At 61.4% G+C, this 56410-nt stretch carries 50 protein-coding genes and 2 pseudogenes (1 of these 52 only partly in view); 24 read left to right on the top strand and 28 right to left on the bottom strand.

Annotation, left to right across the window (positions count from 1 at the left end; translation table 11 throughout):
* Positions 1-258: 258 nt before the first annotated feature.
* The 6 genes and pseudogenes from chrA to AC3IP0_RS16860 form a co-directional block, all read right to left on the bottom strand.
* A complete protein-coding gene (gene chrA, locus AC3IP0_RS16885; protein WP_489316243.1) occupies positions 259-1617 on the bottom strand; it encodes a chromate efflux transporter in 1359 nt (452 codons plus the stop codon).
* Positions 1618-1660: 43 nt separating this feature from the next.
* Entirely contained in the window at positions 1661-2149 is a 489-nt protein-coding gene (moaE, locus tag AC3IP0_RS16880) for a molybdopterin synthase catalytic subunit MoaE (RefSeq protein ID WP_489316242.1), read from the bottom strand.
* Between the two features lie 3 nt (positions 2150-2152).
* Positions 2153-2404: a molybdopterin converting factor subunit 1 gene (gene moaD, locus AC3IP0_RS16875; RefSeq protein ID WP_489316241.1), complete on the bottom strand. Its 252-nt coding sequence runs from the start codon at positions 2402-2404 to the stop codon at positions 2153-2155.
* Positions 2401-2907, bottom strand: a complete 507-nt coding sequence (moaC, locus tag AC3IP0_RS16870; RefSeq protein ID WP_489325401.1) for a cyclic pyranopterin monophosphate synthase MoaC — start codon at positions 2905-2907, stop codon at positions 2401-2403. Before moaC ends, moaD begins: the two co-directional genes overlap by 4 nt.
* 43 nt (positions 2908-2950) lie before the next feature.
* Positions 2951-3061: pseudogene (locus AC3IP0_RS16865) on the bottom strand (formate dehydrogenase accessory sulfurtransferase FdhD); the annotation flags it as partial.
* Between the two features lie 248 nt (positions 3062-3309).
* Complete coding sequence (locus tag AC3IP0_RS16860) at positions 3310-4200, bottom strand: LysR family transcriptional regulator (RefSeq protein WP_223446489.1); 891 nt, start codon at positions 4198-4200, stop codon at positions 3310-3312.
* A 286-nt stretch (positions 4201-4486) separates the two neighbouring features.
* On the opposite strand from AC3IP0_RS16860, the gene moaB reads away from it, so the two are divergent.
* Entirely contained in the window at positions 4487-5026 is a 540-nt protein-coding gene (gene moaB, locus AC3IP0_RS16855) for a molybdenum cofactor biosynthesis protein B (RefSeq protein ID WP_007976036.1), read from the top strand.
* A complete protein-coding gene (locus tag AC3IP0_RS16850) occupies positions 5023-6228 on the top strand; it encodes a molybdopterin molybdotransferase MoeA (RefSeq protein ID WP_489325400.1) in 1206 nt (401 codons plus the stop codon). Before moaB ends, AC3IP0_RS16850 begins: the two co-directional genes overlap by 4 nt.
* 392 nt (positions 6229-6620) lie before the next feature.
* Here AC3IP0_RS16850 and AC3IP0_RS16845 read toward each other — a convergent pair whose 3' ends face one another.
* Together AC3IP0_RS16845 and moaA are read right to left on the bottom strand one after the other, a co-directional pair.
* Positions 6621-7520 (bottom strand): bestrophin family protein, encoded by a 900-nt coding sequence (locus AC3IP0_RS16845; RefSeq protein ID WP_489316237.1) that lies wholly within the window; start codon positions 7518-7520, stop codon positions 6621-6623.
* A gap of 5 nt (positions 7521-7525) precedes the next feature.
* Complete coding sequence (moaA, locus tag AC3IP0_RS16840) at positions 7526-8524, bottom strand: GTP 3',8-cyclase MoaA (RefSeq protein ID WP_489316236.1); 999 nt, start codon at positions 8522-8524, stop codon at positions 7526-7528.
* A gap of 333 nt (positions 8525-8857) precedes the next feature.
* Between moaA and AC3IP0_RS16835 the strand changes: the two genes are divergently transcribed.
* The 4 genes from AC3IP0_RS16835 (at position 8858) to AC3IP0_RS16820 (ending at position 13901) form a co-directional block, all read left to right on the top strand.
* Entirely contained in the window at positions 8858-11182 is a 2325-nt protein-coding gene (locus AC3IP0_RS16835) for an FdhF/YdeP family oxidoreductase (protein ID WP_489316235.1), read from the top strand.
* 121 nt (positions 11183-11303) lie between these two features.
* The gene (locus AC3IP0_RS16830) at positions 11304-12725 is read left to right on the top strand and encodes a cytochrome ubiquinol oxidase subunit I (RefSeq protein WP_489325398.1); all 1422 of its coding nucleotides are present in this window, start codon (positions 11304-11306) and stop codon (positions 12723-12725) included.
* A 17-nt stretch (positions 12726-12742) separates the two neighbouring features.
* Positions 12743-13759 carry a cytochrome d ubiquinol oxidase subunit II gene (gene cydB, locus AC3IP0_RS16825; RefSeq protein WP_489325396.1) on the top strand — a complete coding sequence of 339 codons (1017 nt, stop codon included), beginning with the start codon at positions 12743-12745 and terminating at the stop codon, positions 13757-13759.
* Positions 13746-13901, top strand: coding sequence for a DUF2474 domain-containing protein (locus tag AC3IP0_RS16820; RefSeq protein WP_082563029.1), 156 nt, complete (start codon positions 13746-13748; stop codon positions 13899-13901). The genes cydB and AC3IP0_RS16820 overlap by 14 nt, the downstream gene beginning before the upstream one ends.
* Positions 13902-14775: 874 nt before the next feature.
* Here the strand turns inward: AC3IP0_RS16820 and AC3IP0_RS16815 are convergent.
* On the bottom strand, positions 14776-15627 hold the full coding sequence (locus AC3IP0_RS16815; protein ID WP_489325394.1) for a CAP domain-containing protein: 852 nt from the start codon (positions 15625-15627) through the stop codon (positions 14776-14778).
* A 142-nt stretch (positions 15628-15769) separates the two neighbouring features.
* Between AC3IP0_RS16815 and AC3IP0_RS16810 the strand changes: the two genes are divergently transcribed.
* From AC3IP0_RS16810 to AC3IP0_RS16790, 5 genes are all read left to right on the top strand, one after another.
* Positions 15770-16390, top strand: coding sequence for a cell wall hydrolase (locus AC3IP0_RS16810; RefSeq protein WP_489325392.1), 621 nt, complete (start codon positions 15770-15772; stop codon positions 16388-16390).
* 198 nt (positions 16391-16588) lie between these two features.
* A complete protein-coding gene (locus AC3IP0_RS16805) occupies positions 16589-17566 on the top strand; it encodes an NAD-dependent epimerase (protein WP_489325390.1) in 978 nt (325 codons plus the stop codon).
* 48 nt (positions 17567-17614) lie between these two features.
* Positions 17615-18355 (top strand): glycosyltransferase family 2 protein, encoded by a 741-nt coding sequence (locus AC3IP0_RS16800; RefSeq protein ID WP_489325388.1) that lies wholly within the window; start codon positions 17615-17617, stop codon positions 18353-18355.
* Positions 18352-18630: a lipid-A-disaccharide synthase N-terminal domain-containing protein gene (locus tag AC3IP0_RS16795; protein WP_489325387.1), complete on the top strand. Its 279-nt coding sequence runs from the start codon at positions 18352-18354 to the stop codon at positions 18628-18630. Before AC3IP0_RS16800 ends, AC3IP0_RS16795 begins: the two co-directional genes overlap by 4 nt.
* Positions 18631-18632: 2 nt before the next feature.
* Entirely contained in the window at positions 18633-20183 is a 1551-nt protein-coding gene (locus tag AC3IP0_RS16790; RefSeq protein ID WP_489325385.1) for an ArnT family glycosyltransferase, read from the top strand.
* 54 nt (positions 20184-20237) lie between these two features.
* Here the strand turns inward: AC3IP0_RS16790 and ahr are convergent, their stop codons facing one another.
* The 7 genes from ahr to AC3IP0_RS16755 form a co-directional block, all read right to left on the bottom strand.
* Positions 20238-21269: an NADPH-dependent aldehyde reductase Ahr gene (gene ahr, locus AC3IP0_RS16785; RefSeq protein WP_489325384.1), complete on the bottom strand. Its 1032-nt coding sequence runs from the start codon at positions 21267-21269 to the stop codon at positions 20238-20240.
* A 133-nt stretch (positions 21270-21402) separates the two neighbouring features.
* Entirely contained in the window at positions 21403-22164 is a 762-nt protein-coding gene (locus AC3IP0_RS16780) for a metallophosphoesterase (protein ID WP_489325382.1), read from the bottom strand.
* A gap of 673 nt (positions 22165-22837) precedes the next feature.
* The gene (locus tag AC3IP0_RS16775) at positions 22838-24310 is read right to left on the bottom strand and encodes an aldehyde dehydrogenase family protein (protein WP_489325381.1); all 1473 of its coding nucleotides are present in this window, start codon (positions 24308-24310) and stop codon (positions 22838-22840) included.
* On the bottom strand, positions 24303-25130 hold the full coding sequence (locus tag AC3IP0_RS16770; RefSeq protein ID WP_489316224.1) for an ABC transporter permease: 828 nt from the start codon (positions 25128-25130) through the stop codon (positions 24303-24305). Before AC3IP0_RS16770 ends, AC3IP0_RS16775 begins: the two co-directional genes overlap by 8 nt.
* Before the next feature lies 1 nt (position 25131).
* On the bottom strand, positions 25132-26049 hold the full coding sequence (locus AC3IP0_RS16765; protein WP_489316223.1) for an ABC transporter permease: 918 nt from the start codon (positions 26047-26049) through the stop codon (positions 25132-25134).
* A 31-nt stretch (positions 26050-26080) separates the two neighbouring features.
* On the bottom strand, positions 26081-27223 hold the full coding sequence (locus tag AC3IP0_RS16760; RefSeq protein WP_489325379.1) for an ABC transporter substrate-binding protein: 1143 nt from the start codon (positions 27221-27223) through the stop codon (positions 26081-26083).
* A gap of 39 nt (positions 27224-27262) precedes the next feature.
* Positions 27263-28378, bottom strand: coding sequence for an ABC transporter ATP-binding protein (locus AC3IP0_RS16755; RefSeq protein ID WP_489325378.1), 1116 nt, complete (start codon positions 28376-28378; stop codon positions 27263-27265).
* Between the two features lie 519 nt (positions 28379-28897).
* On the opposite strand from AC3IP0_RS16755, the gene AC3IP0_RS16750 reads away from it, so the two are divergent.
* A complete protein-coding gene (locus tag AC3IP0_RS16750) occupies positions 28898-29920 on the top strand; it encodes an IS110 family RNA-guided transposase (RefSeq protein WP_489315948.1) in 1023 nt (340 codons plus the stop codon).
* A gap of 286 nt (positions 29921-30206) precedes the next feature.
* Complete coding sequence (locus tag AC3IP0_RS16745) at positions 30207-30503, top strand: DUF6124 family protein (RefSeq protein WP_489316220.1); 297 nt, start codon at positions 30207-30209, stop codon at positions 30501-30503.
* Positions 30504-30772: 269 nt separating this feature from the next.
* Here the strand turns inward: AC3IP0_RS16745 and AC3IP0_RS16740 are convergent, their stop codons facing one another.
* A complete protein-coding gene (locus AC3IP0_RS16740) occupies positions 30773-32095 on the bottom strand; it encodes an alginate export family protein (protein WP_489316219.1) in 1323 nt (440 codons plus the stop codon).
* A 282-nt stretch (positions 32096-32377) separates the two neighbouring features.
* Between AC3IP0_RS16740 and AC3IP0_RS16735 the strand changes: the two genes are divergently transcribed.
* Positions 32378-32767: a c-type cytochrome gene (locus tag AC3IP0_RS16735; RefSeq protein WP_489316218.1), complete on the top strand. Its 390-nt coding sequence runs from the start codon at positions 32378-32380 to the stop codon at positions 32765-32767.
* Positions 32768-32815: 48 nt separating this feature from the next.
* Positions 32816-34306 (top strand): aldehyde dehydrogenase family protein, encoded by a 1491-nt coding sequence (locus tag AC3IP0_RS16730; RefSeq protein WP_489316217.1) that lies wholly within the window; start codon positions 32816-32818, stop codon positions 34304-34306.
* Between the two features lie 105 nt (positions 34307-34411).
* On the opposite strand, the gene AC3IP0_RS16725 is transcribed toward AC3IP0_RS16730, so the two are convergent.
* The 4 genes from AC3IP0_RS16725 to AC3IP0_RS16710 all read right to left on the bottom strand — a co-directional run bounded on the left by AC3IP0_RS16725 (position 34412) and on the right by AC3IP0_RS16710 (position 39378).
* On the bottom strand, positions 34412-36817 hold the full coding sequence (locus AC3IP0_RS16725; RefSeq protein WP_489325376.1) for a DUF3772 domain-containing protein: 2406 nt from the start codon (positions 36815-36817) through the stop codon (positions 34412-34414).
* Positions 36818-36925: 108 nt separating this feature from the next.
* Positions 36926-38356: a heavy metal sensor histidine kinase gene (locus tag AC3IP0_RS16720; protein WP_489325374.1), complete on the bottom strand. Its 1431-nt coding sequence runs from the start codon at positions 38354-38356 to the stop codon at positions 36926-36928.
* Between the two features lie 8 nt (positions 38357-38364).
* Positions 38365-39036 carry a heavy metal response regulator transcription factor gene (locus AC3IP0_RS16715; protein ID WP_223441305.1) on the bottom strand — a complete coding sequence of 224 codons (672 nt, stop codon included), beginning with the start codon at positions 39034-39036 and terminating at the stop codon, positions 38365-38367.
* A gap of 84 nt (positions 39037-39120) precedes the next feature.
* Entirely contained in the window at positions 39121-39378 is a 258-nt protein-coding gene (locus tag AC3IP0_RS16710; protein WP_489316214.1) for a DUF2790 domain-containing protein, read from the bottom strand.
* A 393-nt stretch (positions 39379-39771) separates the two neighbouring features.
* On the opposite strand from AC3IP0_RS16710, the gene AC3IP0_RS16705 reads away from it, so the two are divergent.
* The 3 genes from AC3IP0_RS16705 to AC3IP0_RS16695 are packed head-to-tail and all read left to right on the top strand — an operon-like array spanning position 39772 to position 42745.
* On the top strand, positions 39772-40737 hold the full coding sequence (locus AC3IP0_RS16705; RefSeq protein WP_489316213.1) for a tripartite tricarboxylate transporter substrate binding protein: 966 nt from the start codon (positions 39772-39774) through the stop codon (positions 40735-40737).
* Between the two features lies 1 nt (position 40738).
* Positions 40739-41221, top strand: a complete 483-nt coding sequence (locus tag AC3IP0_RS16700; protein WP_489316212.1) for a tripartite tricarboxylate transporter TctB family protein — start codon at positions 40739-40741, stop codon at positions 41219-41221.
* Positions 41222-41236: 15 nt separating this feature from the next.
* Positions 41237-42745 carry a tripartite tricarboxylate transporter permease gene (locus tag AC3IP0_RS16695; protein WP_223442175.1) on the top strand — a complete coding sequence of 503 codons (1509 nt, stop codon included), beginning with the start codon at positions 41237-41239 and terminating at the stop codon, positions 42743-42745.
* A gap of 14 nt (positions 42746-42759) precedes the next feature.
* On the opposite strand, the gene AC3IP0_RS16690 is transcribed toward AC3IP0_RS16695, so the two are convergent.
* Positions 42760-43647, bottom strand: a complete 888-nt coding sequence (locus AC3IP0_RS16690) for a LysR substrate-binding domain-containing protein (protein WP_489325373.1) — start codon at positions 43645-43647, stop codon at positions 42760-42762.
* A 163-nt stretch (positions 43648-43810) separates the two neighbouring features.
* Between AC3IP0_RS16690 and AC3IP0_RS16685 the strand changes: the two genes are divergently transcribed.
* Together AC3IP0_RS16685 and AC3IP0_RS16680 are read left to right on the top strand one after the other, a co-directional pair.
* Entirely contained in the window at positions 43811-45112 is a 1302-nt protein-coding gene (locus AC3IP0_RS16685; RefSeq protein ID WP_489316210.1) for an NAD(P)/FAD-dependent oxidoreductase, read from the top strand.
* A gap of 54 nt (positions 45113-45166) precedes the next feature.
* Positions 45167-46255 (top strand): polyamine ABC transporter substrate-binding protein, encoded by a 1089-nt coding sequence (locus AC3IP0_RS16680; RefSeq protein ID WP_489325371.1) that lies wholly within the window; start codon positions 45167-45169, stop codon positions 46253-46255.
* A 157-nt stretch (positions 46256-46412) separates the two neighbouring features.
* Here the strand turns inward: AC3IP0_RS16680 and AC3IP0_RS16675 are convergent, their stop codons facing one another.
* Complete coding sequence (locus AC3IP0_RS16675) at positions 46413-46844, bottom strand: nuclear transport factor 2 family protein (RefSeq protein ID WP_489316208.1); 432 nt, start codon at positions 46842-46844, stop codon at positions 46413-46415.
* A 206-nt stretch (positions 46845-47050) separates the two neighbouring features.
* On the opposite strand from AC3IP0_RS16675, the gene AC3IP0_RS16670 reads away from it, so the two are divergent.
* From AC3IP0_RS16670 to AC3IP0_RS16660, 3 genes and pseudogenes are all read left to right on the top strand, one after another.
* Positions 47051-47512 (top strand): DUF2238 domain-containing protein, encoded by a 462-nt coding sequence (locus AC3IP0_RS16670; RefSeq protein ID WP_489316207.1) that lies wholly within the window; start codon positions 47051-47053, stop codon positions 47510-47512.
* Between the two features lie 11 nt (positions 47513-47523).
* Positions 47524-48258: pseudogene (locus AC3IP0_RS16665) on the top strand (HAMP domain-containing protein); the annotation flags it as partial.
* Positions 48253-49116, top strand: a complete 864-nt coding sequence (locus AC3IP0_RS16660; protein ID WP_489319795.1) for a methyl-accepting chemotaxis protein — start codon at positions 48253-48255, stop codon at positions 49114-49116. The pseudogene AC3IP0_RS16665 and the gene AC3IP0_RS16660, both read left to right, overlap by 6 nt.
* Before the next feature lie 77 nt (positions 49117-49193).
* Here the strand turns inward: AC3IP0_RS16660 and ilvD are convergent, their stop codons facing one another.
* Positions 49194-50876, bottom strand: a complete 1683-nt coding sequence (gene ilvD, locus AC3IP0_RS16655) for a dihydroxy-acid dehydratase (protein WP_489325370.1) — start codon at positions 50874-50876, stop codon at positions 49194-49196.
* Between the two features lie 391 nt (positions 50877-51267).
* On the opposite strand from ilvD, the gene mqo reads away from it, so the two are divergent.
* Positions 51268-52911, top strand: coding sequence for a malate dehydrogenase (quinone) (gene mqo, locus AC3IP0_RS16650; RefSeq protein WP_489325368.1), 1644 nt, complete (start codon positions 51268-51270; stop codon positions 52909-52911).
* A 73-nt stretch (positions 52912-52984) separates the two neighbouring features.
* On the opposite strand, the gene AC3IP0_RS16645 is transcribed toward mqo, so the two are convergent.
* The 4 genes from AC3IP0_RS16645 to AC3IP0_RS16630 form a co-directional block, all read right to left on the bottom strand.
* Positions 52985-53791 (bottom strand): glycosyltransferase family 2 protein, encoded by an 807-nt coding sequence (locus AC3IP0_RS16645; protein ID WP_489325366.1) that lies wholly within the window; start codon positions 53789-53791, stop codon positions 52985-52987.
* A gap of 120 nt (positions 53792-53911) precedes the next feature.
* Positions 53912-55492 carry an arylsulfatase gene (locus AC3IP0_RS16640; RefSeq protein ID WP_489316203.1) on the bottom strand — a complete coding sequence of 527 codons (1581 nt, stop codon included), beginning with the start codon at positions 55490-55492 and terminating at the stop codon, positions 53912-53914.
* An 84-nt stretch (positions 55493-55576) separates the two neighbouring features.
* Complete coding sequence (locus AC3IP0_RS16635; protein ID WP_489316202.1) at positions 55577-56209, bottom strand: SDR family NAD(P)-dependent oxidoreductase; 633 nt, start codon at positions 56207-56209, stop codon at positions 55577-55579.
* Positions 56206-56410, bottom strand: the final stretch of a protein-coding gene (locus tag AC3IP0_RS16630; RefSeq protein WP_489316201.1) for a TetR/AcrR family transcriptional regulator. Its footprint extends 440 nt past the window's final position; 205 of the gene's 645 nt are visible here — the last part of the coding sequence; the start codon falls outside the window, past its right edge; the stop codon is at positions 56206-56208. The genes AC3IP0_RS16635 and AC3IP0_RS16630 overlap by 4 nt, the downstream gene beginning before the upstream one ends.

Genomic DNA, 56410 nt, shown 5'->3' with positions numbered 1-56410 from the left:
CGCTATCCGGCGGACGTGCGGAGTGACGCAATTTGGAGCGGCGCAGGGCCATGGGCAGGTTGACGATGCGCTTCATGCAATGCCGTCCGCGGCCAGCAGCGAGGTGGCCTGGATCGAAATGTTCAGCAGGTGCTGTTCTGACGGCAAGGTACGCATGGCGCAGGTTTCCGGCGGCGGAAATCGTCGGTGGCGAGTGGAACAAGCCATCCGGGGATGGCTGGATACTAGGGAGGATTGGGCCGCGTGTAAATGTTTGATTCAGAACATCAGGTGCACGACAAGGCCGATCAACCCGCAGCCGATCAAAACCTCGATCACTCCGCGCTTGAAACGAAGCAATGCAACGCCCGCCACCATCGCGATCAGCAGCGAAGGCCAGTCCAGTGCTCCTTCGAAGCCTTTGGGCCAAAGTACGTGGTAGCCAAAGAAACACGCCAGATTGAGAATCACGCCCACCACGGCGGCCGTAATGGCCGTCAGCGGCGCGGTGAACTTCAGTTCATTGTGCGTCGATTCCACCAGCGGCCCGCCGGCGAGGATGAACAGGAACGAAGGCAGGAAGGTGAACCAGGTCACCAGCGTGGCGGCCAGGGCACCGGCGACAAACGCTTGATCCGGCCCGAAGACTTGAAGCACGTAGGCGCCGATGAACCCGACGAAGGCGACGACCATGATCAACGGACCTGGCGTGGTTTCACCGAGCCCCAGGCCGTCGATCATCTGCGTCGGCGTCAGCCATCCGTAGTGACCGACCGCGCCCTGGTAGACATACGGCAGCACCGCGTAGGCACCGCCGAATGTCAGCAGCGCGGCCTTGGTGAAGAACCAGGCCATCTGGGTCAGCGTGCCTTCCCAGCCGAACAGTGCGGTGAGCATGGCCATGGGCAACGTCCACAAGATCGCACCGATAATGGCCAGGCGCGCCAGTTTCCAGCCACTGAAGCGGGCGTGTCCGGGGGTTGGGGTGTCGTCGTCGATCACGGCCGGGCCGAAGGACTTTTTCGCCGCGCTGTGGCCACCGGTCCTGAATTTTTCCGGTGCCAGGCGTCCGCCGAAAAAGCCGATGACCGCCGCGCCGAGCACGATCAGCGGAAACGGCACGTTGAGCACGAAGATGGCCACGAAGGACGCGGCGGCAATACCCCATAACCAGCCGTTCTTCAGCGCCCGCGAGCCGATCCGGTGAGCCGCCTGCACCACGATTGCCGTGACCGCGGGCTTGATCCCGTAGAACAGTCCGGCGACCACGGGCACTTCGCCAAAGGCGATGTACACCCAGGACAGCGCAATCAGGATGAACAACGACGGCAGCACAAACAGCACGCCCGCGATCACACCGCCCCAGGTCCGGTGCATCAGCCAGCCGATGTAGGTCGCCAACTGCTGAGCCTCAGGCCCGGGCAGCAACATGCAGTAGTTGAGGGCATGCAGAAAACGCCGCTCGGAAATCCAGCGCCGGCGCTCGACCAGCTCCTGATGCATGATCGAAATCTGTCCGGCCGGCCCACCGAAACTGATGAAGCCGAGCTTGAGCCAGAACAGGAAGGCTTCGCGCAGGCTGATGGACCGGGGCTGCGGCACATCCTGTTGGGTGATCGGGGAGGGCGTGGGGCTCAAGCGGAAATTCCTTGTGCAGAAAGCGTTGAGCCAGTGACTGTAGCTACGCCGGAGCGCGTTGCATAGCCGCCTGATTCTGCGTATTTGCCCAGCGCTCGACGGCCGAGCGGTCGCTGTCACGGGCATCGACCCAGCGTGCGCCGCACGCCACGTCTTCGCGTTTCCAGAGCGGCGCGTCGGTTTTCAGGTAGTCCATGATGAACGCACAGGCTTCGAAAGCGGCTTGACGATGGGGGCTGCTGACGCCGACAAACACGATCGGCTCGCTGATCGACAACGGTCCGATCCGGTGCACGATTTCCACGGACCTCAGTGGCCATCGGGCCCTGGCGTTGTCGATGATGTTCTGCAGCGAGCGTTCGGTCATGCCCGGGTAGTGCTCCAGAAACATCCCGGCGACCGCCTCACCCTGATTGATGTCGCGCACGTAGCCGACGAAATTGACCACGGCACCCACCCCCGGATCGTTCGCCTGCAGGCTATCGATCAGCCGGCCGACGTCGAACACTTCACGCTGGACCCGAACCGTCATGCCTCACCCTCCGGTGACCGGTGGAAAAAAGGCGATCTCGTCATAGTCCTCGATCACCCGGTCCGGATGGCACAGCTCCTGGTTCAGCGCACACATCAGGTTGTTTTCACCGAGCACAGTGCCCCACAGCTCACCGCGAGCCATCAGCAGTCGGCGCACGTCCTCGATGGTCTTGAGGTTGTCGGTCAGGGGCAGTTTTTCGCCGCCCAGGTTGAGCTGCTCGCGGTAACGGGCGAAGTAGTTGATCAGGATCATTGCGCGTCCTCGAACTTGAAATGACCGGAGCGGCCACCTTGTTTACTCAGCAGGCGGATGTCGTCGATGACCATGCCGCGGTCCACCGCCTTGCACATGTCGTAGAGGGTCAACGCCGCCACGCTGACGGCGGTGAGGGCTTCGAGCTCGACCCCGGTCTGGCCCTCGACGCGGCAGGTGCCGAGGATTTTCACGCTGTCCGGTGTGCAGGCCTTGAGTTCGACGTGGATCGAACTGAGCAGCAGGGTGTGGCACAGCGGGATCAGCTCATGGGTTTTCTTTGCCGCCATGATTCCGGCGATTCGCGCCACGGCAAATACATCGCCTTTGGGGTGGCCGTCGCTTTGAATCAGCTTCAGGGTTTCCGGGCGCATGCGCACCCAGGCCTGGGCCTGGGCTTCACGCTGCGTCGGGGCTTTCTCGCTGACATCGACCATGTTGGCGCGACCCTGGCTGTCGAGGTGGGTCAGGCCATCGGGCGATGCATCTGCAATGTTTGTCATGGGAGGTTCCTGCGCTTGCCAGCGCGGTGATCAGGTGAAGGCATCATGCCGGGCTGTAAATGCGTGGTGCGTTGCGGTGGGGGACGTGAATCAGGTTGAGGCGATGTTTGATTGCCCATTGCACGGTCAGGGCGGTGGGCGTCGCCTGACAAACTGACGCGGCATTGTCGTACGAGCGAAAGTTCACACTCAGCGGTTTTGGCGCAGGGGCGTTAGTGTCTCTTCGAACATTGGCTTGTTCAACTTGGCACAACATGAAAAGAACCTCGAAGCGCTGAATTAAGTTCAGGCTACGGGTAACTTTTCAGAGCGTCCAATCGCTTGTTCCGATGTGCCGATTGGTGATGTCTATCAAGCCGGGCAAACATGTTCGGTTCAGGTTTATATAAAACCGAAACTTGATCAGTGGGTCCGGCTGAATAACGTTCGTGCTTCGGCGAAACACTTCTCGGCAATCGCCGAGCGCGGTTCGGTCTTGCGCATCACCAGGCCCAGGGGCGCGAGCACGCTGGCATCCGGCAATTCGATGAACGACAGGTGTTCGATGGGCTCTTCCAGGCCACTGTCCAGCGGCATGATCGCGCAGCAGAAACCTTCGTGAATCGCCTGCAGCAACTGGTAGGTCGAATCGCTTTCGAGGATCGGCTGCGGGTCCAGCCCGCGGCTGCGAAAGCTCAGGTCGATGGATTTGCGGTAGTGCATGCCGTTGCTGAGCATCCCCAGCGGCAGTTCGGCGGCGTCCTCCCAGCTCATCTGCGTGCCGTCGAAATGGAAGTGGCGGTTGTCGTACAGCAGGCCGACGCGGGTCTCGCCGATCTCGAAAAACTCGAAATAGCTCGGGTTGACGTGATCGAGGTAGCACACGCCCAGGTCCAGCTGATTGTTGCCAAGGCCCTCGATGATCTGGTCGGAACTCAAGGACGACAGGCTGTACTTGAGCTCGGGAAAGCTGCGGGACAGGCCCTGGATGTAGGTGACCGGGTTGAAGCTGCTGAGGGGCACCAGCCCCAGGCGCAGGTTGCCGACGAGTTGACCCCGGCACGCGGCGGCCTCGGCGAAGAGCCCGTCGTGGGCGGCCAGCAGGGTCCTGGCCCACGCCAGTACGCGTTCGCCGGCCTCGGTAAAACCCTCGAAGCGCTGGCCCCGGGTGACCAGCACCAGGTCCAGTTCATCCTCCAGGTTGCGCAGGCGCATCGACAGCGTGGGCTGGGTGATGTGGCAGCGCGCGGCCGCCTGGCCGAAGTGGCGGGTCTGCTCCAGGGCGATCAGGAACTTGAGTTGTTTGATGTCCATGACGGCACCTGCTGGCGGGGGATTGAAGGGGTAAGTATTGACTCAGGTGTGCAAGACACAAGGCGAGGCAGAAATCGTGAGGTGCGGACGATCTCATTGTCTTTGGTGTACGTCCAATCACTACTATCTAAGGGGTTATCGACGGGCTCTATCGTTGATGTTGTTTCTGCTCTTTTTATATTGATAGATCGGCTCGATAGTCTGGTTGATTAGAGTGATTAGACACGGCTTGATTTATCGAATTAGTCTCCGGAAGTCATTTAACTTATATCTGCCGGAGAACTCCATGAGCGTCAAACCGGATGCATTGTTTATACCCCTGAATATTGCCGTGCTGACCGTTAGCGATACCCGTGAATATGCCAATGACACCTCCGGCCAATTACTCGTCAGTCGCTTGCTGGAAGCCGGCCACACCCTCAGCGAGCGCAACCTGCTCAAGGACGACCTGTACAAGATCCGCGCGCAGGTGGCGAACTGGATTGCCGACGATGGCATCCAGGTGGTGCTGATCACGGGCGGCACCGGGTTCACCGGTCGCGACAGCACACCCGAGGCTGTGGCCTGCTTGCTGGATAAGCAGATCGATGGCTTCGGTGAGCTGTTCCGGGCGATCTCGATCCTCGACATCGGCACCTCGACGGTGCAGAGCCGGGCACTGGCCGGGCTGGCCAATGGCACGCTGGTCTGCTGCCTGCCGGGCTCAACGGGCGCCTGCCGCACCGCCTGGGAAGGCATCCTCGCCGAGCAACTCGACGCGCGCCACCGGCCGTGCAATTTCGTACCGCACCTCAAGCCAGTGCAAGCCTGCGGGACGCGGGGATGAGTACTTCACCGCTGATGTCGGTGGAGCAAGCCATCGACCGGCTACTGACAATGGCCGAGGCGCAGTGGATTGAAGACAGTGAAGCGGTGTCGCTGAGTGCCGCCAGGCAGCGGGTGCTGGCCAGTGACCTGGTAGCGAGCCTCGATCTGCCGCCGTGGCCGAACAGCGCCATGGACGGCTATGCCTTGAATGTCGACGGTTGGGGCGGGGAACCACTGGCCGTGTCGCAGCAGGTATTTGCCGGTCACGCCCCAGAAGCCCTGGCACCGGGAACCTGCGCGCGTATCTTCACCGGCGCCCCGGTTCCGCCGGGTGCCAACTGCGTGGAGATGCAGGAGAACACCGAGGTACTGGATAACGGACGGATCCGCTTCAAGCAGCCCCTGAGCGCCGGCAGCAACATTCGCCCGCAAGGCCAGGAGAACCGCGCCGGCGATGTGCTGCTGCGCGCCGGCAAGCGCCTCGGCCCGTTCGAACTGGCGGTCGCGGCGGCGCAGGGCTGCACCCATGTGCAGGTCGTGCGGCGACCACGGGTGGCGTTGCTGTCCACCGGCGATGAACTGGTCGAACCGGGCACGCCACTCCAGCCCGGCAGCATCTACAACAGCAATCGCACCTTGTTGAGCCATTGGTTGAATGCGTTGGGTTGCGAGGTCATCGATGCCGGGATTCTCCCCGACGAGCCACACCAGACGCGGCTCAAGCTCGAACAGCTGCAACACACGGCAGACCTGATGCTCAGCACGGGCGGGGTGTCCGCCGGCGAGGCCGACTGCCTCGGCCAGGTACTGCGCGAGTGCGGCAAGCCGTTGCTGTGGAAACTCTCGATCAAACCCGGAAAGCCATTGACCGTGGGCCACTTCGGCCGCGTGCCGGTGATTGGCCTGCCGGGCAATCCGACATCGGCGTTGGTGACTTTCGGCCTGTTGGCCCGGGCTTATCTGTTGCGGATTCAGGGCGTCGAAGACGTCGAGCCCATGAGCTTTCCGGTGAGTGTCGGCTTTGCCTGGCCCAAACCCGGAAGCCGCCGCGAGTACCTGCGGGCGAAACTCGAAGCCGGACGCGCGGTGCTCTATCCGAACCAGAGCTCAGGCGTTTTGTTGGGGGCATCCTGGGCCGATGGGCTGGTGGAAGTGCCGGAAGGCTGCACCCTGGAAGTGGGTGATACGGCGCGGTTCATCCCCTTTAGCGAACTGTTCTGACGCCGCCCCTGTAGGAGCGAGCCTGCTCGCGAAAAGCCGGCACATCCAACACAGATATTGCCTGACCCGCCGATATCGCGAGCAAGCTCGCTCCCACAGTTTTGATCTTCAATGAATGCGAAATCTGCGGCTGGCCACAATCCTTGTGGGAGCGGGCTTGCCCGCGAAGAGGCCGGCACATTCAACAGAGATGTTGGCAGACCCACCGCTATCGCGAGCAAGCTCGCTCCCACAGTTTTGATCTACAGCGAATGCGAATTCTGCGGCTGGCCACAATACCTGTGGGAGCGGGCTTGCCCGCGAAGGGGCCGGCACATCCAATAAAGATGTCGACTGACCTGACGCCTTCGCGAGCAAGCCCGCTCCCACAGGTTTTGTGCGTTTATTGAGTCTCAGTTCAACACAAAATCCACCGGCTCCAGCTGTGGCGGCAACTCCGTCACGCCCAGGGCAGCCAGCACATCGCGCTCGATGTTGCGCACGATGGCGTCGGTGGGCAGGTCGTTTTCGTCGCGGCCGAAGGGGTCTTCCAGCTCATCGGCAATCGCATCCAGGCCGAAAAAGGTGTAGCTGACAATCGCCGTGAAAATCGGTGTCAGCCAGCCCAGGGGTTCGGCCATGGCAAACGGCAGGAGGATGCAGAACAGGTAGATGGTGCGGTGCAGCAGCAGGGTGTAGGGGAAGGGTAGCGGGGTGTTCTTGATCCGTTCACAGACGGCCTGGGCATGGGTCAGGCTGGTCAGATGGTTGGCCATGAGCGTGTAGCGCCAGTCGTTGATCGCCCCGGACTCGTTGAGTGTCGAGCACTGTTGACCGACCTGCATCAGGATCTGCCCGCTGATGTCCGTGGTGTTGCCCTTGGGCATCGGGTGCAGCCAGTCGCCACTGGCGGCCATTTCGTTTTCCTGGCGCAGCCGCGCGTTGAGGGCATGGGCGAAGCCGCAAAGGTTGCTGAGGATCGTGTGTCGTTCAGCCGTGTCCTTGATCACCAGGGTTTCGCGAATCATCGAGCGGATCTCCACGATCACATCGCCCCAGGCCTTGCGCGCTTCATACCAGCGGTCGTAGCAGGCGTTGTTGCGAAAGCTCATGAAGATCGACAGCGACAAACCCAGCAGCGTGAAGGGCGTGGCGCTGACTTTGGAAAAGTAGCTGGGGTGCAAGGTTTCGATGAGCACGATGGCCGAGGCGAGCAGCGTCACCATCAGGCTGCGCCAGGCGATGCGTTTGGCAATCGAACCCTTGAGGGACGTCAGCACGCCGATCAGGTTGGGTTTGGGTCTTACGATCATGGGTTTCAGCCGCCCGTCATGTTCATGAAGCGAACAACCTGAACATCGTCGTTCACTTCGAAGTTGTGTCGATAAGGCTTGAGTTTCATCGCCTCGATAATGGCTTTTTCCAGGCGTTCGGGCTGTCCGGGGTGGCTGCGCAGGACAGCCTTGAGATCCACCGAGTGCTCATTGCCCAGGCACAGCAGCAGACGTCCTTCCACGGTCAGCCGCACCCGATTGCAGGTGCCGCAAAAGTTGTGGCTGTGGGGCGAGATGAACCCCAGGCGAATCTGCGGCGCCTCGGCCAGGCGCCAGTAGCGCGACGGACCCTGGGTCGACTCGGCGGAATCAATCAAAGTGTAGCGTTCGGCGATGCGTTCGCGGACCTGGCTGCTTGCGAAAAACGATTCGGCGCGGCTGTGCTCGTGGATGGTGCCCAGCGGCATTTCCTCGATGAAGGAGATGTCGAGGTTACGGTCGATGGCGAAGCTCACCAGATCATTGATCTCATGGTCGTTGCGGCCTTTCATCACCACGCAATTGAGCTTGGTGTTGCGAAATCCGGCCTGGTTGGCAGCGTCGATGCCCTTGATCACCTGCGCCAGGTCACCGGTGCGGGTCAGTTCGCGAAAACGTTGCGGGTCCAGGCAGTCGAGGCTGATGTTGAGGCGCTTGACCCCGGCTTCGAACAACGGCTCGGCCAGTCTGGCCAGCTGCGAACCGTTGGTGGTCATGCACAGTTCACGCAGGCCGGGCAGGGCCGCGATCTTCTCGCACAACTGCACCACGCCTGGGCGGATCAGCGGCTCGCCCCCGGTCAGGCGGATCTTGCGGGTGCCCAGTGCGACGAAGCTTTGTGCCAGTTGATAGATCTCTTCCAGGGTCAGCACCCGCTGGCGTGGCAGAAACTGCATGTCCTCGGCCATGCAATACACGCAACGGAAATCGCAGCGGTCGGTGACCGACATTCGCAGATAGTCCACGCGCCGGGAGAAGCCATCGATCAAGACTCGTTCTGACATGACACCCTCGCTTGGCGCTTTTTTGTATGAAGTTTCCGTCACTGACGGACTTGTTGAGCGCAGGCTAAGAGCAACTTCAACGGGCGTCCAATCACTATTGATGACCAGGTGATCGAACGGATCTATGATGAGCTTTATTTCGTGGTTTAAAGAGCTTTAATTGATTTCAAGCCATTGAAAATAAAGGATAAAAAGTCATGATAGAGCGTTTCGATAATGTGGTCATAAATAGCGATTAGACAATAATTAAACGCCATTCATATGCTTTCTCCGCAAATCGAACAATGACCTGAATCAGGTCGAAGCCTGTGTGCATTGTCACGGAGAAGTACCATGTCTCAAGTCGACCGATACAAACCCTATAAAGGTGCCGCCGCTGGTTGGGGCGCGCTGATCGCTGTTACCAAAAACTGGCTGGGCAGTGAAAACGCGCTGAAGAACATTCGCGCCATGCTCAAGACCAACCAGAACGGCGGGTTCGATTGCCCCGGTTGCGCCTGGGGCGAGTCGCCGGAAAACGGCATGGTCAAGTTCTGCGAGAACGGCGCCAAGGCGGTTAACTGGGAAGCCACGGGCCGTTTGGTCGACCCGGCCTTCTTCAACAAATACAGCGTCTCGGCGCTGGCCGAGCAGAGCGATTACTGGCTGGAGTATCAGGGCCGCCTGACCCACCCGATGCGTTATGACGCGGCCACCGACCGCTACGTGGAAACCACCTGGGACGAAGCGTTTGCGACGATCGCCCGGCACCTCAATGCGCTGGAATCGCCGGATGAGGCCGAGTTCTACACCTCGGGCCGGGCCAGCAACGAGGCCGCCTTTCTCTATCAGTTGTTCGTCCGGGCCTACGGCACCAACAACTTCCCGGACTGCTCGAACATGTGCCACGAAGCCAGCGCGGTGAGCATGATCGAAAGCCTCGGCGTGGGCAAAGGCACCGTGGTGTTTGACGACCTGGAGCATGCCGACGCGATCTTCGTCATCGGCCAGAACCCCGGCACCAACCACCCGCGGATGCTCGAGCCGTTGCGCGAAGCGGTCAAGCGCGGCGCACAGGTGATCTGCATCAACCCGCTCAAGGAGCGTGGTCTGGAGCGCTTCCAGCATCCACAGCACCCGATCGAAATGCTGCTGAACGGCTCCGAGCCCACCAACACCGCGTACTTCCGCCCGGCACTGGGTGGCGACATGGCGGTCATGCGCGGCATGGTCAAGTTCCTGCTGCAGTGGGAGCGCGAAGCTCAGGTCAGTGGCGGCGAGCCGGTTTTCGACCACGGATTCATCGCCGAACACACCTCGGGAATGGGTGCTTACCTGGGCGAAGTCGACGCCACCCGTTGGGAGCACATCGAGCAGCAGTCGGGCATGACTTTGGCTGACATCGAACTCGCCGCCCGCATGTATGCCCGGTCCAAGCGGGTGATCATGTGCTGGGCGATGGGCCTGACCCAGCACACGCACTCGGTGCCGACGCTGCAGGAAGTCATCAACCTGATGCTGCTGCGCGGCAACGTCGGCCGTCCCGGCGCGGGGCTGTCGCCGGTGCGTGGTCACAGTAACGTGCAGGGCGACCGCACCATGGGCATCAACGAGCTGGCGCCTGCGGATTTGCTCGATGCCCTGGAAAAACGCTTCTCCTTCAAGCCGCCGCGCGAGCATGGTCACAACACCGTGATGGCGATCGGCGCGATGGAGCAGGGGCGTTCGAAAGTGTTTATCGCCCTGGGCGGCAACTTCGCCCAGGCCACCCCCGACACGCCGCGCACCCACGCTGCGTTGCGTAAATGCGACCTCACCGTGCACATCGCCACCAAGCTTAACCGCAGCCATCTGGTCACCGGTCGAGAAGCGCTGATCCTGCCGTGCCTGGGCCGCACCGACATCGACATCCAGGCCGAAGGACCGCAAGGCGTCACCGTGGAAGACACCTTCAGCATGATCCACATCTCCCACGGTCAACTGAAACCGAAGTCGAAACACTTGCGCTCCGAGCCTGCGATCATTGCCGGCATCGCCGCCGCGACCCTGGGCAAGTACCCGATCGACTGGAACTGGGCCATCGGCGACTACGGCCGCATCCGCAACATGATTGCCGACACCATTCCCGGCTTCGAAGATTTCAACCGGCGCTTGCTGCATCCGGGCGGTTTCCATATGCCGAATGATGCGGCCAAGCGCATCTGGAAAACCGCCAGCGGCAAAGCCCAATTCACTCCGAGCGTGTTGCCGGAGCACCTGATCAGCGAGGGCGTGCGCAATCTGGCGGTCAAGCCGCACCTGATTCTGCAGACCATGCGCTCCCACGATCAGTACAACACCACGCTGTATGGCCTGGATGACCGTTATCGCGGGGTGTACGGCATGCGCGACGTGGTGTTCGCCAACGAGCAGGACATTCGCCGGCTGGGTTTCGAACCGGGGCAGAAGGTCGACCTGGTGGCGCTGTGGGACGACGAACGCGAGCGTCGGGTCAGCGGTTTTACCCTGATCGCCTACGACATTCCGGTCGGTCAGGCGGCGGCGTACTACCCCGAGACCAACCCGCTGGTGCCGCTGGAAAGTTACGGTGACCGCACTTTCACCCCGACTTCCAAGTTCATCGCCATCCGGCTGGAGCAGGCGAAGGCCAGCAACCTGATTTCGACTTCCGCCGCCTAGCACCGGGGGCGGCCCGATGCCGCTCACGTAACCCTTTCGACTTGTGTTGGCTGCAGGCCCCCCGGCCTGACGGTGGCCCGGCCGTGTGCCGCCGTTTTTCAGCCGCGATGAGGATATCGACATGTTTAACCTGGAGGCACTGGACCTGGCGCGCATGCAATTCGCGTTCACGGTTTCGTTCCACATCATCTTTCCCGCCATCACCATCGGGCTGGCCAGTTTCCTGGCGGTGCTCGAAGGGCTTTGGCTGAAGACCCACAACGACACCTACCGCGATCTCTACCATTTCTGGTCGAAGATCTTCGCCGTCAACTTCGGCATGGGCGTGGTTTCGGGGCTGGTCATGGCCTACGAGTTCGGCACCAACTGGAGCCGCTTCTCCGATTTCGCCGGCAGCATCACCGGGCCCTTGCTGACCTATGAAGTGCTCACGGCGTTCTTCCTCGAGGCCGGTTTCCTCGGGGTCATGTTGTTCGGCTGGAACCGGGTAGGACGCGGTCTGCACTTCTTCTCGACGGTCATGGTCGCCATCGGCACGCTGATTTCGACCTTCTGGATTCTTGCGTCCAACAGCTGGATGCAAACGCCCCAGGGCTTCGAGATCGTCGACGGTCGAGTGATGCCGCTGGACTGGCTGGCCATCGTGTTCAACCCGTCGTTTCCGTACCGCCTGGCGCACATGGCGATTGCCGCGTTCGTGGCCACGGCGTTCTTTGTCGGCTCGTCGGCGGCGTGGCATCTGCTGCGCGGCAACGACACCAGGCAAGTGCGCAAGATGCTGTCGATGGCGTTGTGGATGGCCTTGATCGTCTGCCCGATCCAGGCCGTGGTCGGTGACGCCCACGGCTTGAACACCCTGGAACATCAGCCGGCGAAGATCGCCGCCATTGAGGGGCACTGGGAAAACAACGGCAGCGAAGCCACGCCGCTGGTGCTGTTCGGCATCCCCGACATGCGGGCCGAGAAAACCAGATATGCCATCGAAATTCCGTACCTGGGCAGCCTGATCCTGACCCACAGCCTCGACAAGCAGATCCCGGCGCTCAAGAGCTTCCCGAAAGAGGACCGGCCCAATGCGACGGTGGTTTTCTGGAGTTTCCGCGTCATGGCCGGGCTCGGCATGTTGATGGTGCTGGCCGGCGTGCTCGGCCTGGCCCTGCGCCGCAGCGGTGCCATCTACCGCAATCGCTGGTTCCTGCGCCTGATGTTGTGGATGGGGCCAAGTGGCCTGATCGCCATGCTGGCCGGGTGGATCACCACCGAAGTCGGGCGCCAGCCGTGGGTGGTGTACGGCCTGCAGCGCACCGCCGATGCCGCGTCGAACCACAGTGTCGCGCAGTTGAGCATCTCGCTGGCGCTGTTCGTGGTGATCTATTTCTCGGTGTTCACGGTGGGCATCGGCTACATGATGAAACTGGTCGGCAAAGGGCCGCAGCCGCATCATGGGCATGCCGTCGACGGGCATTCCGATCAGGTCATCACACCGCGCCGGCCGCTGTCCGCCGACGCTGAAATCCTCGAAACCGACGCCCGCGTCAATTGAAGGAAGGGAGTTGAGTCATGGGTATTCAAGGTATCGATTTATCGCTGATCTGGGGCGTGATCATCGCCTTCGGCGTGATGATGTACGTGATCATGGACGGCTTCGACCTGGGGTTGGGCATACTGTTTCCGCTGATCCCGGATGCGAAGGAACGCGATGTAATGATGAACACCGTGGCACCGGTCTGGGACGGTAACGAGACCTGGCTGGTGCTGGGCGGCGCGGCGCTATATGGCGCGTTCCCGCTGGCCTATTCGGTGATTCTGGAAGCGTTGTACCTACCGCTGATCCTGATGTTGTGTGGGTTGATCTTTCGCGGTGTGGCGTTCGAGTTTCGCTTCAAAGCCAGCCCTGAAAAACGTCACATCTGGGACATGGCGTTCATCGGCGGTTCGCTGCTGGCGACCTTCTCCCAGGGCGTGGTGATCGGTGCCTACATCGCCGGCATCCCGGTGGTCGACCGCCAGTTCGCCGGTGGTCCGCTGGACTGGCTGGCACCGTTTCCGCTGTTCTGCGGAGTCGGTCTGATCGTCGCTTATGCGCTGCTCGGCAGCACCTGGTTGCTGGTCAAGACCGAAGGCATGCTCGAATCGCGGATGCGCCTGTTCACCCGGCCCCTGGCCTGGCTGCTGTTGGCGGTGATCGGCGTGATCTGCGTGTGGACGCCCATCCTGCATCCGGAGATCGCCACACGCTGGTTTGCCCATGCGCACCTGGCGGTGTTCGGTGGCCTGGCGGTGCTGGCCTTGCTGGCGATGTTCGGCTTGCTCAAGACCCTGCGCCAACGCCACACCCATTGGCCGTTCGCCTTCACCCTGATGCTGGTGTTTCTCGGTTACATCGGCCTGGCGTTCAGCATCTGGCCGAACATCGTGCCGCCGTCGATCAGCCTGTGGGCAGCGGCGTCACCACCGACCAGCCAGTTGTTCATCCTGATCGGCGCGCTGTTCATCCTGCCGATCATCCTGATGTACACGGTCTGGAGCTACTACGTGTTCCGCGGCAAAGTGAGGATTGGCGATGGCTACCATTGATACGAATCAAACGGCACCCGCGCGCTGGTACAAGCGCCTGGGATGGCTGGTGGTGATCTGGCTGGGCAGCGTGGTTGCCTTGGGTGTGGTGGCGGGGGCGTTGCGGATGTTGATGCATGCGGCCGGGATGAGTAGCCACTGATGACAAGTCATTAAAGGGTTCCAGTTCACTTTGAGGCGTATGTATGGATTGGATTGGATTGGGTGAATATCCATTCCTGCGGTAACGGCCACTAACGGTTCCGCCCTTACGGCGGGTCACTTGGAAGAGCCCCAAGTAACCAAGGGCTCTTGCCCCTGACGTTCGGTGCCTCGCCAAGGCTCGGCATTCCCTCACTCCGGTCCTGCTCCGTGGGCCCGCCGCCATCGGCCATCCATGGCCGGCGGCGGCTAACCCGGCATCCATGCCGGGTTGCCCACTACGCAGAACCTCCTCTCGGCCTCACGAGGGAGCGTGCACCGCAACAGCAAAAGCGAGGCGGCCTTACAGCCGACCTGATCGCAAATGAACTCGTTTCCCTGTAGGAGCGAAGCTTGCTCGCGATGGACGTCAACGAGAACGCGTGCTGTCTGAATGATCGCGTTGTTCAGACGTTTTTCGCGAGCAAGCATCGCTCCTACAGGTACGAAGTAGCTCTGGCTTTTGATCTTGATCTGCCCCGTCGGAAGGCCGAGCGCAGGTTCTGCGCAGTGGGCAACCCGGCATGGATGCCGGGTTAGCCGCGTACGGCCATGGATGGCCGATCGCGGCGGGCCCACGGAGCAGGACCAGAGCGAGGGTATGCCGAGCCTAGGCGAGGCACCGTACGTCAGGGGCAAAAGCGTTTGGTTACTTTGCGCCGGGCGGCGCTCCGCTTTTCAAAGTGACCCGCTGTAAAAGTGGAACCGTTAGTGGCCGTTACCAAAGAAACGGATATGTACACCATCGGCTGCACAGTCCGCCCACGACACACACTGTGCGCCAAGGACTTCAGTCTCGCCGCAAAAGTTTTCTTAAAGGGCGCAGACTCTTGTCTTTACTGAGCCCCAAACACCGCCGTCCAGTAAATCCCCGCATCGCTCTTCGGATCGGTCGCATACGCCGCGCCCAGTTCGCGGAACTGTGGGTTCATCAGGTTGGCGCAGTGGCCGGGGCTGGTCAGCCAGCCTTCGACCACCTTGCGTACGCTGTCCTGCCCGGCGGCGATGTTTTCGCCGATCTGCTGGAAGTTGTAGCCGGCCAGTTCCGCGCGGTCGCCCGGGGTGCGGCCATCGCGGTCCTTGTGATCGAAGTAGTTGTTGTTGGCCATGGAGCGCGAGTTGCCTTCGGCGGCGCTGGCCAGTGTGGCGTTCCAGGCCAGCGGTGGCGCGGCGGCGAAGGATTGCGCGCCGCACTGACGTGGCCGGGTGCGTGCTGCGTTGAGTTCGGTCAGCAGCTTCTGGCCTTCGGCCTGCGCGTCGCCCAAGCGTGCGCTCAACAGCGGCCGTGCGACCACGATGCGCCATTCACGGTCCTGGCGGCTGACGCCGACATCGACGAATTGCGGGTCGAGGACGATCTGGCAAAAGCTCTCCTGGATCGCTTTCATCGCCGAGGCGGCATCGCGAGGCCCGGACAGGCTGATGGCCTGCACATTTTTCATGGGATAACCGGCAGTGGCCATGGCCTGCTGCAGATTACCGATGCTCGGGGCGGTCAGCACCAGGCGCGGATCGGCCGACAGCGGCGGAAGCTCCGATGAAACCTGGCCGGCGCAGCGCTGCAGTTGGCTGCGGTAGACGTTGATCGATTCGATCAATTGCGCTTCGTCGGCCGCCACGGCGTTGGCGGAGAATACCAGGCCCAGTGACACACCGGCCAAGCGCATTGCGGATGAAATGAAACCCATGAAAATCCCCCTTGAGCAGATTGCGCCCATGATGCGCGAAGTAGGCCCAGCTAAGACAACGGATTTATCCAGAGTGTAGTGGGGTGGGCGAAATCATTTCACTACTAGACTCAATCGAACCACTCACCGAGTGACACCGACCATGCGCCTCGACTGGATCGCCACTTGCCTCGCCCTGACGTTGCTTGCCGGTCCGGTGTCCGCTGCGGATCAAGCGCAAAAACAGCAAGCGGCCGAGAACAAGGCCGAGGTGCTGGAACAGAAAGCCGCTGAGAATAAAAGCCCTGCACCGGCGCCCAAGGCCGAAGCCATTACCCCGTCCGAAGTCCAGGCCGTCGACCCGGCCGGCGCGGCGCCGCTGGACGATGCGATCACCTGCCTGGCCCGGTCCATTTACTGGGAGGCCAAGGGCAATGACACCGCCGACATGGAGGCGGTGGCCAATGTGGTCATGAATCGCCTGGGCCACGAGGGCTTTCCGGACACGGTGTGCAAAGTGGTCAAGCAGGGTTCGGAGACCAAGAGCTGCCAGTTTTCCTGGTGGTGTGACGGCAAATCCGATTCGGTCCAGGAAGAGGTGCCTTACGCGATGGCCAAGGAAATCGCACGCAAGGCCCTGAACAAGGAACTGCCGGATCGCACCCAGGGTGCCCTGTATTTCCATGATCGTACCGTCAAGCCGGATTGGGCCAGGGAATACATCTGGACCGTGGATATCGGCTTGTTCCGGTTTTACAAACCCCATGGTGGATCGGCCAGATAGCCGCGGTGTTTTCGGCCAGATATTTTATTTTTCCTAGGTAGCGCGAGGCGTTATCCAAACTGAAATGTGCCTGTTTTATAAGCTTCATAACGCAACCGTGCGCGAATGACGCCATAAGCAGGGACTACACATGAAGTTGACGAGTGTCCGGTTCAGTAACCTCGCGTCGATCGCAGCGCAGTCGCCGGCGCGTTTCCCATGACCGTCCTGGTCACCGGTGCGGCCGGTTTCATCGGCTTTCATACGGTCCAGCGCTTGTGCCGCGAGGGTCAGGAGGTCGTCGGTATCGACAACCTCAACGACTACTACGATGTGGAACTCAAGCACGCACGCCTCAAGGTGCTGGAGACGCTGCCAGGTTTTCGCTTCCGGAAAATGGACATCGTCGACAAACCGGCCCTGATCAGCCTGTTTCAGGAACACGCCTTTACCGAGGTGGTGCACCTGGCCGCCCAGGCCGGGGTGCGCTACTCGCTGGACAACCCGGATGTCTATGGGCAATCGAACCTGGTGGGTTTCCTCAATGTGCTGGAAGCCTGTCGGCACCATCGCCCCGAGCATCTGATCTACGCCTCGAGCAGCTCGGTGTACGGCGCCAACAGCAAGCTGCCGTTCAGTGTCGAGGACCCTGTCGAACATCCCGTTTCGCTGTACGCCGCCAGCAAGCGCGCCAATGAACTGCTGGCCGAGAGTTATTGCCACCTGTATGACCTGAAAGCCAGTGGCCTGCGCTTCTTTACCGTCTACGGCCCCTGGGGTCGCCCGGACATGGCGCTGTTCAAGTTCACCGACGCCATCCTCAAAGGCCTGCCCATCGACATTTACAACCAGGGGCAGATGTCCCGCGACTTCACCTATGTCGACGACATTGTCGAAGGGATCGCCCGACTGCGCCCAAGGCCTCCGGTGGCGGAAGGCGCTGCCGCCGGGGTCAACCGGCTGTTCAACATCGGTCGCGGCATGCCGGTGGCGTTGCTGGATTTCGTCGAGTGCCTGGAATCAGCCCTGGACCTGCAGGCCCGGCGCAACTATCTGCCGATGCAGGCCGGAGATGTGGTCAAGACCTGGGCCGATGTCTCGGCACTGTCCGAGTGGGTGGGCTTCAGCCCGCAGGTGATGCTGGAAACCGGCGTAAGAGAATTTGTGAAGTGGTATCGGCAGTTCTACCGGATTTGAAGCGTTCGCCTCTGATCTCGAAAAATCCAACAGGGCGAGAGAGACCCCATGAGCCAAGACATTTTTGTATCCGTACTGATTCCCGCCAAGAACGAAGCGAACAACCTCAAGCCATTGCTTGAAGAAATCCGCGTGGCGCTGGCCGATGAGGCTTACGAAATCATCGTGGTCGACGATGGCAGCACCGACGCGACCCTGCATGAACTGCGGCAGATTCGCCAAAGCGGCTTGAACACCTTGCGCATCCTGCATCACGAGCGGTCGCTGGGGCAGAGCACCTCGCTGTACCACGCGGCCCGAGAGGCTCGCGGGCAGTGGCTGGCGACCCTCGATGGCGACGGCCAGAACGACCCGGCGGACATTCCCGGCATGCTCGCGCTGGTGCGCGGCGAACCGGGCAAGGTCGACGTGCAACTGGTGGCCGGGCACCGGGTCAATCGTCGCGACACCGCGAGCAAACGCTACGCCTCGCGGTTCGCCAACAACCTGCGCCGCCGCCTGCTCAAGGACGCCACCCCGGACACCGGTTGCGGCCTGAAGCTGATCGAGCGCGCGGCGTTCCTGCGCCTGCCGTACTTCGACCACATGCATCGCTACATTCCGGCGCTGATCCAGCGCCATAACGGGCGCATGATCGTGCACCCGGTCAACCACCGGCCGCGCACGGCCGGGGTGTCGAAATACGGCAACCTCGACCGCGCACTGGTCGGCATTCTTGACCTGATCGGTGTCTGGTGGCTGATCAAACGCACGCGCCTGAACACCCACGCTCAGGAGCTCGAAGGATGATGCTGACCCGTGAAACCCTGTGGCTGCTGGTGGGCTTTGCCGGGCAGGCTGCTTTTACCGGGCGGTTTGTCTTGCAGTGGTTGTACAGCGAGTACAAGAAACGCAGCGTGATCCCGACCAACTTCTGGTACCTGAGCATCGTCGGCAGCACCTTGTTGCTCGCCTACGCCATTTACCGCCAGGACCCGGTGTTCATCGTCGGGCAGGCGTTTGGCTCCATCGTCTATTTTCGCAACCTGCAATTGATTGCCAAAAGCAGAAGCGCAAAGGAATAGCAATGCGTAGATCGTTGTCGCCCAGGGTCGAATGCCTGGGCCTGATGCTGCTTGCCTTGTTGCTGATCGGCGCGGGACTGGGCCTGCGTCAGGCGCAGAATGTGGATGAGGAGCGTTTCCTCGGTGTCGCACTGGAGATGCTGCAAAACGGCTCGTGGCTGATCCCGCACCGGGCCGCCGAGATTTACGGCGACAAGCCGCCGATTTTCATGTGGACGGTGGCGTTCTTCACCTGGCTGACCGGCAAGCCCAACATCGCCCTTTATATCCCGGGGCTGTTTTCGGCGGTGACGGTCACGGCGATGGTCTATGACCTGGGCCGTCGCCTGTGGACTCAACGTACCGGTCGCAACGCCGCGCTGTTGTACCTGGCGACGTACCAGACCTTCAGCATCCTGCGCACCGGCCAGATCGACAGCTTGCTGATTCTGTTCACCTCCCTGGGCCTGTACGGCCTGGCGAGGCACCTGCTGCTGGGACCTACGTGGCGCTGGTTCTACGCGGGCTGTGCGGCCATGGGCATTGGCGTGATCACCAAAGGCGTGGGTTTCCTGCCGGCGCTGTTGCTGATCCCATACGCCTATGGGGTGCGCAAAGGCTGGCCCGGCGTGGTGGCGATGCCCGGCGAGGCGCGCAAGTGGTTGCTCGGGTTTGCACTGATGCTCGCGGCGATTGCGATCTGGCTGCTGCCCCTGGCCTTGTCCATCATCTTCAATGGCAACGCCGACGAAGTGGCCTATGCGCGGGAGATTCTCCTGCGCCAGACCGCGGGCCGCTATGCCGCCGCGTGGCATCACCGCGAACCGTTCTGGTATTTCTTCACCAAGGTGATTCCGCAGTATTGGCTGCCACTGGTGTTGGTACTGCCATGGCTGATGCCGGCCTGGCGCCGTCAGTTGCAAAAACGCGACGGCCGGGTGTTGGTATTGCTCGGTTGGGTGCTGCTGGTGGTGCTGTTTTTCTGCATCAGCACGGGCAAGCGCAAGTTGTACATCTACCCGGCACTGCCCGGGCTGGTGCTGGTCGGCGCGCCGTTGATCCCTTGGCTGCTCAAGCGCTGGTTCAAACAGCGCCCGCGTTTGCGTCGGGTGTTCCCGGCACTGGTGGCGACCTGGTTCGCGTTGTGGTTCGCCCGTGGTTTCATCGAACCGCTCAAGGACGGCACCAACATCGATCAGGTGCTCATGACCCAGGCTGCGACCATGACCCAGGGCGCCGATCTGGTGCTGGTCAACTGGGAGGAGGGGCACTGGTTGTTCGCCCGGCAGCCGATCGTTCATTTCGGCATGGACAATTCGACCATCGAAAAGGCCGCGCTTTACTTGCGCGAACACCCCAAGGCCTACGCTTTGGTGCCGGATGACGTACTGAGCCAATGCTTCAAACCCGAAGCGGCCCGTGAGCTGGGGGAAAACTCCCGGGCGAACTGGTCGATCGTGGGCGCGGATGCCGACAACGGTAAATGCCTGCCGCAAGAGGCCGGCAAAGCCTATCGGTTCACTTGGAATGACCCGCACATGCCAGCGCCGCCGCTGCAAGTGGCTAATCCCTGAGGGCAAAAAACGGGCCGCTTGAACAAGCGGCCCTTTTTCTTCGCTCATCGCCAGTCACTGACTGGCGTCCAGCACCACGCGGTAGCGCGCCTTGCCACTGCGCAAATGATCGATGGCCTCGTTGATCCGGCTCATGGGAAACATCTCGACCTGCGGCACAATCTGGTGGCGTGCGCAGAACTCCAGCATGGTCGCGGTGTTGGCGGGCGAGCCGACCGGTGAGGCGGACATGGTCTTTTGCTGGGGAATCAACTCGAACACGTGCATGGGTATGGCATCAGGCACGACGCCGACAAAGTGCAGGCGACCCTTGCCGCGCAGGGTGGCGAGCATGGCGCTCCAGTCGAGGTTGGCGTTGGCGGTGACCAGGAGAAAATCCAGGGTGCCGGCAATGGCATTGAGCGCATCGGTATCGGTCGAGGCGACCACCTTGTGCGCGCCCAGGCGCCTGGCTTCATCCTGCTTGCTCAGCGATGAGGTGAACGCAGTGACTTCGCAGCCCCAGGCGTTGAGGAAACGCAGCGCCAGGTGACCGAGACCGCCGATGCCCACCACGCCGACCCGGTCGGTTGGCTTGATGCCGAATTCCACCAGCGGGTTGAACACGGTCGAACCGGCACAGAACAACGGCCCGGCCATCGCCGGATCGAGCCCGACGGGGATCGGCAGGGCCCAGGCCCAGTGCGAACGAATGCGGTCGGCAAAGCCGCCGTTGCTGCCGATGATGGTCGGTTGCACGGTGCGGCACAGGTTATGGGAGCCTTCGATGCACGAGGTGCAATGCATGCAACTGCCCTTGTACCAACCGATGCCCACCTGTTGCCCCATTTCCAGACCTCGAACCTGGTCGCCCAGGCGCACGATACGGCCGACCACCTCGTGGCCGGGAATGAACGGGTAGCGGCTGATGCCCCAATCGTTGTCGATCAGCGACTGGTCGGAGTGGCACACGCCGCAATATTCCACGGCGACTTCCACCTCATCGCTACCCAACGGACCGGGATCGTAGCTGTAGCATTCCAGTGGCGCGCCCGCTGCGGTGGCGGCCCAGCCGGTAAAAGTGGTGAGTTCGCTACTGTCGCTCATGGGATACCTCCAGATCAGAAGTCAGGGGTCTTGGCCGCTTTGGTGCCGCGGCGGAGCGAGGAAAGTGTAGCGGGTTGCCGGCGTTCCATCGGGCGCGAGCCTGGGGACTTTTGATTTCAGCGCGACTTCACATCTACAGATCGATCACGAGCGCCTCATCGAAATCGGGATTTTCATTGATGCCATTTTTGGCATAGCCCCGGGGGTTGCAGACCACGCGGGTGTTACCTACTCGATAGTCAAAGCTGCCATGGGTATGGCCATGCAGCCACAGTGCCGGCTGCCAGTCCTTGATCCGCGCTTCCAGGTCCGAGACAAAGCTTGAGTTGATCGGCGAACCGGCAAAGGTCGGGCTGATGCTCGACTTTGTCGGGGCGAAATGGGAGACCACGACCGTGGGCGTGCTGCTGTCGCGGGTGAAGCAGTCTTCCAGCCAGGCGACTGTCTGCAGAAACACCAGCTGGGAAATGGCCGGTGTGAACAGGTCAGGAAAGTCGGGGGCGATTCTGATGTGGCTGAAGTCACGGATCAGTTGGGTCGCCAGATCGATGCCCAGCGCCCGATCCTCCGGGCTGTCGAGCAAGCGATAGTCAGACCACAGCGTGCAGCCGAGAAAACGCACGCCGTCGTGGACGTACTCCGAGCGTTCCAGAACATGGATCTGCGTGCCTTGCGCCAGGCTGTTGAGTTGCTCGTAGGTGGAGACCAGGTCACTGCCATAGAACTCGTGATTGCCCGCCACGTACAGCAGTGGAACCGGGCAGGCTCTGGCCCACTCGATGGCCTTGGCCGGCCGGGCGATGTCCCCGGCGAGCACGACGATATCGGCCTCCACGGCGGGAAAAGGGATCGCGTTGACGGACAGGTGCATGTCGGACAGCAAGGCGATGCGCATGGATCAACTCCGGCGTGTCTTGAAGGACGGGTCATTCAAGTTACGCGTTGATAACCCGTTGTCACAAGCCTGCTCCCACAGTTTGATCTTCAGTGAACGCCAATCCCACGGCCGACCACAATCCCTGTGGGAGCGGGCTTGCCCGCGAAGAGGTCGGCACATCCAACAGAGATGTCGACTGACCCAGCGCTATCGCGAGCAAGCTCGCTCCCACAATTTTGATCTTCAGTGACCACCAATCCCACGCCAGCCACAACCCCTGTGGGAGCGAGCCTGCTCGCGAAGAGGCCGGCACATCCAACAGAGATATTGCCTGACCCAGCGCTTTCGCGAGCAGGCTCGCTCCCACAATTTTGATCTTCAGTGAACGCCAATCCCGCGGCCAGCCACAATCCCTGTGGGAGCGGGCTTGCCCGCGAAGAGGCCGGCACATCCAACAGAGATGTTGGCTGACCCAGCGCTATCGCGAGCAAGCCCGCTCCCACAATTTTGATCTTCAGTGACCACTAATCCCACGGCTGGCCACAACCCCTGTGGGAGCGAGCCTGCTCGCGAAGAGGCCTGCACACCCAACAGAGATATTGCCTGACCCACCGCTATCGCGAGCAAGCTCGCTCCCACAATTTTGATCTTCAGTGACCACCAATCCCACGGCTGGCCACAGTTGACCTGCTTACTTCAAGTACCACCCCCACGGCTGGTCGCTGACGTACTCGGTTACCTGCTTGACCTCAAGATAATTGTGCAGCCCCCATTGCCCCAGTTCCCGGCCGATTCCGCTGTGTTTCATCCCGCCCCAGGGTGCTTCGACGAAGGTCGGTTGCGAGCAGTTGACCCAGACGATCCCGGCGCGCAGCTGGTTGGCGACCCGGGCGGTGCGTTGCAAGTCGGCGCTCATCACGGCGGCGGCCAGGCCGAAGCGGCTGGCGTTGGCCATTTGCAGCGCTTGCTCTTCGGTCTTGAAACGCTTGATGCACAGCACCGGGCCGAACACTTCTTCGCGCCACAGAATGCTGCTATGCCCCGGTTCGTCGAAGATCGCCGGCTCGATGAAATACCCTTCGGCCAGATGCGCCGGTCGCCGTCCGCCGGTGAGCAAACGGGCGCCGCTGGCCAGGCCCTGGTCGATGAAACCGAGCACCTTGTCATACTGGCCCTGGCTGACCAACGGCCCGAGCAGCACGCCGGGCTGCATGCCGGGGCCGATGCTGATCTTGCGGGTTTCCTCCACCAGGCGTTCGATCAGGCGCGGGGCGATGCTTTCCTGCACCAGCAGGCGTGACGTGGCGCTGCACACCTGGCCCTGGTTCCAGAAAATCCCGAACAGAATCCACTCCACGGCGGCGTCGACATCGGCATCATCGAACACGATAAAGGCCGACTTGCCCCCCAGTTCCAGACTGATGTTCTTGATGTCCCGCGCCGCCGCCGACATGATTTTCGCCCCGGTGGGTACGCTGCCGGTGAAGGCCAGTTTGTCTACCCCCGGATGCTCGGTGAGCGGGCTGCCGGCGTCGGCGCCGAGGCCGGTGACCAGGTTCAACACCCCGGCGGGCAAGCCGATGCGGTCGGCGGCGGCGGCCAGTTCCAGGGCGGTCAGTGGTGTCAGTTCGGACGGTTTCAACACCACGGTGGCCCCGGCAGCCAAGGCTGGCGCGACCTTCCACGCGGCCATCAGCAGCGGGTAGTTCCAGGGGATGATCTGCCCGGCCACGCCAATCGGCTCGTGGCGGATGCGGCAGCGAAAGCGCTCATCCGGCAAGGCCAGCGGTTGGTCCTGTTGCTGATCCAGTTCGCGGGCCAAACCGGCGTAGTAACGAAAGCAACCGATGGCATCACCAATGTCCCACTGCGCTTCGGGCAAGGGCTTGCCGTTGTCGCGCACTTCCAGTTCCGCCAGCGCCTGCTGGCCACTTTCCAGTTCATCGGCCAGCGCCTCCAGCCACTGTGCACGTTCAGCGCCGCTGGTTTGACCCCAGCCATTGTCGAAGGCGCGACGGGCCGCGCGCACGGCATGGTCGACATCCTCTTCAGTGCCTGCCGCGACCCGGTGGAAGACTTGCTCGGTGGCCGGATCGATCACGTCCAGATAGCCGCCCAGGTCCGGACTGACCCATTCGCCGTTGATGTAGAGCTGATCACGCATGGTGCGACTCCTGGACGCCGGTGCGGCGGTTTTGCAGATGGCGGGAAGTGAACAGCAGGGCCAGCGACACACAGATGATCACCGTGGAAATCGCGTTGATCTCCGGTGTCACGCCGCGGCGGATGGAGGAAAAGATGTAGATCGGCAACGTCGTTTCGGAACCGGCGACGAAGAACGCGATGATGAAATCGTCGAAGCTGAAGGTGAACGCCAACAGGAATCCGGCCATGATCGCCGGGCTGATCTGCGGCAAGGTCACCCGCCAGAAGGTGTCCATCGGTGGCGCGTACAGGTCCGCCGAGGCTTCCAGCAAGGCGTTGTCCAGCGAGTCGACGCGGCTGCGCACGATCACCATCACCAGGGCCATGGTGAACAACGAATGCGCGGCGATCACCGTGAAGAACCCCATGTTCAACTTCGGCACCGTCGGCAACCAGCTCGCCAGCAGCGGGTTGATCAGGTCGAACAGGCTGATGAAGGCAATCAGCGTCGAGATGCCGATGACGATGCCCGGCACGATGATCGCGCAGTAGGTCAGGGCATCGAACAGCAGGCGCACCTTGGCGCCGCAGCGCTGCAAGCCGAACACCGCCAGGGTGCCGAACAGCGTGGCAATCACCGCTGAACTGAAGGCGATCAGCGCGCTGTTGCCCAGGGCTTCCATGATGAACGGGTTGCCGAAGGCGGTGCCGAACCATTGCACCGAGCAGCACTGGAAGGCCAGGCCACTGCGCCCGGCGTTGAAGCTGAACAGAACGATCAAGGCAATCGGCGCGTAGAGAAACAGGTACAGCGAGGTCGAATAGCTGCGCAGCCACATGTCACAGGCCTCCGTCGGCAGGGCGGCCGCCGTAGCGCGCCACCAGTTTCAAGTACACGCCGATGATCAGCAGCATCATCGCCACCAGCGTCATGGCCAGCGCACTGCCGAACGGCCAGTTGCGCGATTGCAGGAACAGGTCGACCAGCGCGTTGCCGACAAAGAACACCTTGCCGCCGCCGAGAATGGCCGGGATCAGGAACTCGCCCATCAACAGGATGAACACCAGCATCACTCCGGTGATGATCCCCGGCGCAGACAGCGGCAGGGTGATCCGGCGGAAGCTTTCGAAGGCACTGGCGCCGAGGTCCGCCGAGGCTTCGAGCAGGCGCTTGTCGAGTTTTTCCAGGCTGACGTAGATCGGGAACACCATCAGCGGCAGGTAGCCGTAGACGATGCCGATCAGCACCGCCCACGGCGTGTTGATCAGCCGCACATCCTCAAGCCCCAGGCTGGCCAGCAGCGCCGGAATGCCCTTGCCGCTGAGGATGAAAATCCACGCGTAGGTGCGGATCAGGAAGCTGGTCCAGAACGGCACGATCACCAGGGTCAGCAACAGCGAGCGGTTCCTTGTGACCTTGACCGCGAGGAAGTACGCCAATGGATAAGCCGCCACCAGGCACACCAGGGTGCCCAGCGGCGCGAGCATCAGCGTATTGCTGAACGCCGCGCCGCGAGAACCGAGGTTCAGGTAGTTGGCCAGGGTGAAGCCACCGGCGTAACCGCCCACGGCGCTGCGCTCGCCGAAACTGAAGACCAGGATGATCACCAGCGGCATCAACAACAGCAGCAGGAACCACAGGGTCGAAGGCAAGAGCATCAGCAGGGTGATGCGCCGGCCGATGCTGCGCCGTTGGCGAACCTCGACCGACAGGGCATGGCCCGGCTGCACCGTTTGCGGGTGGGCGGCGGCATTCATGGGTGACTCCTCATTGGCCATGGTCAGGCGATCAGGCGGACTTGAAACGCGCCATCAGCTCGGCGCGGGCCGGGCTGGTCAGCGTCGCGGCGGCACCGAACTCCAGCGGGCTCAGGGCCTCGGCGGCCGGGTACATGATCGGATCGTCGAGCATCGCCACCGGCAGCAGCGCGTCGACACGCTTGTCGCCGCTCGGGTAGCCGTGGCTCAGCACTTCGAGCTTGTTGTGCTGCGGGTCGAGCAGGTAGTTGATGAAGGCGTAGGCGGCGTCCTTGTGCTCCGAGCTTTTGGGAATCGCGAAGAAGTCGCTCCACAGTTCGCCACCTTCCTTGCCCAGTTCGAACTGCATTTGCGCGTTGTCGCGGTGCAGTTGCGAGGCGTCGCCGGTCCACGACATCGCCAGCCAGGCATCGCCGCTGCGCATCGACGGCTGGATGTCGGAGTTGATCGCGAACAGGTGCGGCTTGACCTCGATCAGCAGCTTTTCCGCGTCGGCGAGTTCTTTCGGGTCCAGGGAGTTGAAGCTGTAGCCGAAGCTTTTCAGCGCGTTGCCGATGGCGGTCAACTGGTAGTCGTGAACGATCGTGCGACCACTGGCCGGGCCCTGGGCGGCGGCCCAGAATTCCTTCCAGCTGGTGGGGCCGTTTTTCAGCTTGCCGGTGTCGTAGAGCATGCCGGTGGTGCCCCAGTTCTTCGGCACCGCGTAGACCTTGCCGTCCACTGTGCCCTGGGCCATGAACTTCTGTTGGAACGCCGAGGCATCGAAGTTGGGAATGCGCGACAGGTCCAGCGGCTCGATCAGCCCCAGGCCGACGTAGGTGCTGATGGTGTAGTTGGTCGGCACCAGCACGTCCCAGCCACTGCCGCCGGCCTGCAATTTGGCGAGCATTTCCTCGTTGGAACCGAATACGCTCATCGACACCCGGGCGCCGGTGGTCTTGCCGAAGGCGTCGAGGTTTTCCTGGCTGTGGTAGTTCGGCCAGGTCGCCAGCGACAGGCGATCACCGAGTTTGGTTTGCTCGGCGGCCTCGGCGGTGGAGGTCAGCAGGCCGGGCATGTTGGTGGCGACCACGGCGGCGGCGATCCCCAGGCCCGTGCGGCCAAGGAACTCGCGGCGACTGATCGAGCCGTTCTGCCAGCTGCGCAGGGTTTTTATAAAAGTCTTCTGGTCCATAGCACGCTCCACATCCGGTTGATGAAACGAATCGATGATTTACAACGCCATGGCCAGGCCATTGGCGTGATCCCAGCCGACGCGCACTGGCGCGCCGTGTTCGAATGCATTGGCGCCGTGGTCCTGCTGGCGCGGAACCCGCACGCAGACCACGCCGAAGGCCTGGGTGCGCACGCGGTACTCGGTGGAATTGCCCAGATAGATGCGGTCTTCAACGCAACCCGGCAGCTTCACTTCGCGGGTCATTTCGGCGTTGGCGCTGGCGATGCTGATCAACTCCGGGCGCACGGCGATGCAGCCGGCGGCATTGGCGCTCAGGCCTTTGCCGGTGGGGGTGAGGGGGCTGGTAAGCTCCAGTCCTTGCTCGGTACGCAGCACCACCGAGTTGCCGTTGAGCTGGCGCACGGTGCCGTCGAACAGGTTGGACTCGCCGATAAAGTCAGCCACGTAGCGACTGGCCGGGGCTTCGTAGAGTTGTTCCGGGGTGGCGGTCTGGATGATCGAACCGTTGTGCATCACGCTGATGCTGTCGCTCATCGACAAGGCTTCTTCCTGGTCGTGGGTGACCAGCACGAAAGTGATGCCGACCTCACGCTGCAAACGCAGCAGTTCCGATTGCATCTCCTTGCGCAGCTTGCGGTCCAGCGCGGCCAGCGGCTCGTCGAGCAGCAACACTGTCGGCTTGTTGACCAAGGCGCGGGCGAGGGCGACACGCTGTTGCTGGCCGCCGGACAATTCACTCGGCTTGCGCTGGCCAAAGCCGTTCAGGCGCACCATCTCCAGCGCCTCATCGGCCATGCGCAGTTGCTGTTTTTTGTCCGGGCGCGGCGTGCGATAACGCAGGCCGTAGGCAATGTTCTGCGCCACGGTCAGATGCGGGAACAGCGCGTAATGCTGGAACACCATGTTCACCGGACGCTCGAACGCTGGCACGCCGGCCACGCTTTTGCCAGCCAGACGAACCTCGCCGCTGGTGGGCTGTTCGAAGCCGGCGATCATGCGCAGGGTGGTGGTCTTGCCACAGCCCGAGCCGCCGAGAAAGGAATGAAACGAGCCACGCCGCACCGCGAAATCCAGACCGCTGACGGCCTGCACCTCGCCATAGCGTTTGACCACATTGCAGAATTCGATATCGCTTGGCGGGGTGTTGTTCACGAGGCGGGCTCCCTTGCAGTGATGAATCAGTGCGTCGGGGGCCAAACTAGCAATCGGGGTTTTGCGGTGTATATATCCCTTGGGGGATAGGAGCAGCCTCGAACTTCAGGTTTGTTGTCAGGTGATTAGAAGAGTCACTGTTTAAACGTGCCTGTTTAAGCGATGTAGGCGTTACTTCATGAAAGCTACAACGCCTTGCGTCGTTGCCTACACGTACGCCAGAATCCGCCGGCTTGTGCGCCTTGGGGCTGGGTTTTATCGTTTGCCGGTCGCTGAAAAATAACAGTGATCGGGTTTGGTAGCCCGGCTATGTGAGGTGCAAAGCGTCATCATCTGCAGCGTTTTTCTACTCTGCTTTATGGTGGCCATGCACAGGGCGCTTTCGGGCGCGCCGGTCTCCTTGCATCCCGGTCTACCAACCTGCGTATGGCCACCACCCTAATGAGATGGTCAGCCCAGTACGGGAGCATCGGTAAATCTAAACTTACCGGGGTTCTCACTGACTTGCGGAGACCTCTCATGGACATCTTGGACTTGCTTGGCCTGGATATTGGAAAAAGCACTTTTCATCTCATAGGGCACGACGCCAAAGGCAAGGAAGTACTGCGCAAGAAATTCAATCGCAGCCGCTTGCTTGAGTTTGCCGCAAGGCTGAAGCCCTGCACCATAGCGATGGAGTCTTGTGGCGGTTCACACTGGCTTGCCAGGAAGCTCTTGTCCTTCGGTCATCAAGTGAAATTGATCGCGCCGCAGCATGTAAAACCCTACGTCACCGGCAACAAAAACGACTACATCGACGCTGAGGCAATCTGCGAAGCCGCATCCCGTCCTAAAACACGTTACGTCGCCATCAAAACCGTGGAACAGCAAGTGCTATCGACCCAGCACCGTCTTCGGGAGGCGTTGGTAGGCCATCGGACTCAAACGATAAATCGCATTCACGGGTTCTTGCTTGAGTTCGGGATCGCATTGCCTGCAACAAAAGCGGCTATGAATCAGGTTCACCAAATTCTGGACGACCCGGCCGCAGAGTTACCGCAACAGCTGAAGTCCTTTATTGAACATCTACTGGAAGAGATGAAACGGCTCAACGACGAGATTAAGGCGATTGACCGGAGTATCAAAGAGCAAGTGGACGCTGATGATGCGGGAACACGCCTGATGAGCATCCCCGGCATCGGCCCTATCATCGCTAGCGCGCTGCTGGCCGACGTCGGCGACGCTTCCAATTTTCACTCGTCGCGAGACTTCGCCGCTTCGCTGGGACTGGTGCCGAGGCAGTATTCAACAGGCGACCAAACCGTCCTTTTGAACATCAGCAAGCGCGGTGATAAATACCTTCGAAAGCTTATGATTCAAGGCTCGCGTGCAGTTCTTGTGCACATAGATAAACGTACGGATGCTTTGGGGACTTGGTGCAGAGACCTGCTGATACGAAAGCACCCGAATAAAGTCGCCTGCGCTTTGGCCAATAAATTGGCAAGGATCGTATGGGCTGTTTTAGCTCGCGGAGTCAGCTACAACGCACAACCCATGGCTTGATCGAAATTCCCTACCGGCTTTTGCGACGACAAGATGATGACGATAAACAGCTCAACCCCTGCATGAAAACCTGGTAAACGAGGCAGCTCTCGAAGCTGGCACCCTTTTAAGGACAGGCAGGAGCGACTACTCATCAAGGGCCAGGCGGCAAAACTGCCAACCATGAGCCCGGATACATTAGCGCAAGCATGCTTTACCGCTCATCGCTCGTGGTTGCAGGAGGTGGGCTGACCATACACTCGTTTAGCAGCGACGGAGTGGCTGCATCACAACGGAAAAGAAAGTCATGTCAAAGGTTACCCCTGATCCACCGGACAACGACGCTTGCCCCAACCCGGCCCTGCACATCATGGCCGCCCCGCACAAACCCTCCACACTGTTCACCATCAACCCCGACATCGACACCGAAACCCTGCTGGCCCACGCCTGCGAATCGCTGGCCTCGGCGAACGTCATGGTCAATGACCTGGCGGGTTTCCTGGAAGGCACGCACCGCAACACCCTGCTGGGTATCGCACAAGTGATCATGCTGGGGGAGTTGGCGGTGAATCGGGCTTTGGATCAGGTCGATCGACCCGGCTAGCCACTAGACACTGTGGGAGCGAGCCTGCTCGCGAAGGCGGAGTGTCAGGCAACATTGATGTTGAATGTGCCGGCCTCTTCGCGAGCAAGCCCGCTCCCACAGGGATCTGCGGTGAACACAAGATTTGTGTATGGCAAAAATCCAGTGTGGGAGCGGGCTTGCTCGCGAAGGCGGTGTATCAGGCACTGCAAATCTCAGATACGAAAGCTCCCCACCAACTGATTCAACTTCCACGTGGGCAACGACAACGCCACTGCCCATGGCCGAAATCAGAAACCGGTGGCGAACACCACCTGGGCGTAAACGTTCTTGTCGTTGTTACCCAGTTGGGTACCACCGTCTTCGGCGCTCTTGTCCGGTTGGTAGATGCCCACCAGTGGCATCACGGTCAGGTGGTCGTTGACGTGCCATTCGGCGTACAGGTCGACTTCGTGGCCATCGGTGTTGCCCAGATTGCGGTCGATGGTGTCGAAGTTGAAGTACATCGCGCCGACGGTGAGGTTCTCCAGTGGCGAGACTTTCAGCGTGACGTTCTGGATGCGCGAGTTGCTGTTGAATGGCCCGGCGTAGTTGCCCGCCACTTCACCCTGGAACCAGGTGCCGTAGCCACGGCTGAAACCGTAGAACAGGGTGTCGTAGCCTTCCGAGAAACGGCTGTAGCGGTAGCTGGCGCTAGGCGTCCAGACTGCTTCGGAGAAGGTCCAGCCGGCTTCCAGGTACCAGGCGTCTTCGCTGGAGGTGTTGGGTTTGTCCTGCTTGGCGTATTCACCGGACAGGAACAGGTCTTTCACCCCGGCGTTGCCTGCCGCACGCAGGCTGTAGGTTTTCATGCCGTCGCGTTCGAGCTGGATCGGCGAGGCGTACTGTTCGTCGATGTCGGTGGTCTTGATGTAGGTCAGGCCGACCGTGCCGGCCTCGGCCACGTGCTCCAGGGTGCCGACGTACATTTCGGTCTTGGCCTGGGCGCGGTTGTCGGATTTGAGCCACATCAGGTCGCTGCGCCAGCCTTCCTTGCCGCCCAGACGTAACACGGCGGTTTCGTCGAAGGCCTTGCGGGCCGCCAGGTAGTAGGCGCCACCACGGTTGAATTCACCGTCGGCCAGGCCCTTGCCCATGTTCAGTGCATCGCCGTCGATTAGGAAACCGTCGCCGACCACAATGTTCTGACGACCGAAGGACAGGTCGACGCCGTCACTGCCCAACGCGCCGAACAGATCGGCCGAGCGCCAGCCGAGGTAGGCGTCTTCGAACTTGGTGGTGCGTTCCGAGCCATCGGAAAAGCCGGCGGCATCGCCATCGCCCCAGGTGCCGGAGCTGAGCATGTTCCCCGCGCCGTACGCGGTACCCACACCGCCCAGGCCTTGATCGAAGCTCAAGCCGTATTTGATGTAGCCCTCGCGCCACGACGAGCTGCCTTCATTCAGGCGGCCGGACAGGGCGTAGTTTTCCTGGCTGTGGAAAATGCCGAACACCGCTTCCAGGGTGGCGTTCAGATGGCTGTCGTCATCGGCGTAGAGTTCATAGGCACCGGCATTGCCGGCGCTGATCATCAGCGCAAGCGTCGAGAGACGAAGCAAGGGGGACTTGAGCATGGTGTGGCATCCGTTCTTGTTCTTGAGCGCAGGTTTGCGGTCTGTCCGGATACTAAGGCGCGGCTATTGTTTGCCCTTTTCCCTGTTTGCCAATTAGTTGGTTGTGCATGCCAGATTGCCCGGTTTGGCAGCCCGGCCAACACAACTGGCACGCAGGGCAAAACCTGCGTGCCGGCGACCACCGACAATCCCTACCAACCTGCCGAAGCACCGTTGCCTCGGCATTTTTAGTGTTGGCGTTCGCCTGCTGGCGGGCGCGTGGATTTTCAAGGTCGTCTCCCTATGTTCACTTCGCTGCGTTTGCCCCTGATCGGTTTGTTGTCCTTCACCCTGGTCCAGGCGGTGTCCGCCGCCGAGTGCGCCCCGGACACGCGTCGTGGTGGCGAAGTGTTTGCCACCGAGTGCAGCATCTGCCACGCGGTGACCAAGGGCACGACCGGCATGATGGGGCCGAACCTGTTTGGTGTGTATGGGCGCAAGTCCGGCTCGCTGGCGGGTTTCAGCTACTCCCAGGCCATGCGCGACAAAGACGTCGACTGGCAGGCCGAGAACATCACGCAACTGATCACCCAGCCCCAGGCCTTCGTGCCGGGCACCTACATGCCCTACATGGGCCTGGCTTCCGCCGACGACCGCCAGGCGGTCGCGTGCTTCCTCAAAGAACAACACTGATCAGGCCGGATTTGCGCCTGAACAACTCGTCTGAATAAAAGGTGAATTATGAGCAACGTTGAAATCCTGCCCCAGGTCGCTGCATTCCTCGAACGTCGCCACGGCTGCTTCATTGATGGCCAGTGGGTGTTTGCCGAGGGCGACAGCATCGCCGTGGTCAACCCGGCCACCGGGCAAACCCTGTGCGAAACCCTGGATGCGCCGCTGGAAGTCGTCGAGCGCGCCGTGCAGTCGTCCCACAAGGCTTTCAAATCTGGCGTGTGGTCGAGCCTGCGTCCGGCGGACCGTGAACGCATCCTGCTGAACTTCACCCGTCTGGTCGAAGAACACGCCGAAGAACTGGCCCAGCTGGAAACCCTGAGCCAGGGCAAGTCGATCAACATGGCCCGTGCGCTGGACCTCAACGCCACCGTAGAATTCATGCGCTACATGTCCGGTTGGGCGACCAAAATCGAAGGCCAGACCTTCGATGTATCGATCCCGCTGCCACCGGGCGCCAAGTTCACCGCATTCACCAAGCGCGAGCCGGTGGGCGTGGTGGTCGGCATCGTGCCGTGGAACTTCCCGCTGCTGATCGCCGCCTGGAAACTGATGCCGGCCCTGGCCACCGGTTGCACGGTGATCATCAAGCCGGCCATGGAAACCCCGCTGACCGCCATGCGCCTGGCTGAACTGGCGCTGGAAGCCGGCATCCCGGCCGGCGTATTCAACGTGGTCACCGGTGGCGGCGCCTCCGTTGGCGGCGTGCTGACCGCGCATCCTTTGGTGAGCAAAGTGTCGTTCACCGGTTCCACCGCCGTGGGCAAGAGCGTCGGCGTGGCGTGCATGGAAAACATGACGCGCTTCTCCCTGGAACTGGGCGGCAAGAACCCGATGATCGTGCTCGCCGATGCCGACATCGAAAAAGCCGTGCAAGGCGCGATCCTCGGCGGCTTGCTGAACAACGGCCAGGTCTGCGCCGCCGCTTCGCGCTTCTACGTGCACCGCTCGATCCACGACCAATTCGTCGAAGCCTTGGCCGCCGCCGTCTCCTCGATGCCGATTGGCGCGGGCATGAACTGTGATGCAGCGATCAACCCGCTGGTGTCGCGCAAGCAACAGCAAAGCGTACTCAAGCACATCGAACTGGCCCGCCAGCAAGGTGCGCGGGTGGTGACTGGCGGCGAGTTGCTGGAAGGCGACGGTTTCTTCGTGCAGCCGACCATCCTGGCGGACATCGACCACAGCATGGCCGTGGCCCGCGAAGAAGTATTCGGCCCGGTGCTGGGCGTGATGCCTTTCGACGACGAAGACGCCGTGATCGAACTGGCCAACGACAATCGCTACGGCCTGGCTGCCAGCCTGTGGACCAATGACCTGGGCAAAGCCATGAACCTGGTGCCACGCATCGAAGCCGGTACGGTGTGGGTCAACGCCCACGTGCTGCTCGACCCGGCGATGCCATTCGGTGGCGTCAAGCAGTCGGGCATGGGCCGTGAGTTCGGCCGTGCGGTGATCGAGGCTTATACCGAGCTCAAGTCGGTGTGTATCGCCCATTGATAAACCTGTAGGAGCTGTCGAGTGCAACGAGGCTGCGATCTTTTGATCCTGGTTTAAAAATCAGATCAAAAGATCGCAGCCTTCGGCAGCTCCTACGGATGGGTGTTACGCGGTAGGTGGCGGTTTCGCCAGTTCAATCCCGGCGGTCCCCAGCCGCTTGAGAATTTCAAACAGCAGCTCGCTTTTGATCGCGCCGACCGTGCGTGGGCTGCCGACATACCCGGTGATGGTCAATGTGATGCCTTCGGGTTTCAGCTGACTGAAGCGCAAAAACGGCGCTGGTTTGTCCAGGATCGATTCGTGTTCGGTGTAGGTGTCCATCAGCAGGTTCTGCACCAGCTCCGGATCGATGTTCAGCGGGAACATCAGTTCGAGTATCACCACGCCCTGGGCGCTGCCGCCGAGGGTGACGTTGCGCAGGTTCTGTGAAATCAGATGGGAGTTGGGCACGATCATGATCGAACGGTCGGCCAGTTGGATTTCCGTGGCCCGTACGTTGATCCGGCGAATGTCGCCTTCGACGCCGCTGATGCTGATCAGGTCGCCGACCTTCACCGGACGCTCGGTGAGCAGGATCAGGCCGGAGATGAAGTTCTTCACGATCTCCTGAAGGCCAAAGCCGATACCCACTGACAGGGCACTGACGATCCAGGCCAGGTTGGTCCACTTGATCCCCAGCGACGCCAGTGTGAGCAGGACCACGGACACGTAGCCGATATTGGCAAACAGGGTGCTGAGCGAGGCGCACATGCCCGGGGCCATCTCGGTTTTGGGCAGGAACTCGTTATCCAGCCAGCGGCGCAGCGTGCGTATCAGGTAGACACCGATCATCAGTGTCAGGAGGGCATGCATCAAATTGTCCGGGACGATGTTCAGCTTGCGCAGCCCTTCACCACCGAGAATGGCCACGGTGCCGGTGACCAGTTGCCCTAACGTCGTCCCCACGCCGCCGACAAACAGGGCAATGACGCCGATCAGCATCAGGATGGCGCGGCCAGCCCCGGACATGACGGTGCAAATCTGCTCCAGGCGTGGATTGCCGATGCCCAGCAGTTGTTTGATCGCCTTGCCGGTGGGTTGCCGGGGTGAAAAAACGTAGTCGCAGGTGTCCTGGTAGACCTGTGCGAGCAGGTAGAAGCCGGCGAAGATGATGAATATCCAGACCAGTTCATAGGTGATGAACCGGGCCATCGTCACGTAGCCGATCAACAGGGCGAACAGGGACACCACCACGGCAGCGCCGGTGAAGGTGTAAATCAGACCGGCGAAGGTGGTGACGCCTTCGGGGTTTTCCCCGGCCGCTATCAGGTCGCGGCGAGTCTTGTTGACGCGCAACAGCAGCGCACCGATCACCAGTGCCACGACCAAGGCCACGATGCCCCGACCGAACAACACCACTTCGGCGCTCATGCCGGTGACATTGCTCATTTGTACCAGGGTTACCAGCACCAGCAGCAGGCTGGCCAGCAACCGCGGATAGGGCTCCATCGCCAGCGCCACCCGATCGGCAATATCGGGCAGGCGCCATGAAGGATGTTTGGTCGACAGCAGCGCGCGACTCAGCCCGGTGATCAGCACGCAGGTATAGGCCAGTTTTTCCAGATACTGCGCCAGGTCGTCCAGCTGGGGGGGGTAGGGCAGTTGCCGGGTCCCGGCAAAATGCAGCAGTTGCAGGGCGATGCCGGCGGTCAGCAGCGTCGCCATCACCGACGCCAGCGCAAGGGAGCTGCGCCGCAGCCGGCCTGCTGGCATTCGATTGAAGCACAGCCACGCCAGGCCCCGGCCGGCGAGGTTTCGCCCCACGGTCCATATGACCAGGGCCAGCAACAGCAGGGTGGCCGTGATCGCGCGTTGTCCGGGTTGCCAGGCGGCCCGGTGCGTGACCTCGAGTTGCTCGATGAGGGCGCTGAAGCGCTGGCGGTCCTCGATCGGAAGGGCGAACAATGGCGACCAGAAGCTCGGGCTCAGGATGCTGCTGGTCTGCTGGGTCACTTCCGCTTCCAGCAGACTGCGCCGAATACTGCCAATCTGGGTGATCAACTCGGCGGCACTTTTTTTAAGCGCGGCCAGGGTTTTGAGTTGGCTGTCGATCTTGTCTTTTTGCTCGCTGAGGGTGTCTCGTTGAGAGGTAATGGCAGTCGTCACCTGTGCGTTCTCGTCGAGCGGCACTGGCCCCAGCACGTTCAGTTGCGCCTGCAATTGCGCCTGTCCAGGCAGCAGCGATGTGGACAGGCGTTCAATCTCCTGAATCAGTACTTGCACCTGGTCCTGTGAGCTTTCCAGCTGGGTGTAATTGGTGGCCAGGGAAACCTGCTGCTTGAGGCTGTTGAGCTGGTTCTGCACCCCAAGCAATTCGCCGTCGGAGATGCTGATGATCGGGGCTGCGGGGGCGGGAGCGGGGGCAAGAGCAGGAGCCGGGGCGTCGGCCATGTCCCCCGCCAACAGCCATCCCGGGCTTGCCGCCAGAACCGCGAAGGCGACGTGAATCATTGACTTCAAGACATTGCGCATCGGCGGGCTCGACGGGTTGTTAGTCACATAGCCAATGAGGTTAGGTCAAGACACGCACCCTAGAGCATTGTTTTGTCGCAAGTGTCCCGGCCGGTTTTCGCCAGGACGCTACTCATGCTGTTGCCGCGCCGGGAAAAACAGTTCGAAGCAGGTGATGCCGTCGGCACTGCTGACGTGGCAGGCACCGTTGTGCAGTTGCATGATCGTCGCCACGATCGACAGGCCCAGGCCATTGGATTGGGCCGAGCGTTCGCGGGACTCGTCGACCCGGTAGAAGCGTTCGAACAGCCGTGGCAGATGCCGGGCCGGGATGGTCGGGCCGTGGTTGCGCACTTGCACCTGGACGCCGTCGGCCGTCGGGCTGGCGTGGATGCACAGCTCGGAATGCGGCGCGCCGTACTTGATGGCGTTGGCGCACAGGTTGGCCAATGCGCGGCGCAGCAGCATCGGCTCGGCCCAGATCAAGCCGCTGCCCCGGGCATCGATGCAGATGCCAACGTCGGTCGCCGGGCCTTCGAAATAATCGGCCATGCGTTGCATCTCGTCGGCGGCATCCAGCTCCTGACGCTGGCGCAAGGCACTGCGCGGATCGGTGCGGGCCAGGAACAACATGTTGTCGAGCATGCGCGCCAGGCGTTCCAGCTCTTCGACATTCGAGGCCAGCAGCTGCTGATAGGCGTCTGTGCTGCGGTTCTGCTGCAAGGCCACCTGGGTTTCGCCCAGCAGGTTGTTGATCGGCGTGCGCAGCTCGTGGGCCATGTCGGTCGACACCTGACCCAGCTGGATGAAGCCTTTGTCCAGCCGGTCGAGCATGGCGTTGAAGGCGTCGATCATGGGCAGCAGTTCCAGCGGCGCGCCCTGGCTGTCGAGGCGTTCGTTGAGGTTGCCGACGTCGATGCTCTGGGTGTGGCGGGCCAGGCGCCGCACGGGCAACAGGCCGCGATGCACCAGCACATAACCGGACAGCGCCAGCAGGATTGCCGCGACGCTGGCGAACAGGTACACATTGAGCCGGTAGTCGGCGAGCACGGCGGTGCGCTCGGTCATCAGGCGCCCGGTCACCACTTGCAGGCTGCCCAGGTCACCGGAGTCGATGGTCGCCGCCAGGGCGGAAAACGGCACGCCGTTGACGTTGGGCAAATGCTGCACGTCGCTCAGGGTCAGCCGATGATCCATGGCCACCGGGGTCAGCACCGGCATCGTCAGGTTGCCCGGGTTAACCACCAGCAACGGCGGTTGGCCAGGGGTGCCGATGGTCAGCAGGGCCTCGCGGTTGCCCATCATGTTCTGGAACAGCGCCGGCTTGGCCTTGATCAGGTCCAGGGTGTTGCTGTCGTTGAGGAAGGTGCGCAACTGGTCGATGCGGGTGATCAGGGCGATGTCGTCGCGATGGATCAACTCGCGCTCCAGGTCGCGGTACAGCGCCACGCCCAGCAGCGCCAGCGAGACAAACGCCAGCAGGGCAAACACCAGCGCCAGGCGCAGGGTCAGGGAGTGGCTGAGACGGGAGGCGGATTGCAGCGGCGTCATCACATTCATGGGGGCATTCAGGGTTGAGTGTCGAAGCGGTAGCCGATGCCGCGCACGCTGTGGATCAACTTGAGCGGGAACGGATCATCGATTTTCAGGCGCAGGCGGCGCACCGCGACATCGACGACATTGGTGTCGCTGTCGAAATTCATGTCCCAGACCCGCGAGGCGATCATCGAGCGTGACAGCACCTCGCCCTGATGCGTGGCGAACAGGTGCAGCAGGGCGAACTCCTTGTTGGTCAGGGTGATGCGGTTGCCGGCGCGGCTGACGCGGCGCTTGAGCACGTCGATCTGCAGGTCGTCGACGTGCAGGTGTTCTTCTTCCCGGGTAGGACCGCGCCGGGTCAGGGTGCGCAGGCGTGCCACCAGTTCGGCGAAGGAAAACGGCTTGATCAGGTAATCGTCGGCGCCAAGTTCCAGGCCTTTGATGCGGTCGGCGATGTCATCCCGGGCGGTGAGGAACAGCACCGGTGTGTCGGCTTCCTTGCGCAAGCGGCGCAGGACCTCCCAGCCATCCATCTTCGGCATCATGACGTCCAGCACGATCACGTCGAAATCATGTTCCAGGGCCAGGTGCAGGCCATCGATTCCGTCCCGCGCCAGGTTCACGGTGTATCCGAGTTCCTGCAGGCCGTTGAGCAGGTAATTGCCGGCCTTGGGTTCGTCTTCGACTACGAGGATGTTCATGCAAACCTGCCTGATCCGGTCGGGCTACAGGGGCGAGCCAATGGCGAAAGTGTAGCCCGGTCGGCGCTGAATACAGGCATCCGCTCAGTTCTCACCAAGGCAACCTACGCCCTGGACCTGATAGTCCAGCTGGTGCTCGCGACCCTGGTGGTCGAGGTAGTTGAACTGGGCCGGAACGATGCCGCACTGGCCGTTGAGGTCGGTCATCGACAGGACCTTGGCAACATCCATGTGCACATAAAAACCGGTTTTGTCGTGGATGACCGGCGAGGTGGACTGGGTGGCGGAAAACGCCGAACCGGTGGCGAGCAGGGCGGCAAAACCCGCGATCAACATTTTCATGACGAATCTCTCTCTACAAGGGCAGGGTGGCTGCCGGTGGTTGGCCTGACAGTGAGTTCAGGCTAACGAAGTGATCCGGACAGCCGACCAACAGCTTGATGACAAAGTTGTAATAAAAGGATGGCAGGAGCACCCAGGGCCCTGTGGGAGCGAGCTTGCTCGCGATGACGGAGTGTCAGTCGACATTTTCGGTATCTGACACACCGCCATCGCGAGCAAGCTCGCTCCCACAGAGGGGCTCCCACAGGGGGCTTGCGCCGCCTTTGGCGGGTGGTTTCAGCAAAACAGATCCACCCACGGATCCATGGCCTAAGCTTGTTTGCAGGCCCATGTTCATCGCACACCTCGATGGGCAAGCGGCACCCATAAAAACAATGCAATCAGGAGATGCCCATGTCCGCTTTGATCCGTCGTTTCAGTCGCTGCATGGCCGCCGGTTTGGCCGCTGCCGTGCTTGTTGCACCAGCCTTCGCGCTGGATACCGTGAAATTCATGGCCCCAGGTTCCGTGGGCGGTGGTTACGACCAGACCGCCCGGGTGCTGGGCAAGGCCATGGTCGAGGCCAATACGGCCAAGGCCGTGACCTTCGAGAACAAGGGCGGGGCGGGCGGGACCCTGGGGCTGGCGCAATTTGCCAACAGCACCAAGGGTGACCCGAACGCATTGCTGGTGGTCGGCGCGATCATGGTCGCGGGCATCGAACAGAACAAACCGCAGATCAGCCTGAAGGATGTGACGCCCATTGCCCGGCTGTTCACCGAATACAACGTGATCGCCGTGCGCAAGGAGTCTGAATACAAGACCCTTGATGACCTGATCAAGGCCTTCAAGGCCAAGCCAACGAGCATCACCTGGGGCGGCGGCTCCAAGGGCTCGGTGGATCACATCGGCATCGCCGAGCTGGCCGGCAAGCTGGACGTGCCGGTCAACAAGGTCAACTACGTGGCCTTTGGTGGCGGCGGCGAGGTGGTTGCCCAGGCGCTGGGCGGCCAGCTCAAGGTGATCACCGGCGGTTACGCCGAGCTGGGCCAATACATCAAGACCGGTCAGTTCCGTGTCCTGGGCATCGGCGCGCCGGAGCGGGTTCCCGGCATTGATGCTCCGACCCTCAAGGAGAGCGGCTATGACGTGACGATCGGCAACTGGCGCGGCGTTTACGGTGCCTCGGGCCTCACCCCGCAGCAGCGTAAAGAGGTGATCGACGCGGTCGTGGCCGCCAGCAACAGCAAGGTCTGGCAGGACAATATCCAGGCCAATGCCTGGACGCCCAGCGTGTTGACCGGCGATGAATTCGGCAAATTCGTCGAGGAAGAACACGTGCGGTTGCGCGCCATGTTGGTCAAGGTCGGGCTGCTTTGACATGGCCACACAGCGCGCAGTGGTGCCGACGCAATTGGCGGTCGGCATCGGCCTGATCGCCATCAGCGTCGTATTGGCGATTGGCGCCTACCGGTTTCCGCCCGAAATGGGCTTCGTGATCCTCCCGGCGTACGTCTATCCCTATGTCGTGGCGGCGTTTCTGGGTGCAGTGGGGTTGCTGCTGGGGTATCAGGCCGTCAGTGGCGGCTTTCGCGAGCTGGATAACGACTCCGCCACGGTGCCCGGTGGAAAAACCGGTGCGGCCTGGGTGACGGCGGGGCTTGTCGGGGTGGCGGTGCTGATCAACCTGATCGGTTTTGTGCTCGCCGCCGGGTTGCTGTTTGCCTGTTCGGCGCGGGGGTTCGGCAGCCGTCATCCCCTGCGGGACCTCGCCATCGGCATTGCCTTGACCCTGCCGATCTACTGGCTGTTCAACGCCGGGCTCGGGGTTTCCCTGCCGTCGCTGATCAACATCTGGCTTTGAAAGGAGATTGATACCGTGGACATTCTTTCAAGCCTGGCGATGGGTTTTGCCGCGGCGCTGACACCGATCAATCTGATGTGGGGGTTCATCGGCTGCCTGCTCGGCACCGCCATCGGCGTGCTGCCGGGGATCGGTCCGGCGCTGACGGTGGCCCTGCTGTTGCCGATCACCGCCAAGGTCGACCCCACTGGCGCGCTGATCATGTTCGCCGGTATCTATTACGGCGCGCAGTTCGGTGGCTCCACCACTTCGATCCTGCTCAACACGCCCGGTGAATCGTCCTCCATGGTCACGGCCCTGGAAGGCAACCTGATGGCGCGCAACGGCCGGGCGGGACCTGCGCTGGCGACGGCGGCGATCGGCTCGTTCGTCGCCGGCACCTTCGCCACGATTTTGCTGACGCTGTTTGCGCCCATCGTGGCCAGGCTGGCCCTGAATTTCGGCCCCACCGAGTACTTCGCGATCCTGGTGCTGTCGTTCACCACCGTGTCGGCGGTACTCGGCGCTTCGATGCTGCGCGGGTTTGCCTCGCTGGGCGTCGGGCTGACCATCGGTCTGATCGGCCTGGACTCGACCTCGGGCATTGCCCGCTACACCCTCGGCGTGCCGGAACTGGTGGACGGCATCGAAGTGGTGCTGGTGGCGGTCGGTTTGTTCGCGGTGGGCGAGGCCTTGTACAGCCTTCTCTATCAAAAGGAATCAAACGAAGGACGGCATCGCCTGACCTCGTTGTGGATGACCCGCGCCGACTGGAAACGCTCGGTGCCCGCGTGGCTGCGGGGCACGCTGATCGGTTTTCCATTTGGTTCGATTCCGGCCGGTGGCGCCGAAATTCCGACCTTTCTGTCCTATTCCACCGAACGCAAACTCAGCAAGTACCCCAAGGAGTTTTCCGCCAACAAGGGCGAGGGCGCCATCGAAGGCGTGGCCGGCCCGGAAGCGGCCAACAACGCCAGCGCGACCGGGTCTTTGGTGCCGTTGCTGACCCTGGGCATCCCGACGTCCGCCACGGCAGCGATCCTGTTGGCAGCGTTCCAGAACTACAACCTGCAACCGGGGCCGATGCTGTTCGAAACCTCCGCGGAGCTGGTCTGGACGCTGGTGGCCTCGCTGTACATCGGCAACGCGATCCTGCTGGTGTTGAACCTGCCGCTGGTGGGGCTGTGGGTCAAACTGCTGCAAATCCCCCGGCCGTACCTGAACGCCGGCATCCTGGTCTTCGCCACCATCGGTGTGTATGGCATGCGCCACTCATCCTTCGACCTGATCCTGATGTTGGCGATTGGCTGGGGCGGGGTGTTGATGCGGCGGTTCGACTTCCCCGTCGCCCCGGTGATCGTCGGCATGCTGCTGGGGCCGATGGCGGAGAAACAACTGCGCAACGCCTTGTCCATCAGCGAGGGGGACTGGACGGTGTTCCTCACGCAACCGATCTCGGCGTTCTTCCTCGCCCTGACGCTGCTGGTGCTGGTGGTGCCTCATGTGTTGCATAAACGCGGCATCAAGTTGCATGAGGATGATTGAGCAATCCCACAGGGTCAGGCAGTGGTTTGCGCTGTGAACCACTGCATCACCGGCGCGCACGCCGGATGCGCGGCGGCCGAGGGTTGCAGGCACAGCGAGTAAATCCCCCGGGTCTTCAACGGCTCACCAAACGGAATCACCAGTTCGCCCCGTTGAATCGACTCTCCCGCCAGGGTCATGTCGGTCATCGCCACGCCCAGGCCCCGGGCGGCGGCATCGAGCGCCAGTTCGTCGAGGTTGAAGGGGATGTGCCGATAGTCATGCAGCGCCTTGCCGCCATGGGCTGACAGCCAGACCTGCCAGTCATGTTGATCGGAGGAGCGGTGCAGCAAGGCGAACCCTGACAGATCCTCCAGCGAAGCCAATGGCCGGGTCGGGGTGCCCAGCCCTGGCGCACACACGGGCACCAACGCCTCTTCGAACAGGGTCAGGCAATCGGGCGCTGTGGACGGCTCGGGCAGATAGAGAATGTAGGCATCGCTGTCACTGGCCGGCTCGACCACTTCGGTGGCCACGGTTTCGATTGCCAGGGATACCTCCGGGTGATGCCGATAGAACTCGCTCAATCTGGGCAGCAACCAGCGCACCGCCAGTGACACGTGCATGCGAATGCGGAACGGGCGCTTTTGCGGCGCGAGCCGGTCTTCGAGGGTGCGCAGCTGTTCGAGGATGCTGCGGGCGCTGGCCAGTACCTGTTCGCCCTCGGCGGTCAGTTGAAGGCTGCGACTGCTCCTGACAAACAGCGCCACGCCAAAGTGGCTCTCCAGTTGCTGGATCTGTCGGCTCACGGCGCTTTGGGTCAGGCAGAGCTTTTGCGCCGCCTGGGTGAAGCTGCCTGACCCGGCGACTTCGACCATGGCCTGCAAGCCCTGCAGCGAGGGCACGTGGCGAATCTTGTCCATGCGTTTTCAGAATGCCTCGATGATTTAATAACGTTGGTTGCCCGTGTTTGTAGCCTTTAGATTCTAGTCATCGCCACCGTTCTCGAAAACAGCTTATGCAAATTTTGCATGCGGTGCTGCTTTGGATCGAGACGGTTCGCAGAACAAGAACCTGAGGTGACACATGGAAAATATCTGTGGCTGGATTGCGCAAGCGGGGAGTCCGACCCTGCGCGAGCCGCTCAAAGGCACGCAGCACGCCGACTGGCTGGTGATCGGTGCCGGCATCACCGGCCTCAGTGCCGCACACGCTCTGGCGCAAATGCACCCCCAGGCACGCATCGTGGTCGTTGACCGGCAGCGGGCCGCGCAAGGCGCTTCGGCGCGCAATTCCGGTTTTGTGGTGGCCCATGAGCATCCCGCCGCTGGCGAGTTGGTGGGCAGTGACGGGTTCGCCGGGTATCAAGTGGATACGTCCATCGGCCGCGCAGCTGCCGACGAAGTCCGCAAGCAGATTGCCCGCCATGGCATCGAATGCGACTTCAGGGAATCGGGCTATTTCTTCGCCGTCAGCGATCCAGGCAAGCTGACCCAGGTCGAGGCCAAACTGCAGACCCTGCGCGCCGTGGGCGCCAGCGCGCAGTTTCTGCAAGGCGAGTCGTTGATCGAGAAACTCGGCAGCCGGCACTACCGCGCCGCGATCTGGTGCGGCAACGGCAATGCGCTGCTGCAACCGGCGAAGTACGTTCGGGGCTTGCTCGATGCCTTGCCGCCGCAAGTGACGGTCTACGAGAACACCGATATCACGGGCCTTGAGCGCCTGGGCAACGGCCACATTCGCGCCCGTGGTCAAAACGGCTGCGTCGAGGCCAAACAGGTATTGGTCTGCCTGAACGCCTTTATTCCTCGCGCGGGCATCGATGACAGCGGCACATTCGCGATGGAGCTCAGCGCCAGCCTCACGCGACCGCTCAGCGATCAAGAGTTTCAAGCCCTCGGTGCGCCAGCGTCCTGGGGCGTGCTGTCGACCCGTCCGCTCGGGGCCACGGTGCGCCTGACCCCGGATCGCCGGGTGATGATCCGCAACACTGCGGAGTACCGCTCCCGGGATTTGTCATTGAGCGAATTGTCGAGTCGCCGCCAGCACCATGTGCTGGGGTTGCAACGGCGTTTCCCGATGCTCGGCGAGCAGGACATCGAATACACCTGGACCGGCCATCTCAGCGCTTCGCGTTCCGGGCAACCGTATTTCGGCAAAGTCGAGGAGGGCGTGTTTGCCGTGGCCGGGTGCAACGGTTCCGGCGTGGCGCGGGGCACGCTGTGGGGCCGCTTGCTGGCGGAGCTGGCCTCGGGTCGTGAGTCGCCGCTGATGCACTCGGTCATTCAACGGGCACAACCCGGCTGGCTGCCGCCCAAGCCCTTGCTCGACATCGGTGCCATGCTGCGTATGCGCGTGGAGACGGTCCGGGCCAGAAGCGAAATCTGAAAACACCCATTTCACAACAAGAACAAAAGCACTTCCCATCGAAGGTGATTCAACATGCGCGTCAATACGCTTTCCCTTGTGGCCCTGATCTCGACCTTTTCCGCCGCCACTTATGCAGACGAATCCGTCAACATTTCCAACTGGAACGGCTACATCGCCGACGACACCCTGGCCAATTTCACCCGGGACACCGGGATCAAGGCGACCTACGACATCCACGACAGCAACGAAGTGCTGGAATCGAAGCTGATGACCGGCAACACCGGGTATGACGTGGTCAGCCCGTCGAACCACTTCCTGTCGCGCCTGATCAAGGCCGGGGCCATCCAGAAACTCGACAGGAGCCAGTTGCCCAACTGGAAAAACCTCGACCCGGCACTGATGAAAAAGCTTGAGGTCAACGATCCGGGCAACCAGTACGGCTACCCCTACATGTGGGGCACGGCGGGCATCGGCTACAACGTCGAGAAGATCAAGGCGATCTTCGGCAATACCGACGTCACCCGGTCCTGGAGCCTGTTCTTCGACGAGAACAACATCAAGAAGCTCAGCGAGTGTGGCGTGGCGATCATCGACAACCCGACGCAGATCCTGCCGATCACCCTTAACTACCTGGGCCTGCCGCCCCACAGCCATGAGCCTGCCGACTACAAGAAAGCCGAGCAGGCACTGCTGAAGATCCGGCCTTACGTCCAATATTTCCATGCGTCCAAGTACATCAGCGACCTGGCCAACGGCAACGTCTGCGCGGTGATCGGTTTCAACGGCGACATCGTGCAGGCCGCCGCCAGTGCCAAGGAGGCGAAAAACGGGATCGATATTGCCTACTCGATCCCGGACGAAGGTTCCACCTTGTGGCTGGACATGGTGGTCATGCCCAAGAACGCACCGCACGAGAAGAACGGCTATGCCTACATGAACTACCTGCTGGAGCCGAAGGTGATTGCCAACATCAGCAACAGCATCCATTACGCCAACCCCAACAGTGCAGCAGATGCCTTCGTCGACCCGGCGGTGAAGCAGGACCTGGCGATCTATCCGCCGAAGAGCGTGATGGACAAGCTGTTTACCGTCGAGGACTTGCCCGCGGCCATTGCCCGCTTGAGCACGCGCCTGTGGACCAAGTTGAAAACCAATACCTGACCGCGACGTCATGCGCACATCTGCCGCTTGAACAAAACCATTGTGGGAGCGAGCTTGCTCGCGATGACGGAGTGTCAGTCGACATCATAGGTGTCTGACACAACGCTATCGCGAGCAAGCTCGCTCCCACAGGTACAGTGGTGGCTTCAGATGTGTATCAGAACTTGAACGCCTGCCGTCCTACCAACAGCCATTTACCGTCCTGCTTTTGCCAGATCTGGAAGTTTTCGATTTCCGTCGGCACCACTTCAGTGCCCTTGAGCGCTTGCGCCGAGAAGTGGTGACGGACCAGTGCGACATCGCCGGAGACGGTAATGCTCTGGTTCTGCATCTCAAGGGTCTTGAAGGCACTTTTGCCGGTTTCGATGTCGGCGATGAAGGCCTGCTTGTCCTGGATCTTGCCGCTGGAATGCCCGTAGGTCAGGTTCTCGGCGGTCAAGGCGTCCAGTTCCGGTATGTCTTTGTGCAGCATGGCCTGGGTCAGGTGGTCGACCGCCTGGGCCACGTCCTTGTCCGCGGCAGCCGGGGTGGCGGCGACGTAGCCGCTGAACAGACACAGAAAACCGATCAGCACTTTTGCTTTTTTCATGGGTGTTTCCTTGTTGTTGTAGGGATAGCGCGATGACTGGACGAATATTCATCAGTCATCGTACAACCTATCACGCAGTAGAGGAAAAAAGCGAATTTGCCCGGCGGCCTTGCCTCGAAGTTAAAAGGGCGATGTCCTGACTTCGAGGTATTGCGCCATGCAGCCTGACCCGCGTTTACGGTTCGACCTGACGTTGCTCATGGTGTTTGTGCTGGTTGTCGGGGTGTCGGGTTTTTCTCCCCGCAGCCGGGTGGACTGGGCGCTGGAAAACCTGCTGGTGCTGTTGCTGGTGGGGACGCTGGTGGCTGTTTTTCGTGACCCTGAACATCATGCTGTCGACATCCTCCGTGTACGAACTGGTGGAGTGGATCGGCGGGGCCTTCCTGGGCAATGACACGGCGAAGGCCTTCGTCGGCGCGCAAAATGACCCGTGGGATTCGCAAAAGGACATGGCCATCGCAGTGGTCGGTGCATTTGCCACCCTGTTGCTGGTGTCCCTGCGGGGCATGGCGCAAAAACAAGCGATGACGACCGCATGTCGCAAAAAAACAATCTGTGGGGCTAGGCTTCAACTACTGCTCGATCCTGTCGATAACCTCTTGAAGCCATCCGCGCGGGGCAAACCCCGCCGTCAAACGTGCCAGAGAGGAACCACAGAGTGTCCATAAAACTGCGTTTAATGTTGCTGATCGGTACCGGACTACTTACTGCGTTGATCATGAGCCTGGTCAGTTACCTGGGGAACACTCGGATGGCCGAAGCCGTGGACGACGACAACGTCAGCATGGCCGCGCTGCGCAATCATCTCGAAGCCGACATGATGCACGACGCGCTGCGCGCCGACGTGCTGTCGGCCATGTTGGTGGGCTTGAACAAAAGCACCAGCAGCAAAGCCGAGGTGCGCAGTTCCATCGAAGAACACACCCAACGCTTTCGCGAAGTGCTCGGGGAAAACCTCAAGCTGCCGGTCAACGACACCATCAAGGCCGGCCTGAACAAGGTCAAACCGAGCCTCGACACCTACATCGGCGCCGCCGAGCGCATCGCCGGGCTGGCGCTGGAAAACCCGCAAGCCGCGCAACAGGAACTGGGCACGTTCAACAGTGCCTTCAGCCAGCTGGAAGACCAGATGGAAGCTCTCAGCGAGTTGATCGAAAGCGACACGCAACAGACCAGCCAAGGCACGGCGCAAGCCATCAGCAACGCCAACCTGACCCTGGGTGGTGTGCTGATCGCCAGTTTGTTGCTGCTGCTGACCCTTGGGCGTTCGGCGATCCTCAGCATCATGGGTCCGTTGCAAACCGCCAGCCGCATTGCCGAGAGCATCGCCCATGGCAACCTCAGCGAGGCGATTGTCGAGCCCACCCGCAAGGACGAAGCCAGCGCCTTGATACGTAGCCTGGCGACCATGCAGCGGGATTTGCGCGGCATGATCGAGGTCGTGCGCAGCAACGCCCACGGCGTCAGTGGCATGAGCGAGCGATTGAGCAACGGTTGCCATGAGGTGGCCGGCAGTAGCCAGCAGCAAAGTGCCGCGGCCAGTACCATGGCCGCGGCCGCCAGCGAAATGACCGCGAGCATCGAGGAAATCACCCGGCATGCCGAACGGGCGCTGAACATGGCCAATCAGGCCGAGGCGCTGGCCAAGGATGGTGGCCGGGTGATCCACCAGGTGGTCAACGACATGGATGGCATCGCGCGTTCGGCGCAGCAGTCGGCGCAGGTGATTCGCACTCTGGACAAAGAGTCGGAAGGGATTTTCAACATCATCCAGGTGATCAAGGGCATCGCCGACCAGACCAACCTGCTGGCACTGAACGCCGCTATCGAAGCCGCCCGTGCCGGCGAGCAGGGTCGCGGGTTTGCCGTGGTGGCCGATGAGGTCCGCAGCCTGGCGGGGCGCACCAGCGCTTCCACCCAGGAAATCGCCAGCATGGTTGCACGCATCCAGCAAAGCACCCGCGAGGCGGTGATCAGCATGGAGGAGGGCGTGGCCCAAGTCGATAAGGGCATGGCGGTGACCGCCGATGTCGAGCGCGCCATTCGTGAAATCCTCGATGCCACGCTCAACACCACGCAACTGGTCAATGACATCAGCCGCACCATCGGCGAACAAAGCCTGGCCAGCAACGAAATCGCCCATCAGGTGGAGATGATTGCCGGCATGTCAGAAGGCAACAGCAAGGTGATCGGGCAGACCGCTTCGACCACGGATGAACTGTCTAGCCTGGCGGGGCAGTTGTCGCAGTCGGTTGATCGGTTCAGGCTTTAAAAGATCGCAGCCTCCGGCAGCTCCTACAGAGGTACGCGATCCTTGTAGGAGCTGCCGCAGGCTGCGATCTTTTGACTTTAAAGGTACTTATCCGTCACAGCCCCCTCCGAAGCACTGGAAACCGTCTTCGCATACTTGGCCAACACCCCGCGCGTGTATTTGGATGGCGGCCGCACCCAGCGCGACTTGCGCTCGGCCAACACCGCATCGGAGACATCCACCGTGATCTGTCGGGTTTCAGCATCGATGATGATCCTGTCGCCATTCTCGACCAGCGCAATCGGCCCGCCCTCAAAGGCCTCCGGCGTGATGTGACCGACCACAAACCCGTGTGAACCACCGGAAAAACGCCCGTCGGTGATCAGCGCCACCTCCTTGCCGAGGCCCTTGCCCATGACCGCCGACGTCGGCGAGAGCATTTCGCGCATGCCCGGGCCGCCCTTGGGCCCTTCGTAGCGGATCACGATCACTTCACCGGGCTGTACTTCGCCATTGAGGATGCCGGCCAGCGCACCTTCCTCGCCGTGATAGACCCGGGCCGTGCCTTCGAAGCGCAGGCCTTCCTTGCCGGTGATCTTGGCCACGGCGCCGGTGGGCGAGAGGTTGCCGCGCAGAATGACCAGGTGTGAGTCCTTTTTGATCGGCTGGTCGAAAAGCCGGATCACGTCCTGGCCGGCCGGGTAGTCGGGCACGCTGGCCAGGTTTTCCGCCAGGGTCTGGCCGGTAACGGTCAGCACATCGCCGTGCAGCATGCCGGCATCGAGCATGCGCTTCATCAGCGGTTGAATGCCGCCGATGGCCACCAGCTCGCTCATCATGTATTTGCCGCTGGGGCGCAGGTCGGCAACCACCGGGGAAACCTTGCCCAGCTCGACGAAGTCATCCAGGGTCAGCTCGACGTCCACCGCATTGGCCATGGCCAGCAGGTGCAGCACGGCGTTGGTCGAGCCGGCGAGGGCGATCACCACGCGAATGGCGTTCTCGAAGGCTTTGCGGGTCATGATGTCGCGAGGCTTGAGGTCGAGCTTGAGCAGCTCCATCACCTGCTGGCCGGCGCGGAAGCTGTCCGAGGCCTTGTCGCTGCCAATGGCGTCCTGGGAGCTGGAGCCGGGCAGGCTCATGCCCAATGCTTCAATGGCCGAGGCCATGGTGTTGGCGGTGTACATGCCGCCACAGGAACCGGGGCCGGGAATCGCCACTTCCTCGATCTGCTTGACCTGGATCTCGCTGATGTCGCCCCGCGCATGTTGGCCCACGGCCTCGAACACGGAAATGATGTCGGTGTGGCCGGCGCCCGGCTGGATGGTGCCGCCATAGACAAAGATCGACGGGCGATTGAGCCGTGCCATGCCGATCAGGCAACCCGGCATGTTCTTGTCGCAGCCACCGATGGTCACCAGGCCGTCGAAACCCTCGCAACCGGTGACCACTTCGATGGAGTCGGCGATCACCTCGCGGGACACCAGCGAATACTTCATGCCTTCGGTGCCGTTGGCGATGCCGTCGGAAATGGTGATGGTGTTGAAGATCACGCCCTTGGCACCGGCGGCATTCGCGCCTTTTTCGGCTTCGAGCGCCAGCTTGTCGATGTGCATGTTGCACGGGGTGACCATGGCCCAGGTCGAGGCGATGCCGATCTGCGGCTTCGTGAAGTCTGCATCGGTAAAGCCCACGGCCCGCAACATGGCGCGTGCCGGTGCGGCCTCCACGCCGTCGATCACTTGAGAGGAGTACTTGCGCAGATCGTCTTTATCGCTCATGACTGCTCCTATCGCTTATGGCTATTCCTCACACACTCATGGAGAAAAACAGGATGAGTATAGAAGGCCGGGCGCCCGGGCCCGGACTAACCGGTCGGGAACAGACGCGCGGGTAAGCCTTGTCGTGATATTCTTGGCGACAACTTGGTTTGACCTGTTCAGTTTGCATGTCCTTGAGACGTGCCGACGGAATCACTGTCGCTCAAGTAGCTGAAGCCAATAAAGATAAGAAGTCAGTTCAGAAGGGACATTAAAGTGGGGTCGATGCGGTTCATCGGCCTTGTGTGCCCACCCTGCAATCCTTGAGTGCCGCGCCCGTGACTGCCGTGAAACACGGGGCTGTGCGCATGAGGATGGAAGGGCGGATGGCGTTTTATCATAGGTGCTACAGATGTTTAAGAAAATGAACACGGCCCTGCTGGGGCTGGCTTTGTCCATGGGGATGTCTGCCGTCCACGCGGAAGAGGCCAAGAAAGTCGATGTGCTGCTGATTGGCGGCGGCATCATGAGCGCGACCCTGGGTGTGTGGCTCAATGAGCTGGAACCTGGCACCTCGATGCAAATGATCGAGCGCCTCGACGGCGTCGCCCAGGAAAGCTCCAACGGCTGGAACAACGCCGGTACCGGTCACTCCGCCCTGGCCGAGCTGAACTACACCCCGGAAGACGAGAACGGCAAGGTTTCGATCCCGAAGGCCGTTGAAATCAACGAAGCGTTCCAGATCTCCCGTCAGTTCTGGGCCTGGCAGGTTCAGCAAGGCGTGCTGAAGAACCCGCGTTCGTTCATCAACTCCACACCGCACATGAGCTTCGTGTGGGGCGATGACAACATCAAGTTCCTGAAAAAACGCTACGAAGCCCTGCAAGCGAGCCCGCTGTTCGCCGGCATGCAGTACTCCGAAGACCCGGCTGTGATCAAGCAGTGGGTGCCGCTGATGATGGAAGGGCGTGACCCGAGCCAGAAGATCGCGGCCACCTGGAGCCCGCTGGGTACTGACGTGAACTTCGGCGAAATCACCCGCCAGTTCGTTGCACACCTGCAAACCACGCCGAAGTTCGACTTGAAGCTGTCCAGCGAAGTGCAGGACATCACCAGGAACGAAGACGGCAGCTGGCGCGTCAGCTACAAGAACCTCAAAGACGGCAGCAAGACCGAAACCGACGCCAGGTTCGTGTTCATCGGCGCCGGCGGCGGTGCCCTGCACCTGCTGCAGAAGTCCGGCATTCCTGAAGCCAAGGAATATGCTGGCTTCCCGGTAGGCGGCTCGTTCCTGGTGACCGAGAACCCGACCATCGCCGAGCAACACCTGGCCAAGGCCTACGGCAAAGCCTCCGTTGGCGCTCCGCCGATGTCGGTTCCGCACCTTGACACCCGCGTGCTGGACGGCAAGCGCGTGATCCTGTTTGGCCCATTCGCGACCTTCAGCACCAAGTTCCTCAAAGAAGGTTCGTACCTGGACCTGCTGACCACCACGACCACCCACAACGTGTGGCCAATGACCAAGGTCGGCATCAAGGAATACCCGCTGGTGGAGTACCTGGCAGGCCAACTGATGCTGTCTGACGAAGACCGCCTCAACGCCCTGAAGGAATACTTCCCGAACGCCAAGGCTGAAGACTGGCGCCTGTGGCAAGCCGGCCAGCGCGTGCAGATCATCAAGCGTGACGAAGCCGCCGGTGGCGTGCTGAAACTGGGCACCGAAATCGTCGCTTCGCAAGACGGCAGCATCGCCGGCCTGCTGGGCGCCTCCCCAGGCGCATCGACCGCCGCACCGATCATGCTGACCGTGCTGCAGAAAGTGTTCAAGGACAAGGTCGCGACCCCGGCGTGGCAGGAAAAACTGCACCAGATCGTACCGAGCTACGGCACCCAGCTGAACGCCAGCCCCGAGAAGGTTGCGCAAGAGTGGGCCTATACCGCCAAGGTGCTGGAACTGACTCCGCCACCGGTGATTGCGCCGGCTGTGAAGCCAGTGACTGTTGATACGGATGCTAAGGCTCCGAAGGCTAGTGCTGCGAGTGATATGGCTCTCTAATTAGACTGCCGAATCAAAAAAAGCCCACTGAACCGGCGACGGTCAGTGGGCTTTTTTGTGGGCGCGGGTTTATTCAAGACGTCGAGGTGTTGGCCGCACCGAAGCGCTTGAGGATGTCCTGGTACATTTTCGTCCGTCGGTGACCTTGGCCATATCCGCCCGCCGCAGCGACGGTGCCGGACTGGACGTGGTCCAGGTACTTGAAGATTTTGCCGGGCGAAAGAAACACGACTTTGTAGCCAAGCCCGATCACACGGTCTTGCAGCTCATAACCGGGCACACGGTCATCGATCTGAAAATGCAAACCCTGCTGCTTGATCAGCCTGCCATTCCATAGTGTGCAAAAGCTTTTCAAGTGGGTTTCCTTGTAGGGCTTCGGGTCTTTCGAACGCAGGCCGAGCGATTGCTTCAAGCGTCGGTAGTGGTGCTTGATCAGGCGTGAGGTGAAGCGCCACGCGGTCCTTGGCAGTCCGCGGTTGAGTTGCTCGGTGCAACCGACTGCGATGACGTTTTGATCCTTGGTGCAGCGCTCCATCATCATCCCGAAGACGTTTGCATCGAAGACGAATGTGTCGGTGTGCATCAGGAACAGGTAGTCGGTATTGACCCTGGCCAGCGCCATGTCCAGCGCTTTGCCGTGGGCGATGTGCCCTGGTTCTTTGGTGGGGGCATCGCGCTCGATCAGGTTGATCCAGTCGAGTGAGCGCAAATACTCGACGCTGGCGTCCGCCGAACCATTATCGACCACCCAGACCGCAATGCCTGATTTTTGGACATGCTCCTGCAACAGTTCCAGGCAGATCCTGGTTAGCTCGGGGGTTTTGTAATTAACCAGAACGATGCTGAACGGAGGTTTGGCGTTTGTATCGACACTGCCCATCTTCGAAATGCTCGACTACTCGAAAGTGTCGAAGATTAAAGAAGCAACCTTAGCCCAAGCTTAATTTCACCTGGGCGGGTTGGCAGTTGGCATTCAGTCGGCGTCTGCGTAGAGAGGCGCTCAGGGTTTGGCCTGGTTTTTCTGCTTCTCTTCGATTTTCGCGTCGACCGCCGCGCGAATCTGGTCAACGCTGAAACTGGCGGGCTTCTGGCTCGGCGGGTACTCGATGAAGGTCTGCAGGAAGCGCGCAGCCTTGGCCACACCTGCGGCCAGCAGGTAGGAGTTCTTCACGAGCCAGTCGTTGTACTGGTCCGAGACCAGGTCAGCCCGCTCATACGGGTCCATGCGCAGGTTGAACAGCTTGGGCACCCGCAGCGGCACGAACGGGCTGCTCCATACCGCAAAACCACCGGGTTCGCGCTGTTCGGCGAAGACCACTTTCCAGTTGTCGAAGCGCATGGACACCAGCACGCCGTCGTCGTTGAAGTAGTAGAACTCGCGGCGCTGCCCTTTAGGCTGTTGGCCAGTCAGGTAGGGCAACTGGTTGTAGCCGTCCAGGTGCACCTTGAAACTGGTGGCGCCCGAAGTCGGTGCCCAGCCTTTCAACAGCTTGTTCTTCACCTCGGTATCGCCAGCCGCCGCGAGCAGGGTAGGGAACCAGTCCAGGCCCGAGAACATCTCGTTGGACACTTCTCCGGCCTTGATCTTGCCCGGCCAACGCACAATCGCCGGTACGCGATAGGCACCTTCCCAGTTGGAGTTCTTTTCGTTACGGAACGGCGTGGTTGCCGCGTCCGGCCAGGAGAACTGGTTGGGGCCGTTGTCGGTGGTGTAGACGACGATGGTGTTGTCGGTGATTTTCAGGTCGTCGAGGGTTTTCAGCAGTTTGCCGACGTCGCCGTCGTGCTCGATCATGCCGTCGGCGTAATCGTTGCCGGGCATGCCGCTCTGGCCCTTCATCGATTCACGCACGTGGGTGAACACATGCATGCGGGTGGTGTTCATCCAGACGAAGAACGGCTTGTCCGCCTTGGCCTGTTTCTCGATGAACGTTTGCGCGGCGGCGGTGGTTTCGTCGTCGATGGTTTCCATGCGCTTGGTGGTCAGTGCGCCGGTGTCTTCGATCTTGCCGTCGGCGTAGCTGTGGATCACGCCACGGGGAGTCCGGGATTTGACGAAGTCCGGGTCGTCCTTGGGCCAGTACGGGCGCTCGGGTTCTTCTTCGGCGTTGAGGTGGTACAGGTTGCCGAAGAACTCATCGAAACCGTGGTTGGTTGGCAGGTACTCGTCGCGGTCGCCGAGGTGGTTCTTGCCGAACTGGCCGGTGGCGTAGCCCTGGGACTTGAGGGCCTGGGCGAGGGTGATGTCGCGTTTCTGGATACCGATCGGTGCCCCCGGCACGCCGACCTTGGTCAGGCCGGTGCGCAGCGGTGACTGGCCGGTGATGAACGAAGAGCGCCCGGCGGTGCAGCTGTTCTCCGCGTAATAGTCGGTGAACAGCATGCCTTCGTGAGCGATACGGTCGATGTTCGGGGTCTTGTAGCCGACCACGCCCATGGAATAGGCGCTGATGTTGGTCTGGCCGATGTCATCGCCGAAGATCACCAGGATGTTGGGTTTGTCAGCGGCATTCGCCGCCATTGCCATGACCGTTGTCGCCACCATGGCGAGTTTCGGCAGCCACTTTTTTATGCGAGTCATCTGACTGGCTCCTTGTTGACGGGCGTCGCGCAGGGCGACCGGTCCCGATGTTCGAGGGTCGTCAGAAACAACACGCCACCCGTATCAGGTGGCGTGGTTGTCGATATGCAACACCGCACCGGTGACGCTGGCACCCGCGCCACTGGCCAGCAATAACAAGGGACCGTTGAGCTCCTGCAGACCCGCGTCCTTGCCGCGTCCGGCGGCGATCACATTGACCCGGATCCGGTGCGGCGTCAGCGATTGGGCCATGGCCCGGCTCATGCGGATCAGGCTGCTGTTGGAGCGCAAACAAGGGTTGGGCTCGCTGATCGGTCGGGGCGGCGGTTCGATGTTGACGATGCTGCCGCCACGCTCGGCCTTGATCATGTGCAGGCTGGTGCAATGGACCAGGTGATTGTTCAGCACCACATGCTCACGCTCGGCGCTGTTGTTGATCAGTACATCGACGCTGCCGAAACGCTCCTCGACGGCTTCAAGCGCCGCTTCGATGCTGGGGCGGCGGGCGCTGTCGAGGCTGACGATCAGCACTTCACCACCCTCCCAGCGCAGGTCGGCTTGCAGTTGCTCAAGCTGTGCGGGGTGTTGCGCGCCGAGGGCCACCCGGGCGCCGGCGAGGCTGATCAGCCGGGAAAAATGGGCGCCGAGCCGGGTGGTGGCATCGGCTACCAATACGGTTTTGCCGGCCATGGAAAAGGGTTGCATGAGGTCGCTCATGAAACTGCCTCCATCGGCACAGCGCGGCGTGTAATGGCCGCACGGCGCACGGGTGGGCGAGGTGATGCGATGGGCACGGCACCGAGCATTTTCAGCACCAGTTCCGAGTAATGGCGGATCACTTCGTCGACGCTCCAGCGGCCATCGGCCTGATACCAGACACAGGCGTGCGTCAGCATGTTGAACAGGGTGCGCGCCATC

The organism is Pseudomonas sp. GL_103 (assembly GCF_057835175.1).
This window is presented reverse-complemented; position numbering and strand designations above follow the sequence as displayed.

What these genes read in the sequence shown, in the direction of transcription:
- moaE (WP_489316242.1), bottom strand. Translation starts at nt 2,149, where the DNA reads ATGACGGTTCGGGTCCAGCGTGAAGTGTTCGACGTCGGCCGGCTGATC.
- moaD (WP_489316241.1), bottom strand. Translation starts at nt 2,404, where the DNA reads ATGATCCTGATCAACTACTTCGCCCGTTACCGCGAGCAGCTCAACCTG.
- moaC (WP_489325401.1), bottom strand. Translation starts at nt 2,907, where the DNA reads ATGACAAACATTGCAGATGCATCGCCCGATGGCCTGACCCACCTCGAC.
- AC3IP0_RS16860 (WP_223446489.1), bottom strand. Translation starts at nt 4,200, where the DNA reads ATGGACATCAAACAACTCAAGTTCCTGATCGCCCTGGAGCAGACCCGC.
- moaB (WP_007976036.1), top strand. Translation starts at nt 4,487, where the DNA reads ATGAGCGTCAAACCGGATGCATTGTTTATACCCCTGAATATTGCCGTG.
- AC3IP0_RS16850 (WP_489325400.1), top strand. Translation starts at nt 5,023, where the DNA reads ATGAGTACTTCACCGCTGATGTCGGTGGAGCAAGCCATCGACCGGCTA.
- AC3IP0_RS16845 (WP_489316237.1), bottom strand. Translation starts at nt 7,520, where the DNA reads ATGATCGTAAGACCCAAACCCAACCTGATCGGCGTGCTGACGTCCCTC.
- moaA (WP_489316236.1), bottom strand. Translation starts at nt 8,524, where the DNA reads ATGTCAGAACGAGTCTTGATCGATGGCTTCTCCCGGCGCGTGGACTAT.
- AC3IP0_RS16835 (WP_489316235.1), top strand. Translation starts at nt 8,858, where the DNA reads ATGTCTCAAGTCGACCGATACAAACCCTATAAAGGTGCCGCCGCTGGT.
- AC3IP0_RS16830 (WP_489325398.1), top strand. Translation starts at nt 11,304, where the DNA reads ATGTTTAACCTGGAGGCACTGGACCTGGCGCGCATGCAATTCGCGTTC.
- cydB (WP_489325396.1), top strand. Translation starts at nt 12,743, where the DNA reads ATGGGTATTCAAGGTATCGATTTATCGCTGATCTGGGGCGTGATCATC.
- AC3IP0_RS16820 (WP_082563029.1), top strand. Translation starts at nt 13,746, where the DNA reads ATGGCTACCATTGATACGAATCAAACGGCACCCGCGCGCTGGTACAAG.
- AC3IP0_RS16815 (WP_489325394.1), bottom strand. Translation starts at nt 15,627, where the DNA reads ATGGGTTTCATTTCATCCGCAATGCGCTTGGCCGGTGTGTCACTGGGC.
- AC3IP0_RS16810 (WP_489325392.1), top strand. Translation starts at nt 15,770, where the DNA reads ATGCGCCTCGACTGGATCGCCACTTGCCTCGCCCTGACGTTGCTTGCC.
- AC3IP0_RS16805 (WP_489325390.1), top strand. Translation starts at nt 16,589, where the DNA reads ATGACCGTCCTGGTCACCGGTGCGGCCGGTTTCATCGGCTTTCATACG.
- AC3IP0_RS16800 (WP_489325388.1), top strand. Translation starts at nt 17,615, where the DNA reads ATGAGCCAAGACATTTTTGTATCCGTACTGATTCCCGCCAAGAACGAA.
- AC3IP0_RS16795 (WP_489325387.1), top strand. Translation starts at nt 18,352, where the DNA reads ATGATGCTGACCCGTGAAACCCTGTGGCTGCTGGTGGGCTTTGCCGGG.
- AC3IP0_RS16790 (WP_489325385.1), top strand. Translation starts at nt 18,633, where the DNA reads ATGCGTAGATCGTTGTCGCCCAGGGTCGAATGCCTGGGCCTGATGCTG.
- ahr (WP_489325384.1), bottom strand. Translation starts at nt 21,269, where the DNA reads ATGAGCGACAGTAGCGAACTCACCACTTTTACCGGCTGGGCCGCCACC.
- AC3IP0_RS16780 (WP_489325382.1), bottom strand. Translation starts at nt 22,164, where the DNA reads ATGCGCATCGCCTTGCTGTCCGACATGCACCTGTCCGTCAACGCGATC.
- AC3IP0_RS16775 (WP_489325381.1), bottom strand. Translation starts at nt 24,310, where the DNA reads ATGCGTGATCAGCTCTACATCAACGGCGAATGGGTCAGTCCGGACCTG.
- AC3IP0_RS16770 (WP_489316224.1), bottom strand. Translation starts at nt 25,130, where the DNA reads ATGTGGCTGCGCAGCTATTCGACCTCGCTGTACCTGTTTCTCTACGCG.
- AC3IP0_RS16765 (WP_489316223.1), bottom strand. Translation starts at nt 26,049, where the DNA reads ATGAATGCCGCCGCCCACCCGCAAACGGTGCAGCCGGGCCATGCCCTG.
- AC3IP0_RS16760 (WP_489325379.1), bottom strand. Translation starts at nt 27,223, where the DNA reads ATGGACCAGAAGACTTTTATAAAAACCCTGCGCAGCTGGCAGAACGGC.
- AC3IP0_RS16750 (WP_489315948.1), top strand. Translation starts at nt 28,898, where the DNA reads ATGGACATCTTGGACTTGCTTGGCCTGGATATTGGAAAAAGCACTTTT.
- AC3IP0_RS16745 (WP_489316220.1), top strand. Translation starts at nt 30,207, where the DNA reads ATGTCAAAGGTTACCCCTGATCCACCGGACAACGACGCTTGCCCCAAC.
- AC3IP0_RS16740 (WP_489316219.1), bottom strand. Translation starts at nt 32,095, where the DNA reads ATGCTCAAGTCCCCCTTGCTTCGTCTCTCGACGCTTGCGCTGATGATC.
- AC3IP0_RS16735 (WP_489316218.1), top strand. Translation starts at nt 32,378, where the DNA reads ATGTTCACTTCGCTGCGTTTGCCCCTGATCGGTTTGTTGTCCTTCACC.
- AC3IP0_RS16730 (WP_489316217.1), top strand. Translation starts at nt 32,816, where the DNA reads ATGAGCAACGTTGAAATCCTGCCCCAGGTCGCTGCATTCCTCGAACGT.
- AC3IP0_RS16725 (WP_489325376.1), bottom strand. Translation starts at nt 36,817, where the DNA reads ATGCGCAATGTCTTGAAGTCAATGATTCACGTCGCCTTCGCGGTTCTG.
- AC3IP0_RS16720 (WP_489325374.1), bottom strand. Translation starts at nt 38,356, where the DNA reads ATGAATGTGATGACGCCGCTGCAATCCGCCTCCCGTCTCAGCCACTCC.
- AC3IP0_RS16715 (WP_223441305.1), bottom strand. Translation starts at nt 39,036, where the DNA reads ATGAACATCCTCGTAGTCGAAGACGAACCCAAGGCCGGCAATTACCTG.
- AC3IP0_RS16710 (WP_489316214.1), bottom strand. Translation starts at nt 39,378, where the DNA reads ATGAAAATGTTGATCGCGGGTTTTGCCGCCCTGCTCGCCACCGGTTCG.
- AC3IP0_RS16705 (WP_489316213.1), top strand. Translation starts at nt 39,772, where the DNA reads ATGTCCGCTTTGATCCGTCGTTTCAGTCGCTGCATGGCCGCCGGTTTG.
- AC3IP0_RS16700 (WP_489316212.1), top strand. Translation starts at nt 40,739, where the DNA reads ATGGCCACACAGCGCGCAGTGGTGCCGACGCAATTGGCGGTCGGCATC.
- AC3IP0_RS16690 (WP_489325373.1), bottom strand. Translation starts at nt 43,647, where the DNA reads ATGGACAAGATTCGCCACGTGCCCTCGCTGCAGGGCTTGCAGGCCATG.
- AC3IP0_RS16685 (WP_489316210.1), top strand. Translation starts at nt 43,811, where the DNA reads ATGGAAAATATCTGTGGCTGGATTGCGCAAGCGGGGAGTCCGACCCTG.
- AC3IP0_RS16680 (WP_489325371.1), top strand. Translation starts at nt 45,167, where the DNA reads ATGCGCGTCAATACGCTTTCCCTTGTGGCCCTGATCTCGACCTTTTCC.
- AC3IP0_RS16675 (WP_489316208.1), bottom strand. Translation starts at nt 46,844, where the DNA reads ATGAAAAAAGCAAAAGTGCTGATCGGTTTTCTGTGTCTGTTCAGCGGC.
- AC3IP0_RS16660 (WP_489319795.1), top strand. Translation starts at nt 48,253, where the DNA reads ATGCAGCGGGATTTGCGCGGCATGATCGAGGTCGTGCGCAGCAACGCC.
- ilvD (WP_489325370.1), bottom strand. Translation starts at nt 50,876, where the DNA reads ATGAGCGATAAAGACGATCTGCGCAAGTACTCCTCTCAAGTGATCGAC.
- mqo (WP_489325368.1), top strand. Translation starts at nt 51,268, where the DNA reads ATGTTTAAGAAAATGAACACGGCCCTGCTGGGGCTGGCTTTGTCCATG.
- AC3IP0_RS16645 (WP_489325366.1), bottom strand. Translation starts at nt 53,791, where the DNA reads ATGGGCAGTGTCGATACAAACGCCAAACCTCCGTTCAGCATCGTTCTG.
- AC3IP0_RS16640 (WP_489316203.1), bottom strand. Translation starts at nt 55,492, where the DNA reads ATGACTCGCATAAAAAAGTGGCTGCCGAAACTCGCCATGGTGGCGACA.
- AC3IP0_RS16635 (WP_489316202.1), bottom strand. Translation starts at nt 56,209, where the DNA reads ATGAGCGACCTCATGCAACCCTTTTCCATGGCCGGCAAAACCGTATTG.